Below are 46,704 nucleotides of genomic sequence, written 5' to 3' on the forward strand. Positions count from 1 at the left end.
ATCAGAATAACTCCTTTCTTGGATGTAGGTTTATAGTTTTTAGTCAACTCTATTATACCATATCCGGTGAGGAGTTATTTGTTTATAGGTAACAAAAAATGCCGTATTTATGCGGCTTGTGGCGTTTCGCAAACGCCTATATAAAAAAGGTATAGAGAGGGACAAGGAGAGATGACATTTGGAATCAGACAGGTTCTGCCGTGGGCAGCGGCAGGTGCAGCGGGGGCGGCAGCAGTTCTTGCGAGATCCCGCTATGAGAGAGATCATTTTGTGACAGAGGAAGTTGAGATTTCCTCGAAAAAGCTTGCGAGGGAGTGGACGGCAGTCTTTCTGTCTGATCTGCATGACAAACAGTTTGGAGAAAACAATGAGCAGCTTGTCGAGGCGATCCGCGAGGTCGGTCCGGATCTGATCCTGATCGGCGGGGACACGATGGTCGCAAAGGAGAAACTTGCAGACCTGACTGTGACGCGGGAGCTGATGGAGGAGCTGAGTCAGATAAAAAACTGCCGGATTTTCTACGGAAACGGCAATCATGAACAGCGTCTTTGCAGGGAGTGGGAGACTTACGGATCGATGTACCGGGAATTTCTGCACATTCTGAGGGAATGCGGGATCTGCTATCTGTCAGACCGCACGCTTCACGTCGGGGAGGATCTCGCAATCAGCGGTTTAAATATCGATCGCCCGTATTACCGCGACTTTTCACCGGCAAGGATGACGGAGCGCTACGTCAAATATCATCTCGGAGAGGCAGATCCGCGCCGCTTTGAGATCCTTCTGGCACATTCTCCGCTCTTCTTTGACGCATATGCCCAGTGGGGGGCGGATCTCACGCTCTGTGGTCATTTTCACGGCGGAACCATCCGTCTCCCGTATCTGGGCGGGGTAATGACACCCCAGTTTCAGTTTTTCCGCAAGTGCTGTGCGGGCACGTTTGAGGAGAATGGCCGCACGATGGTTGTCAGCAGAGGTCTCGGAACCCACTCGATCAATCTTCGCCTTGGAAATCGTCCCCAGCTGATTGTATTGAAATTAAAACAGCAAATAGCGGAATAAAATGCAAGAATTCGTGCAAAATACGAAAAGAGAAGAGACTTATTGCGAAAAAATGCGCAAGTATGCCGATAGACAGTAAATTTAATTCATGGTAAATTAGTCGGAAATAAATCGAAGCAAAACCCCAAGATAGGTGGATCGACTGAGGGCGGCTGTCAGAAAACAGACAGATGGACAGTGTCGAGTACATAGGGGTGAGAAGAGGAGAGATTGATTCCATGACGGATACCAGAAATACAGAATTTGAGAGCAGACATATTTACGGCGGCAGAGAACTTCATGCGGATCCGAGTCTCTGGCTGAGTGATTATACGGCGTTTGATCAGGCGACGGAGCAGTTCTACCGGAAAGAGATCGATGCGAAGACGTACAAGGGGATTTCGGGCGGATTCGGAAGTTATGCGCAGAGAGGGGCAGAGGCAAATATGCTGCGCCTGCGTCTTCCGGGCGGCAGAATTGACCGGAAAAAGCTGAAATTTCTTGCAGACTCCGTGAAAAAATATCAGGTGACGAAAGTGCATGTTACGACCTGTCAGACGGTTCAGTTTCACAACCTTTCCGGAGAAGATGTGTGTGTGCTTGCGAGAGAGGCCGTGGAGCATGGAATCATCACGAGAGGAGGCGGCGGAGATTTCCCGAGAAACACGATGGTTTCCCCGCTCTCCGGTGTTGAGAAGGGAGAGTACTTTGATGTGCTGCCCTATGCGCTTGTCACTTCCGATTTTTTGCTCGGATACATTCACGGACCGAAGATGCCGAGAAAGCTCAAAGTTGGATTTTCCAATTCTCCGGCGAATCTGACGCATGCGACTTACCGGGATCTCGGATTTGTCGCGCGGGAGGATGGCTGCTTTGACGTGTACAGTGCGGGAGGACTCGGACTGAATGCAAAGATCGGTGTGCGGGTCGCAGAGAGAGTGGAGCCGGATCAGATTCTCTACTATGTAGAGGCGATGCATGAGATGTTTCTGACCTATGGAAATTACGAGAACCGCGCAAAGGCGAGAAGCCGCTATATGCAGGATACCCTTGGCGGATCAGAAGCCTACCGGGATGCATTTTTGGAAAAACTGAGAGCTGTTTATGAATCCGGAAGAAACCTTGATCTTATTCTCACGGATGAGAAAAAGAAACTTTTTGGGGAGAAGAAGGCGGACGGAGAAATCCCGGAATCAAAGCGGGTGATTGCACAGAAGCAGGAAGGACTCTGCGCAGTTGTCTATCATCCGGTCGGCGGCTGTCCGAATCCGGAGTTTTTTGAGCGGATCTATGAGACAGTTCGGGAGATGGATCAGGTAGAACTTCGCATTGCCCCGGATGAGAGCATTTACATCATCAACTGTACCGGAAAAGAATCAAAGCGGGTGCTTGCCTGCACAGCGGACGGAGCTGAGACAGAATTTTCCTGTTCCGTGGCATGCATCGGAAGTTCGATCTGTCAGCAGGGACTCAGGGATTCCCAGAGAATGCTTCAGAAACTTGTCGAGATGGAGCGCAGGGAAGGATTTGCAGACGGTGTTCTGCCGAAGATTCATATTTCCGGCTGCCCGTCATCGTGCGGAACGCACCAGACAGGAGTTGTAGGCCTGCGCGGTGCTGCGAAGAAAGTGGACGGAGAGATGCAGATCGCGTTTCAGCTGACTTACGGTGGCTGCGATCTCCAAAATAAAGAAAAGATGGGAGAGCTTCTTGGCACTCTCTCGGAAGATCAGGTGATTGCATTCTTTGAGGAACTTGGACACAGAATCTCTGAAACGGGCCTGACCTTTGAGATCTGGCAGAGACAAAATCCTGATCTCTTTGAGGAGATTGCAATGCCGTACACCCGGTAGGAATAGATAACCCCCTTGCTCTGGAAGAAGAGCGGCATCATTTTGCGGTGCCCCTTATTTACAGGGCGGGGGTTTTTTGTTATACTTGGAAAGAAATTGTGTGACTGTAAAAGGATGAAACAGTTGCGAAACTTTTAGGAAAATGTGGGGAGAATATGGCGGCAATTTCATATAAATTGGAGAAATTTGAGGGTCCGCTTGACCTTTTGCTTCATCTGATCGAAAAAAATAAGATCGATATCTACGACATTCCGATTGTGGAGATTACGCAGCAGTATCTCGCCTATGTCAGCCAGATGGAAAAAGAGGACTTAAATCTTGTCAGCGACTTCCTTGTGATGGCGGCAACACTTTTAGATATCAAATCCCGGATGCTTCTGCCGGCTGCCCCGGAGGAGGATGAGGAGGAGAGCGGAGAGGATCCGCGTGCAGAGCTTGTCCGCCGCCTGATGGAGTACAAGATGTACAAGATGATGGCACAGGAGCTTTCTGATATGGAGGAGGAAGCAGAGGGGATTCTCTTTAAAGGCCCGACAATTCCGCGGGAGGTGGCAAGATACGAACAGCCGGTGGATCTTGATGAGCTTCTTGACGGGCTGACACTTGCGAAGCTTCAGCGGATCTTTGAGTCTGTGATGAAGAGGCAGCGGGACAAGGTGGATCCGATTCGGAGCAAATTTGGAACGATTAAGCGGGAGCCGGTGAGCCTTGAACAGAAGGTGATGGAAGTCATGACGTATGCGAGAAAACACCGGACCTTCCGCTTCCGGCAGATGTTAGAGGGACAGGACAGCCGTCTTGAGGTCGTTGTGACGTTCTTGGCAGTTCTGGAATTGATGAAGATCGGCAAGATTCATCTCACCCAGGAACATGCTTTTGATGACATGGATATTGAGATTCTTGAGGCTGAGGGAGAAGAGTCGGCGATCGATCTGAAAGATCTGGAAGATAAATAGCTGCCGGATGCAGACAGAGATTTTCTGAATGGAAAATTCTGTATGATACGGCAGCGCGAATAAGCAGTGAAAAGGAAATGATATGGGAAGTCTGTTTGACGATGATGATGAGGACGAGGAATTTGATCTGGCGGCGATAGAGGCGCGCCATGCACAGATGGAGGCGGAGGCTCTTCTCGACGAGGAGGAGAGACACCTTGAGGAAGCGTTTGCGCGCACAGAGGGTGCACAGGAAGCGGACGCAGTAGACGGAAGGCAGGGGATCGTAAGGCAGGAGACAGAGAACGATCAGACCGAGACGGTTCAAACCGGGAAATCAGAGGAGGAGAATACAATTCCGGGAATTTATCCGGCGTCCGACTGGGAGGCGATTGTGGAGGCAGTCCTGTTTACGATGGGAAATTCTGTTCCGGTGGAGCAGCTCGCGGCGGCGATTGACCAGAGCGAGGAGGTTGCAAAGCGGGTAGTCAGAAATCTTCAGAGGCGTTATCAGCAGGAAAATCGCGGAATGCAGATTATTGAGCTTGAGAATGCCTACCAGATGAGCACACGGGCAAAATATTATGAGAATCTGATCCGTGTGGCGTCGGCGCCGAAGAAGCATGTGCTCTCGGACGTTCTTTTGGAGACGCTCTCGATTGTAGCTTATCGCCAGCCGGTGACGAAGATTGAGATCGGGCGGATTCGCGGGGTATCGTCGGATCATGCGGTCAATCGCCTTGTCGAGTATGGCCTGATTTACGAAGCGGGTCGCCTCGATGCGCCGGGCCGTCCGGCACTGTTTGCGACGACCGAGGAATTTTTGAGACGGTTTGGAGTCGGAACAATCACAGATCTGCCGACAATGAATCCGGAGCAGAAAGAGGAGATCATTCAGGAAGTGGAGGAGGAACTGCAGCAGGCAGATCAGACATCCACGCAGGAAGATACCGATACAAAGAATAAAAAAGAATAAAGAATAAAAAAAGAAAAGAAAAAAGGAAGAGAACAGGGATGAAAATCAGAATCAAATATTTTAAAGAAAACATGGAAAAGCTGACGTATGTGGATGGAAAGTCGGACTGGATTGATCTTCGGGCAGCGGAGGACGCCAAGATGAAGGCAGGAGAGTTTCGCCTGATTCCTCTCGGAGTGGCAATGGAACTTCCGAAGGGCTATGAGGCTCATGTGGTGCCGCGCAGCAGTACTTTCAAGAATTTTGGCATCATCCAGACGAATCATATGGGAGTCATTGATGAGAGCTACTGCGGAGATGGGGATCAGTGGTTTTTCCCGGCATACGCTCTGCGCGATACCGAGATTCATGAGGGAGACCGTATCTGCCAGTTCCGCATCATGGAACATCAGCCGCAGATCAGCTTTGAGGAGACGGATCATCTGGACCATGAAGACCGGGGCGGACACGGAAGCACCGGAAGAAAGTAAGAGGCGAGAATTGTGGATAGATATTCAGCAGACGGGGTAAAGCGAAGAAAGGGAAGCATCATTGAACTTGACAGTGCCAGAAAGATGAGCCGTGCGGCAAATGGAGGAGAGGGATCCGGGCGAAGATATTCCGGTGGTGCGAGACGAATCAGTGAGCAGGAACGTAAGGAGCAGGCAAAACGTGCTGAGATGGCGAGACGGATGGATGAGTCGCGCCGGGGATCTACTCGCCGGAAAGGACCGTCGAGAAGACGGAGAGGTCAGGGTGGACGCATCGGAGCTCTGATTGCTTTGCTCGCAGTTGTGGTGATCTGCTGCGGGTTTGGATTTGTGCATCACCGGAACTGGAAAGAAGAGCACCGGCTTGCACAGGCAGGAGTTGAGTACCTGAATCAGGGAAATTATGAGGCAGCACTGGAGACGCTCTCAGACGCCACAAAGAAGGCTGGAAAGCGACTCGGGGATTATGAGAAACAGATCCTTGGAGCACTCGCTGAGGCGCAGTACCGCACAGAAGATTACGATACGGCACTTGAGACGTATCAGAAACTTCTGGCGACGGATGGCAAGAATGAGACCTATAAGAGAGGGGTGGCGCTCTGCCTGACGGAAAAGAAGGATTACGAGGAAGCGCTTAAACTCGGCGTTATGCAGGCGGAGATTTACAGCCGGATGGCGACGGATCAGATCAACGAGAAGGATTATGCTTCGGCACAGACGTCTGTGGAGCAGGGGCTGGCTCTTGTCGGGGACAATCAGAAGACGGCAAAGGAACTTGCCTACGACGAGGCGGTTCTCTGGGAATATGCCGGAGATTACGGAAAGGCGCTGGAACTCTTTGAAGCTTATGAGGAAAAGTATGGAGAAGAGGATGAAACCAGCCGTGAAATCACCTTCCTCAGAACCCGCCAGGGAAATAATTAGAAACGAACTCATTAGAAACAAAAAAGTAGAATTAAGGTTAAGATTAGGATCAGGATCGCAGGAGACTTAACTGCAATCTGGAAAGAGAACAGAAAATATGGCAGATTTGATTGAATTGAAAGAAGTGGAGGAGCGCGTCATTCTGATTGCGGTGAATACCAGCGAGGAAGAAGATACGGCAGCCTCCCTCGATGAGCTTGAGGAGTTAGTGAAGACGGCGGGAGCCGTGACGGTCGGCAAGATGATTCAGAACCGCGAACAGATTCACCCGGGCACCTATCTCGGAAAAGGAAAGATAGACGAAGTGCGGGAGCAGATCGCTTTGCTTGGCGCAACCGGTGTTGTCTGTGATGATGAGCTCTCACCGGCGCAGATGAGAAACCTCGAAGATGCACTTGACACGAAGGTGATGGACCGGACGATGGTTATTCTTGATATCTTTGCCTCCCGCGCGACGACGAGCGAGGGAAAGATCCAGGTAGAACTGGCACAGCTCAAATATCGCGCGGCACGTCTTGTTGGTCTTAGAAGTTCCCTCTCGCGTCTCGGAGGCGGAATCGGAACGAGAGGACCGGGTGAGAAAAAGCTAGAGATGGACAGACGACTGATCCATGAGAGAATCAGCCAGCTCAAGGCGGAACTTGAGGAAGTGAAGCGCCACCGCGAGGTGATTCGCCGTCAGCGGGAAAAGGCACACACGCCGGTTGCCGCGATTGTGGGATACACGAATGCAGGAAAATCGACGCTCTTAAACCGCCTGACGGATGCGGGAATCCTTGCGGAAGATAAGCTGTTTGCGACGCTTGACCCGACAACGCGCAGCTTAGAACTTGACGGAGGACAGCAGATTCTGCTGACGGATACGGTTGGATTTATCCGGAAGCTTCCGCATCATCTGATTGAGGCATTCAAGAGTACGCTTGAGGAGGCAAAGTACGCAGATCTCATCCTTCACGTTGTGGACTGTTCCAACCCGGCGATGGACATGCAGATGCATGTTGTCTATGAGACGCTTCGGGAACTGGAAGTCGGGGACAAGGTGATGGTCACAATTTTTAATAAGACGGACCGGATGACCGGTGAGGAGCTTCCGAGAGATCTCCGCTCAGATTACCAGATCCGAATCTCGGCAAAGACCGGAGACGGAATTGACCGCCTGAAAGATCTGCTCGGGGAGATTCTGCGCAGCCAGAAAGTGTATATGGAACGCCTTTTTGCATACAGCGAGGCCGGGAAAATCCAGACAATCCGCAAATACGGCGAGCTTCTCTCTGAGGAATATGAGGCGGAGGGAATCCGTGTGAAGGCCTATGTGCCGGCAGAACTTTTTGCGGGGCTTATGCAGGAATAAGCGGAGTTTCGGTTCAGAAAATTCCAAACTGTGTAGAAGAACCTGAATTTCCACGAGAAATGCACTTGATTAATTTAAAAAAAAAGATATAATGGATAACGGTTAGCTGTTTTATATTTATGCATATATTCATCTAAAATGTATATATGCAGAATGAGGAGGATGAAAATTATGAAAAAGAGATTTCTGGCATTAGGCATGGCAGCATGCATGGCAGCTTCTTTAACTGCATGTGGCGGAAGCAGTGCAAAAGAGACCAGCGCAGCAGCTGAGACGACCAAGGAGGAGACCACTGCAGCAGAGGGCGAGTCCAAGGAAGAGTCTTCCGCTGAGGAGAGCAAGGCAGATACCGCAGACGTTGAGACCGTTACAGACGGAACCCTGACGGTAGCAACCAGCCCGGATTTTGCTCCGTATGAGTTCTATGCAATCGGTGAGGACGGCAAGCCGCAGCTTGCAGGTTTTGATATGTCCCTGGCTCAGTACATTGCAGACTATCTTGGACTGAAACTTGAGGTTGTTACGGTTGACTTTGATGGCGTTTTGAGCGAGCTTCAGACAAAGTCCGTAGATCTGGGCATGGCAGGACTGTCTCCGGATCCGAAGCGTGAGAGTATCATGGATTTCTCCGATATCTACTACACCGGCGGCCAGTCTCTGGTAACCGTAAAGGACAATGCAGACAAGTTCAACACCTTTGAGGCAGTTAACAAGTCCGATGTATCCGTAGGTGCTCAGACCGGTTCGATTCAGCTGGATCTGGCAAATACCAACACCCCGGATGCAGACATCGTATCTCTTCCGAAGGTAACCGATATCATCTCTGAGCTTCTGGCTGGCAAGCTGGATGCTGCTTTCATCGAGACCGATGTAGCAAAGAGCTATCAGCAGAACTATCCGGAGCTTGAGATCGTTATGGATGTTCCTTACGACAGCAAGGGATCTGCAATCGGTGTCAGCAAGGGCAATGAGTCTCTGCTTGCAGCTGTAAACGAGGCAATTGCAGCAGCAACCGAGGATGGTTCCATTGAGAAGTTCATTGCAGAGGCAAATGAGCAGGCTTCCGGCAATACCTATGAGGGTCTGCTGGATTCTGAAGGAAACGTTCAGCAGTAATCAAGTTGCAGATGTTCAGATGGATTTTCTGGACGCGGAATCAAAAATTCGCCAGCTTTTCCTTTCAGAGGGAAGGTTGGCGGTTTTTGCTGTCTATTTGAGATCCCGCCGGGATAGAGCGTGCTTGAAAAATCCATTCAGGCGAAATATCCCTAATGCATTTTTCAAACATACTCTAGGGGTTGTGAACTGCTTTTTATGAAACAGCCTTAAACCGCTTAGAACCGCTTAGAGTAAGACAAAACGTGACTGTGAAGGGACTGAACAGTTGCGACAAAACATGAAAGGAGTACCTTATGTTTATTCAGGCAGAAAATTTTGCGAAAATTGTGCCTTACACCCAGCTGTTTGGCCAGGGAATTCTGGTAACGGTTTTGTTATCGGTGTTTACCGTCCTGATTGGCTTCTGTATCGCCCTTGTGTTGGCGCTGATGAGAATGTCAAACGTGTGTCCGTTCCGCTCTCTCGGATTGGATAAGGATGGTCATATGAGAGAAGGAGGATTTCTTCTGCTTCTCAGCCGTTTTAACCCGCTGTCCTTCCTCGCAACCGCATATGTAGAGATTCTTCGCTCTACTCCGGTGCTGGTGCAGATCTTTATCATTTATTATGGAGTGTTTGGAATGGTGAAACTGCCGGGATTTGAGATGTTTGGATTCATTAAATTCAGCCGTTTCTTCCCGGGTGTCATTGCGCTTGGAATGAACTCCGGAGCTTATCTCTGTGAGATCATCCGTGCCGGTATTCAGTCAATTGACGGCGGACAGACGGAGGCAGCGCGTTCTCTCGGTCTCTCCCAGGTCCAGAACCTGCGCTATATCATTCTGCCGCAGGCATTGAAGAACATTCTGCCGGCGATTGCAAATGAGTTTGTCGTTATCATCAAGGAGTCGGCAATTACCTACACGATCGGTGTGCAGGACATTATGTCCGCAGTAAACGCGGTAAAGGGAGCAACCTTTGTCATCGTGGAGCCTCTGCTGGTAGCAACGGCAATCTACTTCTGCCTGTGCTTCCCGACTTCCAAGCTGATTGCATATTTTGAAAGGAGAATGAGCCGTGGCGACAAGAGATAGTTTGATTCAGGTAAAAAATCTGAAAAAGCATTACAATCATGGAGCGATTAAGGCACTTGACGATGTGACCGTGGACATCAACAAGGGAGATGTAATGGTCGTGATCGGACCGTCCGGTTCCGGAAAATCTACATTTCTGCGCAGCTTGAATCTCCTCGAGGAACCGACCGGAGGAGCAATCATCTTTGACGGAATTGATATCACAAAGAAGAAATACGAGGATGAGAACGGAAAGACGGTCAAGCTCGACATCGATCATCTCCGTCAGAAAATGGGAATGGTGTTCCAGCACTTCAACCTTTTCCCGCACATGACGATTCTCGAGAACATGGTGCTTGCACCGATGAAGGTGCGCGGAATGAGCAGAGAGGATGCAGAGAAGAAGGCACTGGCTCTTCTCGACCGCGTCGGCCTTAAGGACCGTGCAGGTGCTTATCCGATTCAGCTTTCCGGCGGACAGAAGCAGCGAGTTGCGATTGTGCGTGCGCTTGCGATGGAACCGGAGGTTATGCTGTTCGATGAGCCGACTTCCGCTCTTGATCCGGAGATGGTCGGAGAGGTTCTCGATGTTATGAAGGAACTTGCAAAAGAAGGAATGACGATGGTTGTCGTGACGCATGAGATGGGCTTTGCCCGCGAGGTCGGAAACCGCGTGCTCTTTATGGCAGATGGAAAGCTTCTCGAGCAGGGAACTCCGGAGGAGATCTTCGAGCATCCGAAGCATGCAAGACTCCAGGAGTTCTTTGCAAAGGTATTGTAAAAGCTTGCGGAAAGAGACGGGAAGAGCGTTATGACAGAGAAAGGAAGCGTTTAAGAGATGACAGAAGAGAAGAAGGCGGCGCTTGCCGTGATTGAGGAGAAAAAGGAGGAGATCTGCGGAGTGGCAGATCGAATCTGGGAGTATGCAGAGCTGTCTCTGAAGGAGTTTCAGTCTGCGGCTCTTTACTGTGAGACTCTGGAAAAAGAGGGATTCCGCGTGGAAAAAGGGATCAGCGGGATTGAGACGGCATTTTCCGCAAGCTATGGAAGCGGACGTCCTCTGATCGGAATTCTCGCAGAGTATGACGCACTTTCCGGTCTCTCCCAGGTGGCTGGAAGCACGGAGCGCAAGGAGCGAATTGCAGGTGGAACCGGTCATGGCTGCGGCCACAACCTTCTCGGAGCCGGTGCGTTTGCTGCTGCTCTTGGTGTAAAGGCTTATTTAGAGAAGACAAAGACTCCGGGAACGGTCGTCCTCTACGGCTGTCCGGGTGAGGAAGGCGGAGCTGCAAAAGCATTTATGGCGCGCGACGGAGTCTGGAAAGATCTCGATGCAGCGCTGACCTGGCATCCGGATGATGTCAATGAGGTTGCAACCGGTTCCTCAAATTCCTGTATTCAGGTACAGTACAAATTCACCGGTGTTGCCTCCCATGCGGCCGGAGCACCGGAGTATGGACGGAGTGCGCTTGATGCAGTGGAACTGATGAATATCGGAGTGCAGTTCCTTCGTGAGCATATGAGCGACAAGGCGAGAGTGCACTATGCGATCACCGATGCGGGCGGATGTAGTCCGAACGTTGTGCAGCCGAGAGCGAGTGTCCTTTATATGGTCCGCTCGAATCACGTGTCGGAGGCGATTGATCTCCAGAAGCGTGTGGACCGGATTGCCGAGGGCGCAGCTCTGATGACGGATACGACGATTGAGCGCAAGTTTATCGATGGTCTGTCCGATACGATCAGCAATTTCGCACTTGAGCGGGTTCTGTACAAGAACTTTTCGGAGATCGGTGTTCCGTCCTACACGGAGGAGGAGAATGCATTTGCAGATGAGCTTTCTGAAACTTATGCAGGAAATGACCAGGTTCCGGGTGTTGCGGCAGAAAATGACTTTGCACTGAGAGAAGAGGTTGTGAAAAAGCAGAAAGAGGTCGGTCATGCGATGAATGCATTTCTTGCTCCTCTCTATCAGGGTGAGGCATTTAAGGCAGGATCGACAGATGTCGGAGATGTGAGCTGGCTGACGCCGACTGCCCAGATCCATGTCGCAGCATGGCCGAACGGCTGCCCGGGTCACAGCTGGCAGAATGTATCCTGTGACCGGACTGAGATCGGACACAAGGCAGCAGTCTGCGCCGGAAAGGTGCTTGCAGCGACGGCGATTGATCTGTTTACAGAACCCGAGCTTTTGAGCGAGGCGCGCCAGGAATTTGAGAAGCGGACGGCAGAGGGATTTGTCAGTCCGATTCCGGCAGATGCGGTTCCGGTTGTTCCGGATCTCGGCTGAGAATGAGACGTTTTCTTTCTTTGAACCAGCAAAGGGTGACAGATTTTTAAAGGAAAGTTTATAAATTTTTAAGCGGGGCGAGGGTTTAAAATCCCTCGCTCTTGTTGTATACTAAATGGGAAAACATTTCTGACACTTTTGTTTGAAATGTGTCAAAAAGATTTGGTGACGAGATTTATTTGGTGACAAGATTTGGTGACATGGCGGACAAAAGATAAGGAAATAAACAGAAGGAGAAAAATCTATGGGTGTAAAGAATGATGATCCAAGGCAGACTCCGTCAAAGAAGCTGCTTTATTATTATGGAATCGTTCTGTTGATTACACTTCTGCTGAATGCCCTCGTAGTTCCGATGATGGCGGAGCGGAAAGTGACAGAAGTTCCATTTAATCAATTCTTGAAAATGGTAGATGACGGAGAGGTCGCGAAGGTTGCGCGGGGGGATGGTCAGATCACATTTCAGGCAAAACCCGCAAACGGGGAGAAAGAGGGGGCCATCTACAAGACCGGCGACTGGCAGTATGATGACCTGACCCAGCAGCTTCTCGACAGCGGAGTCGATTTTGCGGAGGATATTCCGACAAAGGCATCTCCGCTCCAGAGCTTTATTTTCAACTGGGTACTCCCGATTATCATGTTTGTCGTGCTCGGACAGCTTTTAAGCCGTATGATGACGAAGCGCATGGGCGACGGCATGGGCGGTGTGATGACGTTTGGAAAGTCGAATGCGAAGATCTATGCGGAAGCGGATATTCACACGAATTTTGCGGATGTGGCAGGTCAGGAAGAGGCGAAGGACGCACTGAGGGAGATTGTGGATTTTCTGCACAATCCGAAGAAATACACGGATATCGGTGCAACCTTACCGAAGGGTGTTCTTCTTGTCGGCCCTCCTGGAACCGGTAAGACGCTTCTTGCGCGCGCCGTTGCAGGTGAGGCACACGTTCCGTTCTTCTCGATCTCGGGATCTGAGTTTGTCGAGATGTTCGTCGGAATGGGTGCGGCAAAGGTCCGTGATCTGTTCAAGCAGGCGAATGAGAAGGCTCCATGTATCGTCTTCATCGATGAGATTGATACGATCGGAAAGAAGCGTGATGGCGGCGGCTTCTCCGGAAATGATGAGAGAGAGCAGACGTTAAACCAGCTGCTTGCCGAGATGGACGGCTTTGATGGAAGAAAGGGCGTTGTGATTCTTGCAGCGACGAACCGCCCGGATTCTCTTGATAAGGCGTTGTTGCGTCCCGGCCGTTTTGACCGCAGAGTGCCGGTAGAGCTTCCTGATTTGAAGGGACGCGTGGCAATTCTGAAAGTGCATGCAAAGAAAGTCAAGATCTCCGACGATGTGGATTTCGAGGCAATCGGACGTGCGACTGTCGGAGCGAGCGGTGCAGATCTGGCAAACATCATCAATGAAGGTGCTCTGCGTGCTGTCCGTCAGGGAAGACGCATTGTGAGTCAGGCGGATCTTGAGGAGAGCGTGGAGGTTGTGATTGCCGGATACCAGCGCAAGGATGCGAGCGTCTCTGAGAAGGAGAAGAGGATTGTGGCTTACCATGAGGTCGGTCATGCGCTTGTTGCAGCCTGTCAGAGTGAGAGCGCTCCGGTTCACAAGATCACGATTGTCCCGAGAACGTCCGGTGCACTCGGCTATACGATGCAGGTGGAGGACGGAGAGCGTTTCCTTATGAGCAAGGAAGAGGCGCTCAACAAGATTGCAACTCTGACTGGCGGACGTGCTGCGGAGGAATTCATGTTCCATTCGATCACGACCGGAGCTTCCAACGATATTGAGCAGGCGACGAGAATGGCGCGTGCGATGGTTACCCGCTACGGAATGAGCAGCCAGTTTGGAATGGTTGCGCTTGAGACGCTGACGAACCAGTATCTCGGCGGAGACACGACGCTTGCATGTTCTCCGGAGACTTCCCGCCTGATCGATGAGGAGGTCATCCGAATCGTGAAGGAGCAGTACGAGAAGGCGATGGGAATTCTCAAAGAGCACGCGGCAAAACTGAATGAGATTGCCGGATATCTGTTAGAGCGTGAGAGCATCACCGGCGAGGAATTCATGGAGATGTTAAACGGAGAGAAAGCGGCAGAAGAAAAATCGCCAGAAGAACAATCAGAATCGGACGAGAAGACGGCAAAAAAATCTGAGACCACGAAAGAATCTGAAAGTGGAAATGTGGAAGTCAAAGAAACCAAGAGCACAGAAGCTGAGAATGTGGAAGCAGTAAATGCCGATGCAGAGAAAGTCGACGATGACGGGAAGGCAGATCCTGCACCGGAGACAGAGCAGTGTGCTGGGACGGTTGAAACGGCTTCCCACCGTGTGAGTCTCGAAAAGCCATCTGAACCGGAAACTGCCGGGGAGGACGAGAAAGTTTCTGGGCATTTAGAAGAGAATCAGACGAAGAACCAGACGGAGACTGAAGCGAGAGAAGATCAGGGCAATCAGCAGTGATTTTGCGAAAAGAAGATAAAGAAGATAAGATACAGAAGAAGAAAACAAAAGAAAAATACAGAAGAAAAAGAAGGTCGGACAGATGAGAAAGAATCTATATGTATTGGCGGTTTTGGCAGCGGCATCAACAGTATGCCTTTCTGCCTGCGGACAGAAGACAACAGAAAATGTAAATCTTACTTCTTCTGCTCAGACACAGAGCAGCCAGAGCCAGTCGGAAATTCAGATTGCAAAAGACGGGGAGAGCCAGACGACTGCGGAGACGATGCCGCTTACGGAGGCAGCCTCCGAGATGAGCACAGAGGAGAGCGAGAAGACACTTGAGCAGAGTCCGAAGAGCGATGTTGTCCAGACGACGGCAACTGCTCCGGCATCCGCATATCCGGATGAATATCAGAGTTACGTCGGAAGATGGGTAAATAAGGACAGTGCTCGATGCAGTATGGAGATCCGTTCCAATGGCAACGGGACATATGCGGTTGAGATTACATGGAGCAACAGTGCAGCAGAACATTACAGCTGGACGATGACCGGAAAACCTTCCCAGAAGCGCAGAGGCGGTGGACTCGATTACACGGATGGTGTGAGAACACTTGTGACGTTTTTGGATGACAACACCTCCCAGTCGAAAGTGGAAGCTACGGGAGAGAGCGGTAATTTATTTGTGAATGAGAGCCGTACCCTGCTCTGGACAGATCCGGGTGAGAATGGCGGGGAAGAAGTGGAATTTTACTACGATGGTGAAATCTCCGGTACGGAAACGGCAGGCAGTGATTACATCATCGCGGGGAGTGATACCCGCAAACTTACGGAAGCGGAGCTTTCCGGTCTTACAAAGGATCAGCTGAGACTGGCAAGAAATGAGATCTATGCCCGCCATGGACTGATCTTTCAGGTAAAGGATCTTCAGGACTACTTTAGTCAGAAAAGCTGGTATTCTCCAACGGTAGTATATGCACAGTTTGACGATAAAGTGCTGAATACTTATGAGAAGGAGAACTTGGAGCTGATTAAGAAAGTGGAGAACAGCAAATAATAAGAAGACTAAAAATTAAATAAAATCGAACAAATGTTTGCAATCTGCGAGGGGATATGATAAAATGAGAACAGAAAAACAGTACTGTTCATGCGAAATCATACTCTCATCATGTTCCATGAAAAAATTGTAGAATCATCGAATCATGAGATTATGGAATTCTGATTTAAGCGCGCCACCCCACTTTTTTAGGTATGGGATGGGCGGCGCAGCTTAAAGAGTTCTGGAATTGCGGATTGACAGATTAGCAGATGGAGACATGGTATCGAGAAAATGAGGATGGAGCGTGTTTGAGAATTCAGACACGCTCTTAAATCAACTTAAGGAAAGGTCTTTGAGCGATGGCAAAACAATATATCAAAATTCGAGGTGCGAATGAGCACAATTTGAAAAATGTTTCTCTTGATATCCCAAGGAATGAACTTGTGGTTCTCACGGGACTGAGTGGATCGGGAAAGTCTTCTCTGGCGTTTGACACGATTTATGCGGAGGGACAGCGCCGCTATATGGAGTCCTTGTCCTCCTATGCCCGTCAGTTCCTCGGTCAGATGGAAAAGCCGGATGTGGAGAGCATTGAGGGGCTTTCCCCGGCGATCTCCATCGACCAGAAGTCGACGAACCGCAACCCGAGATCCACAGTCGGAACGGTTACAGAGATCTATGACTATATGCGTCTTCTGTATGCACGGATTGGTATCCCGCACTGTCCGAAGTGTGGCAGGGAGATCAGACGCCAGACGATCGATCAGATGGTGGATCAGATCATGGCACTCCCGGAGCGGACAAAGATTCAGCTTCTCGCACCGGTCGTGCGCGGGCGCAAGGGCGAACACGTCAAGCTTCTCGATCAGGCGCGAAAAAGTGGTTATGTCAGGGCGCGCATTGACGGAAATCTCTATGAGCTGTCAGAAGAGATTCATTTAGAGAAGAACATCAAGCACACGATCGAGATTGTGGTTGACCGCCTTGTCGTGAAAGAGGGAATTGAGAAGCGTCTGACGGATTCGATTGAGACGGTTATGGGACTCTCGGAAGGTCTTATGACGGTTGACGTGATTGGAGAAGATCCGATTCAGTTCAGCACCAGTTTTGCCTGCCCGGACTGCGGAATCAGTATTGAGGAGGTGGAGCCGCGCAGTTTCTCCTTCAACAATCCGTTTGGAGCCTGCCCGGACTGTTTTGGTCTCGGATACAAGATGGAATTTGACGAGGATCTGATGATTCCGGATAAGTCTTTAAGCATTTCCCAGGGCGCGATCGTCGTGATGGGATGGCAGTCCTGCTCGGAGAAGGGCAGTTTCACGCATGCGATTCTTGAGGCGCTGGCAGAGGAGTACCACTTTGACCTCGATACGCCGTTTGAGGATTATCCAAAAGAAGTCCAGAACATTTTGATCCACGGAACAGATGGACATGAGGTGAAAGTCCATTATAAGGGACAGCGCGGCGAGGGTGTTTACCCGATTGCCTTTGAGGGACTGATCAAGAATGTGGAACGGCGCTACCGTGAGACTTTCTCGGAGACATCAAAGGCAGAGTATGAGACTTTTATGAGGATTACCCCGTGCAAACTCTGTAAAGGACAGCGCTTGAAGGCAAGTTCTCTTGCCGTGACGGTCGGAGGAATCAATATTTATGAGGCGACAGAGATGTCGATTGCGAAATATCGCGAGTTTCTCGAAAATCTGACACTGACACCGATGCAGCAGTCAATCGGGGCACAGATCCTGAAAGAAATCAAGGCACGTCTCGACTTTCTTTTGAATGTCGGTCTTGAATATCTCTCTCTGTCCCGCGCGACAGGCACGCTTTCCGGAGGAGAGGCGCAGAGAATCCGGCTTGCGACACAGATCGGTTCCGGACTTGTGGGTGTGGCGTATATTTTGGATGAGCCGAGTATCGGTCTTCACCAGAGGGACAATGACAAGCTTCTCGCCACGCTGACGCGTCTGCGTGATCTTGGAAACTCGGTGCTCGTCGTGGAGCATGATGAGGATACAATGAGAGCTGCGGACTGCATTGTGGACATTGGTCCGGGCGCCGGAGAACACGGCGGTGAGGTTGTCGCGGTAGGAACTGCTGAGGAGATCATGAAGTGTGAGCGGTCTGTGACCGGTGCTTACTTAAGCGGCCGAATCCGGATTCCGGTTCCGGCAGAGCGCAGAAAGCCGACAGGATTTCTGACGGTGCGCGGTGCAGCGGAGAACAATCTGAAGAATATCGATGTGACGTTTCCGCTCGGTGTTATGACGTGTGTGACGGGCGTCTCGGGATCGGGAAAGAGTTCCCTTGTCAATGAGATCCTCTATAAGGCACTGGCGCGCAAACTGAACCGTGCACGGACGATCCCCGGAAAATTTAGAAAAATTGAGGGGCTTGAGCAGTTGGACAAGGTGATTGACATTGACCAGTCCCCGATCGGAAGAACTCCGCGGTCGAACCCGGCGACGTACACCGGCGTGTTTGATATGATCCGTGATCTCTTCGCGTCGACTCCGGATGCGAAGGCAAAAGGTTACAATAAGGGACGTTTCAGCTTTAACGTGAAGGGCGGACGATGCGAGGCGTGCAGCGGAGATGGAATTATCAAGATTGAGATGCACTTCCTCCCGGATGTCTATGTTCCGTGTGAGGTGTGCGGAGGAAAGCGCTACAACAGGGAGACGCTCGATGTCAAATACAAGGGAAAGAGCATCTATGATGTGCTGAACATGACGGTTGAGGAGGCGATGAAGTTCTTTGAGAACGTGCCGTCCATTTACCGGAAGATCGCAACGCTCAACGATGTCGGTCTTTCTTATATCCGTCTGGGGCAGCCGTCGACCCAGCTCTCCGGAGGAGAGGCACAGCGAATCAAGCTTGCTACGGAGCTGAGCCGGAGAGGAACCGGAAAGACGATTTATATTCTGGATGAGCCGACGACGGGACTTCACTTTGCAGATGTCCATAAACTGGTCGAGATTTTGCGCAGACTCTCTGACGGAGGAAACACCGTTGTGGTGATTGAGCACAATCTCGATGTGATCAAGTGTGCCGATTATCTGATTGATATCGGACCGGAGGGCGGAGACCGTGGAGGTACGGTGATTGCGCAGGGAACCCCGGAGGAAGTCGCAGAAAATCCGCGCTCTTACACCGGACAGTACGTGAAAAAATATTTGACGTCACAGGAAATGTGATCTGGAAGTTTTGCAGGAAAGGAAGAAGAAAGTGGGAGATAAGATGCTGAAGGCAGTGATTTTTGATATGGATGGAGTCCTCATTGACAGTGAGATTGAATACCTCAAGCGAGATTTTGAGTATGCCAAGATAAAGAATCCGGATGTGAAAATGGAAGATCTCTTTGGAATGGTGGGATCCTCAAGAGAAGATGCCTAGAGCTGTATGGTGAAGGCGATCAAGAGTGACAAGACCTGGCAGGAAGTTCGGGATGAGTTCCGCAGCAACCGGGATGTCTTTTCAGAGATTGATTACCGCGCAATTTTTCGCCCGGAGGTTCCCGGAATTCTGCGTGCGCTTCAGCAGAAGGGACTTCGCCTCGCACTTGCTTCGAGCACCCAGAAAGATCTGATTTTGAGAGTACTTGAGGAGAATGGAATCCGTGAGTTTTTTGAGGTGATTGTCAGCGGAGCACAGTTTAAGAGAAGTAAGCCGGACCCTGAGATCTATCACCACACGGCACAGCTTCTCGGACTTTCGGAGGGTGAGTGCCTTGCTGTTGAGGATTCCACATTCGGTGTCACTGCGGCATACCGTGCCGGGATGCCTGTTACGGCACTGATTGATGAGCGATTTGGATTTGACCAGTCCTTGGCTGGATGGAGGATGCACAAACTGGAAGAAGTGATATCGATCGCAGAGAGTCTGCTTTGAGTTTGTGATTCCTGTACATGGGCAGGCATTTTCTGAATGGAAAATATAAAAAATACTTGCAAAATAGGAACAATTCGTGTATGATAAAGGAGATGCGTCTGTAGCTCAGTGGATAGAGCAGTGGCCTCCGGAGCCGCGTGCGTAGGTTCGATTCCTATCAGACGCATTTTCTTTTTGCTGAAGAGCCCTATTTGAAAGCCTGTGTGCTGGAAGATAGGGCTCTTTGTTGATATGGAACAGAAGATGATCTTTCTTGCTTTTTCAATGGCATTTTGCTATGATAGGATGCGGATAAAGAGACAACATCCAAAAACAGGAATTGATTTATTACAGGCGAGAAGAGACAGACTGGAGGAAAATTTGAACAATGGGACTTAACGATAAGAAAAAAAGTGGATTTCAGTTGGGAAAAGACCCCAAGAAAATGCTGCCGGTTGTGCTGATTCCGGCGGCGGTGATTGTGTTGATCGCAGTGATTGTACTCTCTGACCGCAAGCAGACGCCAACGGCTGCCGTACAGACAGAGACGACTCAGGAGAACGCACAGGGCGGCGACGGATCTGGAAGTTCTGACGGAGAAGAGACTTCTGAGAATACAGATGAAAATCAGACGGATGCAGAAGGTGAGAGCAAAGCGGAGGGAGAGAGTGCAGATTCCGAGACAGAGAATTTTGAGTCGGATACGCTGAAAAAGGACTCCGTGCCGGAGATTCTTAGCCTGATGAAAACGTATTTTCAGGCGCGTGCAAATGCGGACGCTTCTGCGCTGAATCAGGTCTACGGGGGCGGCGAGAAGGAAGAATGGCAGCTTCAGAAAGAGGCCGCAAAACTGCGCAGCAATTCCAAATATGTGCAGACTTTTGAGAATGTGACGACGTATGTGACTGAGGGACCAGAGAGCGATACCTGGCTGGTATATGCACTGGCAGATATCCGCTTTAATTCCGTGAAGACCACAGCTCCGATGATTATGTGGTGCTGTGTGCAGAAAGACTCCGAGGGAAATTACCATATTTTGAGAGATGATGATATCTCCGATGAGATGCAGAAATTTGTCGATACGGAGAATCACTCAGAGAATGTGCGCCGTCTTGCCTCAAGTGTGAACACAAAGCTCAAAGATGCGATTGAGTCTGACGAGGAATTAAAGACGGTCTATGGAGTTTTGAGAGACGGTTCTCCGGTTTATGAGGAGAATGGAAGCGAGAAGAGCGTTGTCGTGGAGGATGAGCAGACTTCTGCGTCTGAGGAGAGCAGTGCAGGTGCCGATGGAGATTCTTCAAGTGATACGACAAGTGCAGCGGAGTCCGCAGAGACGGGCAGTGAGTCTGCGACGTCCGGCGAGAGCGGTGCAGAGAGTTAAAGACAGATAATGCAAAGCAATCTACGATATATTTCAGCAAATAAATATGGAAAGTGTGACAAGAGAAAATGGAAATGAAACAGGCTATGAACGTAACGGATTACAATTTTGATTTACCGCAGGAACTGATTGCTCAGGATCCGCTTGAGGATCGTTCTTCCTCCCGCCTTCTGGTTCTGAATAAGGAGACCGGAGAGACGGAGCACCGCGTATTCCGCGATATTGTGGAATATCTCAAGCCGGGCGACTGCCTCGTCATCAATGACACGAAGGTTATTCCGGCGCGACTGCTCGGAGTAAAAGAAGACACAGGTGCACATGTTGAGGTTCTTCTCTTAAAGAGAAAGGAAAACGACATCTGGGAGACACTTGTAAAACCGGGAAAAAAGTGCCGTCCGGGTGCTGTCCTCAGTTTTGGAGATGGCCTTCTCAAGGGAACGGTTATCGATGTAGTTGACGAGGGAAACCGCCTGATCCAGTTCTCCTATGAGGGTATTTTTGAGCAGATTCTCGATCAGCTCGGTCAGATGCCGCTGCCGCCGTACATTACCCACCAGCTCAAGGACAAGAACCGCTATCAGACGGTTTATGCGGAGCATGAGGGATCGGCAGCAGCTCCGACTGCAGGGCTTCACTTTACAAAGGAACTCTTAAAGCAGATTGAGGATATGGGAGTGAAGATTGCGCATGTGACGCTTCATGTGGGTCTTGGCACGTTCCGTCCGGTGAAGGTGGACAATATTCTGGACCATCATATGCATTCCGAGTTTTATATGGTGGAGGAGTCTGAGGCAAAGAAGGTCAATGACACGAAGGCAGCGGGCGGACGAGTGATCTGTGTCGGAACGACGAGCTGCAGAACGGTAGAGTCTGCCGCAGATGAGAATGGAATTTTGAGAGCAGGCAGCGGCTGGACGGAGATCTTTATCTATCCGGGATACAAATTTAAGATTCTGGATTGCCTGATCACGAATTTCCATCTGCCGGAGTCCACTCTGGTGATGCTCGTGTCTGCACTGGCAGGAAGGGAGAACATTCTCAATGCTTATCAGGAAGCGATTAAGGAGCGTTATCGTTTCTTCAGCTTCGGAGATGCCATGTTCATCAAATAACGAACATTACGGCTCAGAGTCGATGCTTGCGTTGACTTGAATAATCTTCAATCAATATTTAATATGGAGAAATGAAAAAATGGAAGAAATCCGTTTAAATAAGTATCTGAGCGAGCAGGGAATCTGCTCGAGACGTGAGGCGGATCGCCTGATTGAGGCGGGAAAGGTCACGATCGATGGGCGCAAGGCACAGACCGGTGAGAAGGTGACGGGACATGAGCAGATTTTCTGCGATGGAAAGCCGGTTGGAAGAGCGTCGGGCGGAAAGAAGGCAAAACCGGTCCTTCTGGTGGTCAATAAGCCGAGAGGAATTGTCTGCACGACATCGGACAAAGACCGGGCGCCGAATGTGATCGATCTGGTTCACTATCCGTCCCGTGTCTATCCGGTTGGACGGCTTGACAAAGATTCAGAGGGACTTTTGCTTCTCACCAATCAGGGAGAACTTGCCAATGAGATTATGCATGCGGGCAACCTGCATGAGAAAGAATATTTAGTGACGGTGGATCAGCCGTTCAACTCTGCCTTTTTGAAGAAAATGCGGGAAGGCGTGGAGTTAAAGGAACTTGGAGTCACGACGAGACCGTGCCGCGTGGAATCTACCGGGCCGAAAACGTTTCGGATTGTGCTGACGCAGGGACTTAACCGCCAGATTCGCCGGATGTGCGAGGAGCTTGGATACCATGTGGTAAAGCTCAAGAGAGTGCGGATTATGAATATTCTGCTGGGAAAGTTAAACACCGGGGATTTCCGCCGCGCAACACCGAAGGAGATGGAAGAGCTCGAGCGTGCACTTGAGCAGGCGAGAGAACTGCGCGAGAAGCAGAACGAGGATATGGCTGATTCTGAGGATTGAGCAGAATCGTGAGAAACAGTGGAAGAATCGTGAAAAACAGAGAGAACTGAGAAAACCGGAAAGAGAGCAGTTCAAAACAGAGAAAACGGAAGCGGTATGGAGGCAGGCAGGGACAGGATATGGGACAGAATCAGGATGCAAAACTTTTGCAAATGAAAGAGCTGACGGCAAAACTGTCAGAAGCGGCAAAAGCGTACTATCAGGAGAGCCGGGAGATCATGAGCAACTTTGAATATGATAAGCTCTATGATGAACTTCTCGCTCTCGAGAAGGAAACCGGCGTTGTCATGGCGGGAAGCCCGACCCAGAAAGTAGGATACGAGATTTTGAGTGAGCTTCCGAAGGAGGCACATGAGGCACCGATGCTCTCTCTCGACAAGACAAAGGATGTCGGTGTTCTTCAGGAGTGGCTCGGAGATAAAGAGGCGCTTTTGTCCTGGAAACTGGATGGACTCACAATCGTGCTGACTTATGAGGGCGGAGAGCTTGTGAAGGCCGTGACGCGCGGAAATGGAGAGATCGGAGAGGTCATCACGAACAACGCGCGTGTCTTTGCCAATGTACCGCTGAAGATTGCGTATCAGGGGCAGCTGATTCTCCGCGGAGAGGCAGTGATTCGGTATTCGGATTTTTACCGGATTAACGAAGAGATTGAAGATGTGGATGCGAAGTATAAGAATCCGCGAAATCTGTGCAGCGGATCGGTTCGCCAGCTGAACAATCAGATCACGGCCCAGAGAAATGTAAATTTTGTGGCCTTCATGCTTGTCCTTGCGGATGGTGTGGATTTCCACAATTCCAGACGGGAACAGTTTGAGTGGCTGAGAACGCAGGGATTTGAGGTTGTGGAGTACCGGATGGTGACGAGAGAGAGTCTTCCGGATGCTGTTCATTTCTTTTCCGAGAAGATTTCCGATTATGATATTCCATCGGATGGTCTTGTGCTTCTGCTCGACGACATCGCTTACGGTGATTCCCTTGGACGGACTGCCAAGTTCCCGCGCAATTCGATCGCATTCAAATGGGAGGATGAGATTCGCGAGACGCATCTTCTTGAGATTGAGTGGAGCGCGTCGCGGACCGGACTGATCAATCCGGTGGCAATCTTTGAGCCGGTTGAGCTTGAGGGAACGACAGTCAGCCGCGCAAGTGTCCATAATCTCAGCATTATGGATTCTCTCAAGCTTGGAATCGGGGATACCATCACTGTGTATAAGGCGAACATGATTATTCCTCAGATTGCCGAAAATCTGACGCGAAGCGGAAACATAGAGATTCCCAAGATTTGCCCGGTCTGCGGGGGCAAGACGGAGATTCGCCAGATGAATGACGTGAAATCCCTTTACTGCACCAATCCGGACTGCCAGGCAAAGAAAATCAAGAGTTTTTCTCTTCTTGTCAGCAGAGATGCCCTGAATATTGACGGGCTTTCCGAGATGACGCTTGAGAAATTCATTGCAGCTGGATTGATTCATACCTATGCGGATATTTTTCATCTGGACCGTCACCGCGAGACGATCGTGGAGATGGAGGGATTTGGAGAAAAATCGTATGAGAATCTGACGTCGGCGGTTAAGCAGGCATCCCACACGACTCTGCCGCGCGTGATTTATGGCCTTGGAATTGCGGGGATCGGTCTGGCAAATGCAAAGATGCTCTGCCGGCAGTTTGACTTTGATTTTAATAAGATGCGTCATGCGTCGGAGGACGAACTGACTGCTGTGGATGGAATCGGAACGGTTCTCGCTGATGCCTGGATTACGTATTTTAAGTCCGAGAAAAATAATCGTCTTGTAGATGATCTCCTCGCAGAGCTGACGATTGAGCAGGAATCCGGAGGAACAGAGACAGCGATTTTTGCGGGAATGACGTTTGTGATTACCGGTTCTGTGAATCATTTTGCAAACCGCAAGGAACTTCAGGCGGCAATTGAGGCGAGGGGCGGAAAGGCGACAGGATCTGTCACATCGAAGACGACGTATCTGATCAACAATGATGTCACGTCCAATTCCTCCAAAAATAAGAAGGCCAAGGAGTTGGGAATCCCGATTCTATCAGAAGAAGATTTCCTGAAATTGATGGAGAGCGGGCCGGCTGAATCGAAAACAGAATAAGAAGCTATGGGAATGCCAGGAGAACTTATGTTACTGTTCACGCGCCCTGCAAACAGTAACGGATTTTGCCGATGCTTCGCATTCCAGATCGACAAAATCTGCTGTCACCACTGTATCATACGGCATTTTCAGTTCAGAAAATGCCTACCCGTGTACAGTAACAACTTATTTCTTAGATGGCATCTCGACTATTGCCTCTTCTTGTGATATACTACAAAGCGTATATCATGAGAAGAGGTATTTTTATTTTTTTCTTTTTTATTCCTGATTTGGAATATGTAAAGAAGATTTTCGGATGTTATTTCTGTTGATGTTAAGAGTTTTATTGATTCGTTTTATTAATTTGGTTTATTGATTTTTGGGATTTTGTTGATTTCGCTGAAAATTATCAATTCGTAAATGAATAATTGATTGGGGGAGAAGATTATGCCAATTAAAGTACAGAATGAACTTCCGGCGCGTGCCATTCTTGAGTCGGAGAATATCTTTGTGATGGATGAAGACCGTGCCTTGAGTCAGGATATTCGTCCGCTTCAGATTTTGATTCTGAATTTGATGCCATTGAAGGAAGATACGGAGACCCAGCTTCTTCGTGCGCTCTCCAACACGCCGCTTCAGGTGGATTGCACGTTTCTGATGATGTCCTCACATGTGTCGACACATACGTCTGCAAGCCATTTGAACAAATTCTATGTCACTTTTGATGAGGTCAAAAAGAAGAAATTCGACGGTCTGATTATCACCGGGGCGCCGGTGGAAAATATGGAATTTGAAGAAGTCAATTACTGGGAAGAATTGAAGATGATTATGGAGTGGTCAAAGACTCATGTCCATTCCACCCTGCATATCTGCTGGGGAGCTCAGGCGGGGCTCTATTATCATTACGGTATTCCGAAATATACGCGTAAATCCAAACTTTCCGGAATTTATCGCCATCGGATTCTCGACCGCAAGGTCCCGCTTGTGCGCAGCATGGATGACTATGTGATGGCACCGCATTCCCGTTATACGGAAGTGCGTCGGGAGGATATTGAGAAGCATCCGGAGCTTCAGATTGTCGCAGAGTCAGATGAGGCAGGTGTTTTTCTGGTACTCAATCAGGATGGAAGCCAGATTTTTGTCCAGGGTCATCCGGAATATGATCGCATGACCTTGAATAATGAATATCATCGTGATCTGAAAAAGGGACTGAACCCGGAGCTTCCATGCAATTATTACGAGAATAATGATCCGTTCAGTATTCCGGTTCTGACATGGAGAAATCTGTCAAATACGCTTTACGCAAACTGGCTGAATTTCTATGTATATCAGACGACCGATTATATTCTGGATGCCGAAGACTAGGAAAGAAGAGCACAGCGAAAAAGAAGAGAGAGACGAGAGAAAAGAAACGGGAGAAACGATAAGAAATGAAAAAAATAATTCTTGCGTCCGCGTCTCCGAGAAGGCGGGAACTTTTGCATCAGGTGGGAATAGAACCGGAGATTGAACCGAGTCATGTCGAGGAAGTGATCACGACGACGGTTCCTGCAGATGCAGTGATGGAACTGTCCGCTCAGAAGGCGGGAGATATTGCGAAACGCCACAACGGAGAAAATGCAGTCGTCATTGGTGCAGACACGGTTGTTGCGGCAGACGGAAAAATTCTTGGAAAACCGCACGATGAGGATGAGGCTTTTGAGATGCTCAAGATGCTGAATGGAAGAAAACATCAGGTCTACACAGGTGTAACTCTGATTTTCTGTGAGACAGGCAAAACGTGCACTTTTGCAGAAAAGACGGATGTAGAAGTTTATCCGATGACAGATGTACGGATTCGCGCGTATATTGCGACCGGAGAGCCGATGGATAAGGCAGGTGCCTATGGAATTCAGGGGCGCTTTGCAGCTTATGTAAAAGGAATCTGCGGAGATTACAACAATGTGGTGGGGCTTCCGGTGGGAAGACTCTGTCAGGAGCTTGATCCGTGAGAGTTTTGCTTAAATTTATGTGAAATCAATCAAAAATGGGAGAATCCGCCGATGGATTCTCCCGTTTTTGTATCACTCAGAGAGGATGCCCCCTCCTTTGTTCTTATGCCAGAGGTTTACCGCTGAATACAGGGAACATATTAAAATCGCCATAATCTGCGATGTGCTCCATATGCTTTAAGATTTCCATATCTGTGTCGGAAATCACGAAATCCACATCGGCATTGCTTGCCATGTGCTCCGGATTTGCGGTTTTTGGCAGAGCTACAGTGCCGAGCTGGATGACATAGCGGATGCAGAGCTGAGCAGCAGATACATGGTATTTTGCGGCCATTTCTGCGATTGCCGGATTCTTGAGTGCCTCGCCATGAGCGATCGGAGAATATGCCTCCACCAGAATTCCCTGGGATTTGCAGAAGTCAACAAGCTCCAAATCGGTGTTGCTGATATGAAGAAGAATCTGATTTACCATAGGCTTTACACGACAGCCGGAGAGCAGATTCTCGAGGTCATCTTTCAGGAAATTGGAGACACCGATAACACGGACTTTTCCTGCCGCCTGTGCATCTTCAAGAGCGCGCCAAACTTCCTTATTTTCTTCGAAATAGCGCTTTTCCACGCGGAACTCAGTCCACGGCTGTGGAGAGTGAATGATCATCTGGTCAAGGTAGTCGAGTCCCATTTTCTTGAGAGTCTCGTCGATAGACTTTGCAGCTTCTTCATAGGTTTTCAGTTCAGCAGCTACTTTGCTGGCAACAAAGAGTTCCTCGCGCGGAACGCCACAGGTGCGGATTCCCTCGCCGACACCGCGCTCGTTGCCATAAGCCTGTGCGGTATCAATGAGACGATAGCCGAGTTTGACGGCTGTTTTAACTGCCTCAGCAGCTTTGTCATCATCAATAAACCAGGTACCAAGTCCAAGTTTTGGGATGTTCAGGCCGTTTGCCAGAGTGTAAGTCTCGTTAAAAATCATGATTGTTTCCTCCTAAAAATAAAAAATGATATTTGAAATAAATTTTAAATGTCTTTGCGGGAGTCTACGGTATAGCGGAGCCAGACGGAACCGCCATCCATCACCTTAGCTTCCTTCAGCGAAAATCCAAGTGGTCTGTTGTTGGAGAGTCTCTCTTTTTCGCGGAACAATGGTGGGGTATTCAGACCGCCATCCGCAGCTGCGGCAAGAACAACACTGATTTCATCACACATGCCTGCCTGAAGGAAAGACCAGTTCAGAACACCGCCGCCCCCGAGCATCAGGGTTTCAATGTGAAACAGTTCTTTGAGTTTTGAGAGGATCAGGGTATAGTCCAATTCTTTTTTGCCGGCGATGATGTAAGAAATTCCCAGTTTTCTTAAAAATGCTTTATAAGAATTGCTGACATCTTCGGTCAGAACTTCGATGACATGTGCGGTCGTGTCGATATAGTGGAGGGTGGCATCCTCCCAGCCGAGTTTTCCGTGAGGGTCGATTGATACATAAAACATTCCAAAATCTGGCTGGGCGATGAAATCTCCTTCTGGAACAAGGGGAGCATGTTCATCAAGAGCAGGTTTTTTATAAAAGGTAAAATTGTCGTCTGTTGTCACTCTGCCGGATAACCATCCCTGATGTTTGTAAAAGGGTGTTTTTCCAAATGCAATGTCATAAAAGACATCGCCTGCTGCGGAGCCTTGAGGTGTTTCCATGAAACTGCCTGCAATTTTTCCGTCGAGGGAAGTCATCATGTGACAAAAAATATAAGGTCTATTCATTTGAAGTGTTCCTCCAAGATCTTAAAAATGGTGGTATCGTTTCTGCATGGGATGATGCAGGAAAATGCCGTGCTGTTTTTGATTTCATCGTAGTTGGTGAAAACTTGACAGAAGAGGCATTTGACGATATGCTTTCTTTAAAGTTCACTTATACCTTACAACTTAAAGTGTGCTTTAAGTCAAGGCTTTTTTAAACTTTATTTTGTTAAATGTAAAAGTAATTGTGTTTTGTGATGAGTTTCATAATTTTTGAGATACCGGAGGGATTTTTAATGGTCTACACAGTAGGAGAAACAGCGAAAATGTTGGGAGTCACCGCTTCAACTCTGCGATATTACGATAAAGAGGGCTTGCTGCCGTTTGTAGAGCGCTCAGCAGGGGGAATTCGGATGTTCAAAGAGTCTGATTTTGAGTGGCTTCAGGTGATTGGCTGCATGAAGAAAGCCGGGATGTCCATCAAAGATATTCGCCAGTATATTGAAATGGCATTGCAGGGGGATGACACGATCAATCTGCGTCTGGAAATGTTTCGTCATCAGAGGGAGGAACTCCGAGTACAGATGGAAGAACTTGAGCACACGATGGAAATGGTGGAGTATAAATGCTGGTATTATGAGACGGCAAAAAAGGCGGGGACCGTGGCAGTTCCGCGTGACATGAAAGAAAGCGAAGTACCGGAACGGTTTCGCAAGATTCTTCATGAGCTGAGAAAAGTGCCAGAGGCATAAAAGTTTTCTAAGTTTATGGAACTGATTGATAATTGAAATTGATCGAATAAATCGAATCAATAAATCAACCCCCATTCTGGATTGTATGCTCCGCGAGGATCAACTTGAAAAACACATGAGAACATGGAAAACTAAAAAACTCCGATGCAAATGATATCGCATCGGAGTTTTTTATGACCTCATCGGGAATCGAACCCGAGTTTACGCCGTGAGAGGGCGTCGTCTTAACCGCTTGACCATGAGGCCATGATCCATATTTTGTTTCTTATACTTTTATGTTCGTGACCGATTTGTCATCAGCGAACTCCTATATTCTACCGTGTCTTTCGAAAAAAAGCAAGCGAAAAATTCGATTTTTTTCACAAACGGCAAAATATCTAAAAGAAGAGACGAATATTAGACAATTGTAGAAAATATATCCAAAAATCCTCCTGAAAACGGATATAAAACTTGCATCAACTTAAATCGACTTGAACATATGCGGAACCTTGGAAAGAGGATGAAATTCTTTCGGCAGGTTCCGCACATCGTTATCACAATCTTGTAAGATTAAGTAGAGCAAGTACAGATAGTTCACGCACAAGTAATTGAGAATTATTTATTGGTGGACGCGATCTTCTTTGCAGCCGGTTGAGAGATAGTGTTCATAATAAGCCTTGAGATTGTCGCCATATGCATTTTTGAGATCAGCATTGTTTTCTTTATAGACGTTCACGTCAAAGGAGTCACATCCCTTTCTGCCCTCTGCCATGCCGTTTGTATAAAAATGTTCAAAGAGTTTCAGGCTGTCATGCCCAATGGCAGACTGAAGATCGGGATTGGCATTGTAATAGTAATCCGCGTCGAAAACGGCCTGATATGAATTCATCAGTTCGGTCGTGACGACAGTTTTTGCTGCCTGGGACTGCGCCTTTTTGGAACTGGATGAAGAAGAGGAAGACGAAGAGGAGCTGTAGGGACATACGCCGTTTGGATGAAGATGAGCGGGCATGCCATGATGGTAATGATAGCTTCCAAGGCCGCTCTTATTTTGATAGTCGTGATGTCCGCCGCTAGAATCGGTTCTTCCCTGATGTGCTTCCGCTACGATCGTAAATGGATGAAAGACAGGAGCTGCCTGTGCCGAAAGCATAAGACCGGATAAGAGGACAATTCCAAGTTTTTTAGCTGTTTTTTCTTTGTGTTTTCTCATAATGAACCCTCCCTGTTTGAAAATACACGGTATCTTCCAATATCATTTATCATTCAAATTATAAATACCTGCATATTATTTATACGATTTTCTGATTAAAATACAACAGAAAATGACAAAAATTGATGATAAAGATAGAAAAAATAAAGAAAGATTGGCAGAATAAAGAAAATTGGGAAATGAAATGCAACAAAAGAGTGCAAACAAAAAGCTGAAAGTGCAAACAAAAAAAGCCGATATTGTAAGCAAAGTCAACTTACAAATCAGCCATTTCGGATAAAGTACTTTGATATTCAAGTAATCATAGGGTATCAGAAAATATGTTCGATCAAAGTCCGAAAATCCTTGAAAATAAAAGAAAAATCGGGGCAACAAGATTTGAACTTGCGACCTCTCGGCCCCCAGCCGAGCGCGCTACCAAGCTACGCCATACCCCGACGTTTTAACACAATACTATTAAGATATTAAGTATATCACGATGAACAAGGAAACGTATTTTCGTTCGATAGCGTTCATTATATCATGAAAAGAAAAATTTGAAAAGTGTTTTTTCAAAAAAGTCCGCCACATCTTCCAATCAGAATCACTGCGCTGCTCTGTTTTACTTTGATCGGTGTTCAGTGGGTGCATAACTCAGGGGGGACATAGCCTCTGAGTTATAGTTTGTACACGGTATATCGGGGGAAGATCATAGTGAAAAGAGATAAGCACCCGCTTGCGGAATAATCGCTTATTTGTTATGATAAAAGATGTGCAAAGCGCCGGTGGCAGTTAGTCTGTGCCGACTAAAGAGATTTTGATTATGCGCAATGGATCGGATATATTTTGCGCTTATTGAGTAAAGGATGCGAAAGAGCGATGAAGGAAGTAAAAAAGGGAATTGTCAGTTTTGATATGGATATGACGCTTCTGGATCATGCAGATTACAAGATTCCAGAGAGCGCGATGCGTGCGCTGGAACTTTTGAGGGAACATTATTACATTGTTATTGCGACCGGGCGCGATTTGGACAGTGCATTCAGCGCGGGACTGAAAGAGATGGTGGAACCAGATGCAGTGATTCATCTGAACGGAACAAAGATCACGGTCGGGGATACCCAGATTTATGAGCATCTGATGGATCATGCTCTGGTTGAGCGGATGCTGCATTTCGCAGAAGGAAAAGAATTTGCGATCGGAATGAGCAGCGGAACAGAGGATTATTACATTAATCCGTCGTTTGTGGAGCGGCATGATATAAGAAGATGGGGCGTGACAGAGAGAAATTTTCAGGATCCGTGGAAATTGCTTGAACTTCCTGTGAGAACTTTGACTTATATCGGTGCAGAGCCGGGATGCCATGAAGTAGAAAAGGCATTTCCGGAAGTGAAGCTGCCAATGTTTTCCAGCCGGGAAGGTGCGGACATTGTGGAGAAGCAGTCATCAAAGGCGGAGGGACTCAAACGCCTCTGCGCTTATTATAACATTCCGATTGAGAATACTGTGGCATTTGGAGACAGCATGAATGACTATGAGATTATCCAGACGGCAGGAATCGGTGTGGCGATGGGAAACGGAATCGAGATCTTGAAAAAAGCGGCGGATTATGTGACAGATGACATTGATAAGGATGGTGTCTGGAATGCCTGCGTAAACTTGAAGCTGATTCAGCCATAAGATTGATTGAGCATAAGAACAACCGGAAGAGCTGTTACAGAAGCGGCTATACGAGCAGCTATAAAGCAGTTCGGTTTGCGAACTGTAAGATTTGGTTTTCAAAAGCTGGATTTGCAGGAAAAATTGTGCAGGAAGAAAAACTGGAAAATGAAAGAATGAAAAGAAATAGAAAGACAGGTCTAAACAATGGATCTGAATCAAGGTGAAAAAATGACAGAAGCAGTGACTGAAAAAGTAACAGAAAAAGTAACAGAGAGAATTGAGAGACTTCGGAAAAAGATGGCAGAACACCATATGGATGCCTATCTGGTTCCGACATCGGATTTTCACGAGTCCGAATATGTAGGCGAATACTTTGCATGCAGAAAATATATCACGGGATTTACCGGTTCTGCGGGACAGGCAGTGATCACGAGAGATTGGGCCGGACTTTGGACTGATGGAAGATATTTCGTACAGGCAGCAGCGGAACTGGCAGGATCCGGAGTGGAACTTATGAAAATGGGAGAACCTGGTGTTCCGACTGTTGAGACCTATCTTCAGCAGCATATGCCGACTGGAGGCGTGCTTGGATTTGATGGCCGTGTGATCAACAGCACGATGGGAGAGAGACTCAGAGATCTGCTCGGGGCAAATCAGGTGAGTGTGGAGAGTGATTATGATCTTGTAGGGGAAATCTGGGAGGATCGTCCGGAACTTTCCTCAGAGCCGATCTGGGTGCTTGATGAGAAGTATGCGGGCAAGTCTGCAAAAGAGAAGATTGCTGATCTTCGTGCACAGATGGAGCGGGCAGGCGCAGATACCCATATCCTGACAACACTGGATGACATTGCATGGCTCTTAAATATTCGCGGAAATGATATTCCCTGCAATCCGGTGGCTTTGTCTTATCTGGCAGTCACAAAGACAGAAATGATTTTGTTCATTGATGCCAAGGCGGTTTCGGATGAGGTCAGAGAGTATTTGAGTGCTCAGGGTGTTAAGACTCAGCCGTATGATGCGATTTATGAGTATGTCCGCCAGATTCATCATGCGCGTGTCCTGTTGGAGAAGGCAAAGGTAAACGATGCCATTTTGAATGGTCTCGATGACACCAACAAGGTAATAGACCAGATGAATCCGACAGTCATGGCAAAGGCGGTGAAGAATCCGACTGAAATTGAGAATATGAAAAAGGCGCATATTCTTGACGGTGTGGCAATGACAAAGTTTATTTACTGGCTCAAAAAGAATGTGGGAAAAATTCCGATGACTGAGTGCAGCGTTTCGGATAAACTGGAAGAACTGCGCAAGGAGCAGGGGGCACTGGATCTGAGCTTTACAACGATCTCAGCATATGGTGCAAATGCAGCCATGTGCCATTACCATGCGCTTCCGGAAACGTGTGTGAATTTACAGCCAGAGGGTCTGTATCTCGTTGATTCCGGCGGTCAGTATCTGGAGGGAACGACAGACATCACGAGAACGATTGCACTTGGACCGGTGACGGAGGAAGCGAAAAAGCATTATACGCTTGTGCTGATCAGTATGCTGCGCCTTGCTCACACAACGTTTATTCAGGGAGCGAGCGGAATGACACTGGATTATGTGGCGAGAGAGCCGTTCTGGAAAGAAGGACTGGATTTCAATCACGGAACAGGACATGGAGTTGGCTATCTGTTAAATGTGCATGAACGTCCGGTGGGAATTCGCTCAAGAGTTGCAGCGGGACGAAAAGCTGAGGTGGTTCCGTTTATACCGGGAATGGTGTGCTCCGATGAACCTGGACTCTATATCGAGGGAAAACATGGAATTCGAACAGAGAATCTGATGTATTGCCTGAAAAAGAACAAGACAGAGTTTGGTCAGTTCTTGGGATTTGAGTTTCTGACCTGGGTTCCGATTGATCTGGAGCCGGTGGAAGTTTCGATGATGACGGATGAGGATCTTGGATTTTTGAATGAGTATCACCAGACAGTGTATGAAAAGATTTCCCCGTATCTGAGCGGAGATGAGTTAGAGTGGCTGGGACAGGTGACAAGACCGTTGGAGAAGAATGCATAAAAATGCATAAGGGGAAATTCTTTTATATATAACTATATAACTGGGGATAGATGCCAATTTGCCCCCATCTGACCAACGAGAAAGAGATCAGGCGGGGGAGATATGGGAAAGCGGTTGTCGTTGTTTTTACTCTTCCCACGGGAGTTCCACAATGATAGGTTCATGGTGGACAGCAGGAAGAAAATGATCCAAAATATCGCGGGTGCTGATTTTCAGGCTTGAGGTGTTGATGCACGGATGACAGCCGATAAATGCATGGTGGTCGATGACATCGCGGTCAATTAAGAGCTGAACGCGATTTTCCGGGTCATTCATCAGTCCAAGCACACTCACAGATCCGGGTGTCAGATCGAGAAGACGTTCCATGTCGTCCGGTTTGCCGAAAGAAAGCCGTGCACTGCCGATCTGCTTGGAGAGTTTTGACGTTTTAAATTTCTTTTCGCCGGGCATCATCAACAGGTAAAAGGCAGTTTTCTGTGCATTACACAGAAAGAGATTTTTACAAATGTCAATATCGAGAAGTTTGTCCACATCGTGACAGGCTTCGATCGTCGGCATGGCACTGTGATCCACTCGGATATAGGGAATATGGAGCTCGTCGAGAAGGTCGTAAGTGCGGATCTCCTTTGGAAGACGTGAACTTTCATCCTCAGGGCGACCATGATAGCAGGTCGGATCAATGAAATAGGATGGCTCAGGGGAAGAAGCGGAGTTTGAGATAGTAGGTGTATGGGAAATATTGGAATTCTGATTCATAAAAAGCTCCTTTCGTAAAGAAATATAATTTTTTGTAACAAAGTTCATGTTGTGTTTTTACTCACAGAATAATTATACGAGTAATTATACGAGAGAAGCGTCAAAATTCAAGTGTTTTCCACAACGTTATAATTTGTGCAACGCATAAACGGCAACGTAAGAAATAGAAAGAAGATAGAATTATTCATGAGAGAGACAGAGAAAAATAAGAAAAAGCGCATGGATGTAGGTGCAAAAGCCTCAAAATCGGTGCGTGATGGAAAAACGTTTAGTGATAAAAAGGCGTTGAAGGAATCAAAATCATCAAAGGTGCCAAAACCATTAAAATCATCAAAAGAATTAAAAGAATCAGAACGTTATCAGGGGTATCAATCTGCTAAGTCTTCAAAAATCTCAAAAGAGATTGGTAGAGATAAAGCGAAGGATAAAGAACAGGATAGAGAAAACAATAAAGAGAAGAATACTAAAAAATTAAAGAAAAAGAGTCTCTGTCCGGTTTCTGCGCGCTGTGGAGGTTGTCAGTATCTGGATATGCCGTATGAAGAACAACTCAAATTAAAGCAGACACAGATGCAGAAACTCTTAGGAAAGTTTTGCGGCGTTCATCCGATTCATGGAATGGAGAATCCATTCCACTACCGTAATAAGGTTCATGCAGTATTTGGTCACCGCAAAGGGGAGCCGGTGTCTGGAGTCTACGAAGAGGGTACGCATAATCTGGTTCCGGTGGAGAGCTGCCTGATTGAAGATCAGAAGGCAGATGAAATTATCGGAACAATTCGCGGAATGCTCAAGTCGTTTAAGATTCGTACTTATGATGAGGATACAGGCTACGGACTTCTGCGCCATGTGCTGATTCGCCGCGGATTTACAACGGGGGAGATTCTTGTTGTTCTTGTCACAGCATCCCCGGTATTTCCGTCAAAGAATAATTTTGTCAAGGCATTGAGACAGAAGCATCCGGAGATCACGACAATCGTCCAGAACATCAATGATCGCGGAACCAGTATGGTGCTCGGCGACCGTGAGCACGTGTTATACGGAAAAGGATACATTGAAGATGAGCTTTGCGGGTTCCGTTTTCGTATCTCACCGAAGTCCTTCTATCAGGTAAATCCGGTGCAGACGGAATATCTTTACAATAAGGCGATTGAACTGGCAGGACTTACTGGAAAAGAAATGGTTCTTGATGCTTATTGCGGAATCGGAACGATCGGAATTACCGCATCCGCTCATGCCGGACAGGTAATCGGTGTGGAGTTGAATCCGGATGCAGTGCGCGATGCTATCCAGAACGCAAAATGCAACAACATCAAAAATATTCGCTTCTACTGCAACGATGCCACAAAGTTTATGACGCAGATGGCAGAGGCAGGAGATGGCGTGGATGTGGTACTCATGGACCCGCCGAGATCCGGAAGTACAGAAGAGTTTATTCGTGCTGTGGCAGCGGTGAAGGCAAAACGAGTTGTCTATGTCTCCTGTGGTCCGGACACCCTTGCACGTGATCTGGAAGTATTCAAAAAATATGGATATCAGGCAAAGAGCGCATGGCCGGTTGATCTCTTCCCCCAGACGTATCATTGTGAGATGGTGGTAGAAATTTTAAAAAAGTAGGGAGACAATAAAAAGTAAGTAATAGAGATCGACTTAAACTTGGAAGAGTTAGCTATAACCAATGCAGATTTGAGTTAATGTTGTTTGGTGAGATAAAAAAGAAAAATAGAATTAAAAAAGAAGAAGCGACCGTTTCCTAAAGAGTGTAAATCGGGCTGTCGCTTTTTGTGTTCTAAATCAAATAAATTTCAAAAGCTGATGTAAAGTGTAAGATTCATTGTTCTGGGAAGTAGTAATACGAGTATCAAATGGTTTAAAATGATTCTGTGTGTAAAAACTCAGAAGAAATTCGTTATCCTCGCATTCAAGAAATTCCATAACACCGCCTATGGAATATTTGAGATTAGATATAGTCTCCAGTGCAAATCCTAATAGAATGTTTCCAGAAATCCGTTTTTCTCTTGGAAGAGAATAATTTTTTCCTAATTGTGCAATCAGGTAAGCTGCGGTGGTGTAAGAGTGTGTTTCTTCATCTGGAATACTAACACGGGATAGTTTCTTTACCATTGTTTTACTTATATTTGAAGCCCGGACAGAAATTGGTTTTACTGTAAGGGAAAAATAGCCAATTAATGAAGCATCTTTAGCATCAAACACTAGATAGGTGATGGATTGATCTTTCTTGGTAAATTCGATTGAATTATGTAATAAAAAGTGTTCAACATCAGGGTTTTTAGGACAAGAAAAATCGGAGAGCAAGTCGTAAAGATCTTCCTCTCCGATATATGTCGGTTCATCTTTATCTAAATATGCCCGGATATTAACAGTAAAATATTTTTATCAGACATGTTATTTCTTCCTTTTTGACATTAAAGCTAAGATTTCCTGTGGGTTTGTTAACTGATGTCCGGGAAGTGTTTGCTTTGGTGTACGGTCATGATCGGCTTCATTATCGAAAACAGAAATATTTTCTAGATAATTTTTAAATTGATGATTTATAAATTGCTAGCAGTGAGCGAGCAATAATTTTGATAATAGATACTCTTGATATTTATGACTTATTTGAAAATAATAGAAAGTATGAGGTTTTAAGTGTTGCATTACAGGCGATAAATGGATATAATAATGGTTATGTATTTGAATAGAATGAATAGTAACACAGGGTGTTTTTGAATATAAGAAATGATAAAAATGTTATATTTATATGAATAGTAACATGAGATGTTTTAGAAATGTGATTAAAAGTAAAGAATGTAGTGTTTGGAAAATATTTATGTTATAATATCTTATCCAAAATGTAATTTTCAATAAGCAATGAAAATATTGACATCATCTCATGAACATGATATATATAAAATATAACGTAAAAACAAGAATAAATAAGGAGGAAAAAGTGGATATACAGGTATATGAAATAAAAGTAAAATTGCATATGTTAAAAACAGTTCCATTGAATCAGATTCAATCGGAAGTAACTTCCTGGCTTGACAAGGGATTTGCAACGGATAAGAAATTACTGGAACTGCATGAGTCTAAATGTACAAAAGGATATTGTTTTGACCTACCGTATAGATGCGAAGCAGATCGCATATATAAAAAAGATAAGATTTATACACTTACAATTCGAACAATTCATTTGAAATGGGTTCATTATTTTACAGAAGTTGCATTGAAGCAGAGCACACAAAACTTAAAACCTGTAACGATAAGTTTGCAGCTTCTTCCGCGAAAGTGGATTACGTCATTGTATACTTTAACACCGGTTATTATAAAAAATCCAGGTAAAGGGTATTGGAAAACGTTTATGCCGGAAGAAGAGTACGAAAAACGTATTTGTGTAAATTTGATAAAGAAATGGAATTATTTTACGGGACAAAAAATGAATGAAGACTTTTCTTTGTATACATTATTTCAATTTTTAAACAAGGGTCCGATTAAGGTGCCGTATAAAAATGTTACGTTGCTTGGAGATAAAATAGAATTAGCGATAACTGAGGAGGAGAATGCTCAAAATTTGGCATATTTAGCACTGGGGACAGGTCTTGGGGAAGGTGGAAGCCGAGGATTTGGATTTGTAAATTATAAATGGTTTTAAAATGATTGCTTTATACAGGGTGTAAAAGGAATTGCCTATATTTTTAGTTTAAGCGTATTTAAATATATTGAAATATAGGCAATTCCAAGAAAGAAGGTGAAATAATAAATGCTTCAAGAATGTGTTGCGGTTTTTCAAAAAATTCTGGAGGAGCAGGGCGGTGGAGAACAAAAAATTTTAGATGAATATGTGCCAGCTTCGGGTACATATTTGCTTGTTACAAGAGATGGAACAATTCGGTTTCAGGAAGAGATTGAACTGAAGAAAAAAAAAGAGGGGCTTATTTTAGAAAGAGGACTTCATTTTGCTCTATTTTGTTTTATGGATTACCACAGCCGTTTGATTTCTATGAATAAGCCGATGGATTCGAAGAAAGTTATTCATTCAGACAATTATTTATCATTTTGGATTAAAAAGGATAGTCTTGTGTCTGGAAAGTTGAGTCCAGAAATTATTGATAGGTATTATGATACTCTGTTAGATCCAATTGGTAAGAAGTATGGAAAATCCCAGGAAGCTGTACGGATTTATCAGGAATTCGAGGAAAAGAATGGAGCGGTTGATCAGGAGGAATTGGAACGTTGTAGACGATGGATTAAAGAGCACATATTCTCTTTAGATTGTGTAGATTTCAGCAAAAAAGGTTATTTAAAGATCTTTTTTGAAGCGGATGAGGAAACTTATATTCGCGAGGATCAACGTTATCTTCTTCCGAATATTTACAACAACAATGATTACAATGTGGAAATAAATGGAGAGATTTTGGGAATACCAGATAATAATCTTGGAATGAATGCTAAAAAACCATTTCTTTCCATCAAAACGCGAAAATATCCGGCACCATATTTGTTAAACGAAAAACAGGTTATTCAGCAGAAACAATTTTTTGATTATCTCACAAACCAGGCAGCGATAGGACGATTGAACATTTATATTGACACGGATAAAAATAAGATTTATTCGTATACCAGCAAAGAGACTTGTAAGGAAAAAATTGATTCCGGATATTTTCTTCGATTGAATAAGGGAAAAGAGACGGAGATTTCGTATCAGGATAATTTATCTGGATATAGACAGGAAATGAAATATCCATTTTATTTTAGAAATTTTATGGATGCAAAGTATACGAGGCATCCTGAGTATGCTGAATGGTTTAAAAGAATAGATTCACGAATGGAATTTAAAGATTGTATCAATGATGTAGTGTTTTTGAATTATCTGAATGGAAATTTATGGAGGAAGGAAGAAGAGGTCAGTGCATTAAATGAGGAGATGCGATGTGATATTTTATTTGCAAGAGCTACAATAAGAAATTGGAGCATGATACGCTCTGGGGAAGATTTAGACCGGCGTTTGAAAACCGTGCTGGAAAAAGTAACATTACGAGCATTAAAACGTTCTGTTTTAGCAAATCAACCAGAACGAACAAGTTGGCAATTAAATTTTCTCTGGTCATGCAAAGAATATTTTCGGAAGAAGGAGGAAAATGGCATGGAAGAGTCGGGATATGAGCTTGTAGAAAAATTTAAGAAAAAAGTATTGACGGAGGAATCTCCTCATATTGAAAAGGGAAATGATGAGGAGTATTATTTTACGGTTGGACAGTTTGTGGGCTATTTGATTTCTTTAAATAAGGCTAAAAACAGACCACAGTCACTGGTTAATCCATTTTTAAATGCAACAAATGACAAGGTTTTAAAATGTAGAATCGGACAGATTTATAAGAAATATAATTATACGATTTCTCATGATTCTAAGCGAGCAAAGAAACTTTTGGGAATGGTGATGTCCTACACACCAACAGGAGCTTTTAATATGGAAAAATTTTTATGGGGATATGCAGAGAGTAATGTGATGTATACAAAAAAGGAGGAAACAGAGTGAACAAGCGTGTGTATGGAGTGATTGGGATTTCTTCGATTATGGCAAACTGGAATGCTGATTTTTCGGGGCAACCAAAGAGTCTTAGCGATGGAACGATATTTGGCAGTGATAAGGCATTGAAGTATCCGATGAAAAAGTTATGGGATAATGAGGGGAGGAAAGTTCTTTATATTAAGTCCATGTGTTTATCAAGTGTCGGGAAAAAGGGAGAAGTAACTCTGCTTCCGAGGACGTTAAAGGAGCGTTATGAGCAAATCTTTCATGTAAAGGATCTGAAGGATTGTAAAGATGCTAAAGAAATTTTAACAAATTTGATGTCTGCGGTGGATGTCAAAAACTTTGGCGCAACATTTGCGGAATCTGGAAGTAATATTGCGATTACCGGTGCAGTTCAGATTGGACAGGGACTTAACAAGTATGAAGGAGCAGTTGTAGAAGAACAGGATATTTTATCGCCATTTCGTGTTTCAAAAGAAAAAACATCCGATTTGAATAAAAGTAAAGAGATGACAGATTCCGGGGAAGATGAAGATATAAAGAAGAACTCCACACTTGGAACAAAGATTGTGAGCAATGAGGCGCACTACTTTTATCCATTTGTGATTAATCCGCTGGCATATAAAGAATTCGTTGAGATGGGAGTTACCGAAGGATACACAGAGGAGGATTATGAAAATTTTCATAGGACCGTTCTGGTGTCGACAACTTCGTTTGCAACGAATTCAAAAGTGGGATGTGAGAATGAATTTGTTCTGTTTGTTGAGACAGATATAGATTTATATCTTCCAAATCTGTCTGAGTATGTGACGTTTGAGAAGACAGAAGATAAGAATCGAATTCAGATTCAGTGTGGAGATCTTTTTGATAAGTTGAGAAATCATATTCATAAGATTGAGGTGTACTATAATCCATATACAACAGAACTGGGTGGATTGAGTGATGATGTGGAAGTGTATGATATTCGGACTCAGGAAAGGGTATAAAGAATGGAAATACTGAGATTTTCACTGAGTGGTTCCACGGCCTGTTTTCATAAACCAGAAGTGAATACTTATTTTTATTTTACTTATGGAAATATTCATAAGATAGCACTTTTGGGAATGTTTGGTGCGATTTTGGGGTACGATGGACATAATCAGATGAAAGGTTATGGAAAGGAACGTCGGCAAGGAAAATTGAGCGAAGGATTTCCAGACTTTTATGAGAAACTCAAGGATTTGCATATTTCGGTTCTTCCAGTATATCCACACGGATTAATTCCAAAGAAGATACAGAACTTTAATAATTCTGTTGGATACGCCTCAAAGGAACAAGGAGGAAACTGGATTATCAAGGAACAGTGGTTGGAAAATCCAAGCTGGGAGATTGCAGTATTAATTGATTCTCCAGAGGCAGAAAAGTTAAAGAGTGCGATTTGTGAAAATCGTTGTGTGTATTATCCATATCTTGGAAAAAATGATCACATGGCAGACATCAAAAATGTGAGATTAGAAGAAGCGAATGATGTTGAGTTTTCACAGGGACAGTTGAACTGTTTTGTGCCAATAGAGTCTGTAAAAGTGTTAGATCTTGATTTAGATGACATAGAGGAATTGTTAGAAGAACAATGGGAAAATCTTGAGAAGAACAATCCGGAGCTTTTGGAAGATCTTGATGAGAAAGTGTGGATCAAAAAAAAGAAAGAAGATATTGGAAGTTTTAAATACAGGGAAGCACTTCCGTATTCATTGGATTCATGGACAAATCTATATCAATTGAAAACGTTTCTTTATACGAATTATTATCTTGAGATGACAGACAAACAGCCTGTTTACCAGCTCAGTGACGGAAAAAATATTGTGTTTTATTAGAAAGAGAGAAGCCTGGCGAAACAGCCGGGCTTCTTTGGCGTATGATTAGTTAGAGTATAAAGTATAATGGCAAGCGGAGAAAAATCGGTTTTTATTGTTGACAAGGGAGGAATTGTATTGGCAATAACGGAGACGCAGATTTCTGGTATATTGGAGCAAATTACAAAGTTGATTGATAAGCCTGAAAATTTTGACGCACATATTCGCGAGAACAAAGAGACAGGAAAAATTGAGCGAGAATCTTTGCTAGAACATATTGAACGTACAGTAAAATATTTTGCAAGAATTTGGAATGAGAAAGAACTTGATCATTTTTTTGATCGAATGATTGAAGTGTGGTATGAGGATGGTTGTTGTTCAGAGGTGGAAAAAAAGTTTTGGAAAGAGTTGATTCTTGCAATTCCGGCATTCCATGATATTGGGAAAATCAATCCGGCGTTTCAGGTGGAGAAAATGAAGAATCATAGGGGAGAAAATAAAAAATCAGAATATTGTTTTGAGGATGTTGCATCAAATCATTCGGTTGTCTCTTCTATGATATATATGGATTATTTTCAGAAAGAATTAAAAGGTAAAATTAGAAATAAAGAGATAGAAAATAAAGCTTTTTTCCGGTTGTTGATTGTGTTACATGCATATATTATTGATCGGCATCACAGCAATTTGACAGATTTTGAATCGTTTTTGCATTCTGCTCAGTTTGAACGTGGAAGCAGTGTACTAGATATTATTGAAAATAAAGAATGTAAAACATATTTAGGTCCCTGTGAAATCAGCAAGAATGATATCGACAAAGGATTTAGAAAGCCATGTAGTAAAATGTGGGAAGAAAAATGGAACTCTTCCAAAGAAAAGAGTATCGCAGAATATGTGTATGTGCGAATGTTGTATTCTCTTTTGATTGCATCTGATTATTATGCGACGGCGGAGTTTGAACAGGGTGTTGAGATGCAACAGCTTGGAAATGTAGAGGAGATCAGCGGATGGATTGATGCCTATGAAAGTACGGAACGTATAAAAGGAATTCGAAAGTACCAGAGCGAAGAATATCCGAAAACAAGACAAGACTTTGAACGTGTGACGAATATGAATGAGCTTCGCACGGAAATGTTTCTTGATGCGGAGACCGAATTAAAAAAACATCTTGATGAAAAGATTTTTTATTTGGAAGCACCGACGGGAAGTGGAAAGAGCAATACGGCAATCAATTTGAGTTTTCAGTTGATGAAAACAGATTCTCATTTGAAGAAACTGTATTATATTTATCCGTTTAACACGCTAGTGGAACAGAATAAAGAGACATTGCAGGAGATTTTTAAGGGGAACAAAGAGATCTTAGAAAGCATTGCAGTGGTAAATGCGTTGACTCCGATTAAAGTGGATCTTTCCAAGGGAGACAAGGGAGAGGAAGAATCTGGAGGAGAAGAAAATTTTGGAAGCTATTATCAGAGAGCACTTTTGGACAGGCAGTTTTTGAATTATCCAATGATTTTGTCTACGCATGTCAGTTTATTTGATACGATATTTGGAGCAAGAAAAGAATCGGCGATGGCATTTCATCAGTTAGTAAACAGTGTGATCGTCTTAGATGAAATACAGAGCTATCGATATAAAATCTGGGGAGAGATTATTTACTTTTTAAAAGGGATTGCCAATTTATTGAATGTGCGAATTTTGATTATGTCTGCGACTCTGCCGAATTTGGATTTGATAACAGAGCAAATGAGAGATGCAGTTATTTTAAATCGAAATCGGGAAAAGTATTATCAACATCCGTGTTTTAAAAATCGAGCTGTTATTTCTTATGAGCTGCTTGAGAAGAGAAAAGTGGGAAGGGAGGAACGAGAGGAACAACGGGAAGCATTTATAGAAAGATTGTTGAATCATGTGGAAGCGTCTGCGCAGAGTAGAAAAAAGGTATTGGTGGAATTTATTAAAAAGAAGACTGCGTTTGAGTTTTATAGATCGTTGAGGGAGCGTTTGGATGTAAGTTGTGAATGTGAAGTGGAGTATATGTCCGGCGATGATAGCGTATCAGAGCGAGCGCGAATTTTGACGTGCGTAAAAGAAAATATGTCCGGGATTGTGCTTGTTGCGACGCAGGTGATAGAAGCAGGAGTTGATCTTGATATGGACATTGGTTATAAAGATATTTCAAAAATGGATAGTGAAGAGCAGTTTATTGGAAGAATTAATCGGTCTTTTGCCAAACATGGAAAAGTTTACTTTTTTGATTTGGATGATGAGAAAGTGATTTATGGAAATGAAGATGTGAGGACAGCAGCGGAATTGACGATACAAAATTCAGAAATCAGAGAATATTTTGAACAAAAACAATTCGATTGCTACTATAAGAAAGTGTTGGAGTGTTTGAAACGCAATGTTTCTCAAAATGTCGGGCAGGATGGATTGGATGCGTTTTTTAAAGAGTCTGTGATGAAACTTTATTGGCGGAAAATAGAGGAGAGAATGAGACTGATTTCTGAGGATGCGTGGAGTGTATCGGTTTATCTGGCGCGAGATTTAGAGAGAGTGGATGGAACGGTGATAAGCGGTTCCAAACTGTGGGGTAAATATGCGGAATTGCTCCAGGACTGTTCGATGGACTATGCAGAGAAGAAAACAAGGTTGTCAGAGCTAATGAGTCAGATGAATGAGTTTATTTATAAGACGAATCAGAATACAAGCATTGAAAAGTACAACGATAAAATTGGTGAACTTTTTTATATTGAAGATAGTGACGTATATTTTGAAGACGGAAAACTAAATCGGGAGCGGCTGCAGGGAAAAGATCAGGAATTTGTTGATTTTATATAAGAAAGAAGTTAAGAAGGAAGGTGAGTTGTGGGGAATTTTAAGTGAGAAAATATAAAGAAAAGAAAATTTTTGATATGGCAGATTAAAAAAATTTAGCGAAAACAATTAAATAATGTTATGAGGGAGGGATTGAAAACGAAAGTAACAGGAACTTTGATGAATTATTATTTTCATTGTAAGCGTCAGTGTTATTTATTTGGAAATCGTATGAATTTAGAGGACAACAGTGAAGAAGTTCAAATTGGAAAAGCATTGCACGAGGAGCGTGATAGTTTCGATAACACGGAAATTGCGATTGAGAATGTTCGATTGGACAAATTGACAAAAGAATATTTGACTGAGGTAAAAAAATCAGATGCAGATGTGGAAGCATCGAGATGGCAGTTGCTATTATATTTGAAAATTTTGAAGGAAAAGGGAGTGATTCGGAAAGGAAAACTGGAATTTATTGAGAAGAATAAATCAGCTCACAAAGTAGAAATTGTAGAACTGACGCCAGAGTTGGAAGAACAATTGAAGGACTATGAGGAAAAAATAGAACAGTTGTTGGCTGGAAATGAAGTACCAGAAGTACTGAATACTGCTAAGTGCAAAAAATGTGCGTATTATGAGTACTGTTATATTTAGATTTATAAATTTATAGATTTGTAGGAGAAAATGCTTATGGGAAGTACAAAGTACATTACATCTATGGGGGAATTAAGTAGAAAGGATAACTCTCTTTGTTTTCGCAAAGATGGAAAGAACGTTTATATTCCGATTGAAAATACAAAGGAAATTTATTGTCTGAATGAGGTGTCTATCAACAGCAAGCTTTTAGACTTTCTGGGTCAGAATCATGTAGTGGTTCATTTTTTTAATTATTATGGTGGGTACAGTGGGACATTCTATCCGAAAGATCAGTATATGAGTGGACGACTTCTTGTAAAACAGGTGGAAAAGTTTCAGAATCAGAGGATGCAAATAGCGAAAGCGGTTGTAAGGGGAATTGGAATTAATATTTATGAAATTTTGTATCATTACTATAAACATAATAAAAAAGAGGTAAAAGAAACGGTTGACTGGATAAAAAAAGAATTTTATGCTTCCGTGGATCAGGCAGAGAATGTGAAAATATTAATGTCAGTGGAGGGGGAATTGTGGATGCGTTTTTATAGTTGTTTTCCATATTTTCTTCCGGAAGATTTTGTGATGAATAAGAGAGTAAAGCGTCCGCCGGATAATCCTATGAATGCGATGGTTTCTTTTGGTAATACTCTGCTGTATGCGAAGACAATTTCTGCCATTTTCCGGACGCATTTGGATCAGAGAATCAGTTACTTGCATGAGCCTTCAGAAGGCCGTTTTTCGTTGAGTCTGGACTTGAGTGAAGTATTTAAACCGGTTATTGTATATAGAACTATTTTTGATCTGGTAAATAATAGAAAGATCCAAGTAGAAAAGCATTTTGATAAAAAAGTAAATTATTGCCTTTTGAAATGAGGCTACCGCAATCCCACTGACTTTAGACGGTGGGTTAAGGTAGCCAAAAGTTAGATATTATTGTATGCTTATATCATGGGAACATGGAAATCTAAAAAC

The 46,704-nt window shown here is 45.4% G+C and carries 38 protein-coding genes and 3 tRNA genes; 34 read left to right on the forward strand and 7 right to left on the reverse strand.

What is annotated here, in order from left to right:
* Positions 1–171: 171 nt before the first annotated feature.
* From ACR0QE_RS07655 to ACR0QE_RS07765, 23 genes are all read left to right on the forward strand, one after another.
* A complete protein-coding gene (locus tag ACR0QE_RS07655) occupies positions 172–1,059 on the forward strand; it encodes a metallophosphoesterase (RefSeq protein ID WP_432627780.1) in 888 nt (295 codons plus the stop codon).
* 218 nt (positions 1,060–1,277) lie between these two features.
* Positions 1,278–2,891 (forward strand): nitrite/sulfite reductase, encoded by a 1,614-nt coding sequence (locus ACR0QE_RS07660; RefSeq protein WP_432627781.1) that lies wholly within the window; start codon positions 1,278–1,280, stop codon positions 2,889–2,891.
* A 155-nt stretch (positions 2,892–3,046) separates the two neighbouring features.
* Entirely contained in the window at positions 3,047–3,847 is an 801-nt protein-coding gene (locus ACR0QE_RS07665; RefSeq protein WP_432627782.1) for a segregation and condensation protein A, read from the forward strand.
* Positions 3,848–3,929: 82 nt separating this feature from the next.
* Positions 3,930–4,802, forward strand: coding sequence for an SMC-Scp complex subunit ScpB (gene scpB, locus ACR0QE_RS07670; protein ID WP_432627783.1), 873 nt, complete (start codon positions 3,930–3,932; stop codon positions 4,800–4,802).
* Positions 4,803–4,840: 38 nt separating this feature from the next.
* Positions 4,841–5,272 (forward strand): dUTP diphosphatase, encoded by a 432-nt coding sequence (locus ACR0QE_RS07675; RefSeq protein ID WP_432627784.1) that lies wholly within the window; start codon positions 4,841–4,843, stop codon positions 5,270–5,272.
* A gap of 12 nt (positions 5,273–5,284) precedes the next feature.
* Positions 5,285–6,196: a tetratricopeptide repeat protein gene (locus ACR0QE_RS07680; protein WP_432627785.1), complete on the forward strand. Its 912-nt coding sequence runs from the start codon at positions 5,285–5,287 to the stop codon at positions 6,194–6,196.
* Between the two features lie 97 nt (positions 6,197–6,293).
* A complete protein-coding gene (gene hflX / locus ACR0QE_RS07685; protein ID WP_432627786.1) occupies positions 6,294–7,547 on the forward strand; it encodes a GTPase HflX in 1,254 nt (417 codons plus the stop codon).
* Positions 7,548–7,718: 171 nt separating this feature from the next.
* Positions 7,719–8,663: a transporter substrate-binding domain-containing protein gene (locus ACR0QE_RS07690; RefSeq protein WP_432627787.1), complete on the forward strand. Its 945-nt coding sequence runs from the start codon at positions 7,719–7,721 to the stop codon at positions 8,661–8,663.
* A gap of 296 nt (positions 8,664–8,959) precedes the next feature.
* A complete protein-coding gene (locus ACR0QE_RS07695; protein WP_432627788.1) occupies positions 8,960–9,739 on the forward strand; it encodes an amino acid ABC transporter permease in 780 nt (259 codons plus the stop codon).
* Complete coding sequence (locus tag ACR0QE_RS07700) at positions 9,723–10,499, forward strand: amino acid ABC transporter ATP-binding protein (RefSeq protein WP_432627789.1); 777 nt, start codon at positions 9,723–9,725, stop codon at positions 10,497–10,499. The genes ACR0QE_RS07695 and ACR0QE_RS07700 overlap by 17 nt, the downstream gene beginning before the upstream one ends.
* A gap of 57 nt (positions 10,500–10,556) precedes the next feature.
* Positions 10,557–12,005 carry a M20 family metallopeptidase gene (locus tag ACR0QE_RS07705; protein ID WP_432627790.1) on the forward strand — a complete coding sequence of 483 codons (1,449 nt, stop codon included), beginning with the start codon at positions 10,557–10,559 and terminating at the stop codon, positions 12,003–12,005.
* A gap of 244 nt (positions 12,006–12,249) precedes the next feature.
* Positions 12,250–14,469, forward strand: a complete 2,220-nt coding sequence (gene ftsH / locus ACR0QE_RS07710; protein WP_432627791.1) for an ATP-dependent zinc metalloprotease FtsH — start codon at positions 12,250–12,252, stop codon at positions 14,467–14,469.
* A gap of 82 nt (positions 14,470–14,551) precedes the next feature.
* Positions 14,552–15,505, forward strand: a complete 954-nt coding sequence (locus tag ACR0QE_RS07715) for a YARHG domain-containing protein (RefSeq protein ID WP_432627792.1) — start codon at positions 14,552–14,554, stop codon at positions 15,503–15,505.
* A 341-nt stretch (positions 15,506–15,846) separates the two neighbouring features.
* Entirely contained in the window at positions 15,847–18,684 is a 2,838-nt protein-coding gene (gene uvrA / locus ACR0QE_RS07720) for an excinuclease ABC subunit UvrA (protein ID WP_432627793.1), read from the forward strand.
* A gap of 31 nt (positions 18,685–18,715) precedes the next feature.
* Positions 18,716–18,883 carry a hypothetical protein gene (locus tag ACR0QE_RS07725; protein ID WP_432627794.1) on the forward strand — a complete coding sequence of 56 codons (168 nt, stop codon included), beginning with the start codon at positions 18,716–18,718 and terminating at the stop codon, positions 18,881–18,883.
* Between the two features lie 6 nt (positions 18,884–18,889).
* Positions 18,890–19,378, forward strand: a complete 489-nt coding sequence (locus ACR0QE_RS07730; protein WP_432627795.1) for an HAD family hydrolase — start codon at positions 18,890–18,892, stop codon at positions 19,376–19,378.
* A 94-nt stretch (positions 19,379–19,472) separates the two neighbouring features.
* Positions 19,473–19,544, forward strand: a tRNA-Arg gene (locus ACR0QE_RS07735).
* Between the two features lie 201 nt (positions 19,545–19,745).
* Positions 19,746–20,741, forward strand: coding sequence for a hypothetical protein (locus ACR0QE_RS07740; RefSeq protein WP_432627796.1), 996 nt, complete (start codon positions 19,746–19,748; stop codon positions 20,739–20,741).
* An 86-nt stretch (positions 20,742–20,827) separates the two neighbouring features.
* Positions 20,828–21,853 (forward strand): tRNA preQ1(34) S-adenosylmethionine ribosyltransferase-isomerase QueA, encoded by a 1,026-nt coding sequence (queA, locus tag ACR0QE_RS07745; RefSeq protein ID WP_432627816.1) that lies wholly within the window; start codon positions 20,828–20,830, stop codon positions 21,851–21,853.
* Positions 21,854–21,932: 79 nt separating this feature from the next.
* Positions 21,933–22,709 carry a pseudouridine synthase gene (locus tag ACR0QE_RS07750; protein ID WP_432627797.1) on the forward strand — a complete coding sequence of 259 codons (777 nt, stop codon included), beginning with the start codon at positions 21,933–21,935 and terminating at the stop codon, positions 22,707–22,709.
* Positions 22,710–22,828: 119 nt separating this feature from the next.
* Entirely contained in the window at positions 22,829–24,823 is a 1,995-nt protein-coding gene (gene ligA / locus ACR0QE_RS07755) for an NAD-dependent DNA ligase LigA (protein ID WP_432627798.1), read from the forward strand.
* 426 nt (positions 24,824–25,249) lie between these two features.
* Positions 25,250–26,167 carry a homoserine O-acetyltransferase MetA gene (metA, locus tag ACR0QE_RS07760; RefSeq protein ID WP_432627799.1) on the forward strand — a complete coding sequence of 306 codons (918 nt, stop codon included), beginning with the start codon at positions 25,250–25,252 and terminating at the stop codon, positions 26,165–26,167.
* A 65-nt stretch (positions 26,168–26,232) separates the two neighbouring features.
* Positions 26,233–26,793 (forward strand): Maf family protein, encoded by a 561-nt coding sequence (locus tag ACR0QE_RS07765; RefSeq protein WP_432627800.1) that lies wholly within the window; start codon positions 26,233–26,235, stop codon positions 26,791–26,793.
* Positions 26,794–26,896: 103 nt separating this feature from the next.
* Here the strand turns inward: ACR0QE_RS07765 and ACR0QE_RS07770 are convergent, their stop codons facing one another.
* Both ACR0QE_RS07770 and ACR0QE_RS07775 read right to left on the reverse strand, forming a co-directional pair.
* A complete protein-coding gene (locus tag ACR0QE_RS07770; RefSeq protein WP_432627801.1) occupies positions 26,897–27,766 on the reverse strand; it encodes an aldo/keto reductase in 870 nt (289 codons plus the stop codon).
* A 44-nt stretch (positions 27,767–27,810) separates the two neighbouring features.
* Positions 27,811–28,545: a dihydrofolate reductase family protein gene (locus tag ACR0QE_RS07775; RefSeq protein WP_432627802.1), complete on the reverse strand. Its 735-nt coding sequence runs from the start codon at positions 28,543–28,545 to the stop codon at positions 27,811–27,813.
* 272 nt (positions 28,546–28,817) lie between these two features.
* Between ACR0QE_RS07775 and ACR0QE_RS07780 the strand changes: the two genes are divergently transcribed.
* Positions 28,818–29,273 (forward strand): MerR family transcriptional regulator, encoded by a 456-nt coding sequence (locus tag ACR0QE_RS07780; protein ID WP_432627803.1) that lies wholly within the window; start codon positions 28,818–28,820, stop codon positions 29,271–29,273.
* A 174-nt stretch (positions 29,274–29,447) separates the two neighbouring features.
* Here the strand turns inward: ACR0QE_RS07780 and ACR0QE_RS07785 are convergent.
* The 3 genes from ACR0QE_RS07785 to ACR0QE_RS07795 form a co-directional block, all read right to left on the reverse strand.
* Positions 29,448–29,519 (reverse strand) — tRNA-Glu (locus ACR0QE_RS07785).
* Positions 29,520–29,871: 352 nt separating this feature from the next.
* Positions 29,872–30,465 (reverse strand): YHYH domain-containing protein, encoded by a 594-nt coding sequence (locus ACR0QE_RS07790; protein ID WP_432627804.1) that lies wholly within the window; start codon positions 30,463–30,465, stop codon positions 29,872–29,874.
* 363 nt (positions 30,466–30,828) lie between these two features.
* Positions 30,829–30,902, reverse strand: a tRNA-Pro gene (locus ACR0QE_RS07795).
* Between the two features lie 421 nt (positions 30,903–31,323).
* On the opposite strand from ACR0QE_RS07795, the gene ACR0QE_RS07800 reads away from it, so the two are divergent.
* Both ACR0QE_RS07800 and ACR0QE_RS07805 read left to right on the forward strand, forming a co-directional pair.
* The gene (locus ACR0QE_RS07800) at positions 31,324–32,121 is read left to right on the forward strand and encodes an HAD-IIB family hydrolase (RefSeq protein ID WP_432627805.1); all 798 of its coding nucleotides are present in this window, start codon (positions 31,324–31,326) and stop codon (positions 32,119–32,121) included.
* Between the two features lie 210 nt (positions 32,122–32,331).
* Complete coding sequence (locus tag ACR0QE_RS07805) at positions 32,332–34,164, forward strand: aminopeptidase P family protein (protein ID WP_432627806.1); 1,833 nt, start codon at positions 32,332–32,334, stop codon at positions 34,162–34,164.
* A 126-nt stretch (positions 34,165–34,290) separates the two neighbouring features.
* On the opposite strand, the gene ACR0QE_RS07810 is transcribed toward ACR0QE_RS07805, so the two are convergent.
* A complete protein-coding gene (locus tag ACR0QE_RS07810; protein WP_432627807.1) occupies positions 34,291–34,920 on the reverse strand; it encodes a prolyl-tRNA synthetase associated domain-containing protein in 630 nt (209 codons plus the stop codon).
* Positions 34,921–35,106: 186 nt separating this feature from the next.
* Here ACR0QE_RS07810 and rlmD point away from each other — a divergent pair, with 186 nt between their 5' ends.
* Positions 35,107–36,537 (forward strand): 23S rRNA (uracil(1939)-C(5))-methyltransferase RlmD, encoded by a 1,431-nt coding sequence (gene rlmD / locus ACR0QE_RS07815; RefSeq protein ID WP_432627808.1) that lies wholly within the window; start codon positions 35,107–35,109, stop codon positions 36,535–36,537.
* Between the two features lie 177 nt (positions 36,538–36,714).
* Here rlmD and ACR0QE_RS07820 read toward each other — a convergent pair whose 3' ends face one another.
* Positions 36,715–37,296, reverse strand: coding sequence for a GNAT family acetyltransferase (locus ACR0QE_RS07820; RefSeq protein ID WP_432627817.1), 582 nt, complete (start codon positions 37,294–37,296; stop codon positions 36,715–36,717).
* 574 nt (positions 37,297–37,870) lie between these two features.
* Between ACR0QE_RS07820 and ACR0QE_RS07825 the strand changes: the two genes are divergently transcribed.
* The 7 genes from ACR0QE_RS07825 (at position 37,871) to cas1b (ending at position 46,605) form a co-directional block, all read left to right on the forward strand.
* Positions 37,871–38,572 carry a CRISPR-associated endoribonuclease Cas6 gene (locus ACR0QE_RS07825; protein ID WP_432627809.1) on the forward strand — a complete coding sequence of 234 codons (702 nt, stop codon included), beginning with the start codon at positions 37,871–37,873 and terminating at the stop codon, positions 38,570–38,572.
* Between the two features lie 108 nt (positions 38,573–38,680).
* Entirely contained in the window at positions 38,681–40,456 is a 1,776-nt protein-coding gene (locus ACR0QE_RS07830) for a CRISPR-associated protein (protein ID WP_432627810.1), read from the forward strand.
* The gene (locus ACR0QE_RS07835; protein ID WP_432627811.1) at positions 40,453–41,439 is read left to right on the forward strand and encodes a type I CRISPR-associated protein Cas7; all 987 of its coding nucleotides are present in this window, start codon (positions 40,453–40,455) and stop codon (positions 41,437–41,439) included. The genes ACR0QE_RS07830 and ACR0QE_RS07835 overlap by 4 nt, the downstream gene beginning before the upstream one ends.
* Positions 41,440–41,442: 3 nt before the next feature.
* Positions 41,443–42,306 carry a type I-B CRISPR-associated protein Cas5b gene (gene cas5b / locus ACR0QE_RS07840; protein WP_432627812.1) on the forward strand — a complete coding sequence of 288 codons (864 nt, stop codon included), beginning with the start codon at positions 41,443–41,445 and terminating at the stop codon, positions 42,304–42,306.
* Between the two features lie 66 nt (positions 42,307–42,372).
* A complete protein-coding gene (gene cas3, locus ACR0QE_RS07845) occupies positions 42,373–45,123 on the forward strand; it encodes a CRISPR-associated helicase Cas3' (protein ID WP_432627813.1) in 2,751 nt (916 codons plus the stop codon).
* Positions 45,124–45,252: 129 nt separating this feature from the next.
* Positions 45,253–45,750: a CRISPR-associated protein Cas4 gene (locus ACR0QE_RS07850; protein WP_432627814.1), complete on the forward strand. Its 498-nt coding sequence runs from the start codon at positions 45,253–45,255 to the stop codon at positions 45,748–45,750.
* Between the two features lie 36 nt (positions 45,751–45,786).
* On the forward strand, positions 45,787–46,605 hold the full coding sequence (gene cas1b, locus ACR0QE_RS07855) for a type I-B CRISPR-associated endonuclease Cas1b (RefSeq protein WP_432627815.1): 819 nt from the start codon (positions 45,787–45,789) through the stop codon (positions 46,603–46,605).
* The last annotated feature ends 99 nt before the right edge of the window (positions 46,606–46,704 follow it).

It is taken from the genome of Brotaphodocola sp., assembly GCF_050873065.1.
Lineage (GTDB): Bacteria > Bacillota > Clostridia > Lachnospirales > Lachnospiraceae > Brotaphodocola.

Bases quoted from the DNA above. Each gene is read 5' to 3' on its own strand.
- ACR0QE_RS07655 (WP_432627780.1), top strand. From the start codon at position 172: ATGACATTTGGAATCAGACAGGTTCTGCCGTGGGCAGCGGCAGGTGCA.
- ACR0QE_RS07660 (WP_432627781.1), top strand. From the start codon at position 1,278: ATGACGGATACCAGAAATACAGAATTTGAGAGCAGACATATTTACGGC.
- ACR0QE_RS07665 (WP_432627782.1), top strand. From the start codon at position 3,047: ATGGCGGCAATTTCATATAAATTGGAGAAATTTGAGGGTCCGCTTGAC.
- scpB (WP_432627783.1), top strand. From the start codon at position 3,930: ATGGGAAGTCTGTTTGACGATGATGATGAGGACGAGGAATTTGATCTG.
- ACR0QE_RS07675 (WP_432627784.1), top strand. From the start codon at position 4,841: ATGAAAATCAGAATCAAATATTTTAAAGAAAACATGGAAAAGCTGACG.
- hflX (WP_432627786.1), top strand. From the start codon at position 6,294: ATGGCAGATTTGATTGAATTGAAAGAAGTGGAGGAGCGCGTCATTCTG.
- ACR0QE_RS07690 (WP_432627787.1), top strand. From the start codon at position 7,719: ATGAAAAAGAGATTTCTGGCATTAGGCATGGCAGCATGCATGGCAGCT.
- ACR0QE_RS07695 (WP_432627788.1), top strand. From the start codon at position 8,960: ATGTTTATTCAGGCAGAAAATTTTGCGAAAATTGTGCCTTACACCCAG.
- ACR0QE_RS07705 (WP_432627790.1), top strand. From the start codon at position 10,557: ATGACAGAAGAGAAGAAGGCGGCGCTTGCCGTGATTGAGGAGAAAAAG.
- ftsH (WP_432627791.1), top strand. From the start codon at position 12,250: ATGGGTGTAAAGAATGATGATCCAAGGCAGACTCCGTCAAAGAAGCTG.
- ACR0QE_RS07715 (WP_432627792.1), top strand. From the start codon at position 14,552: ATGAGAAAGAATCTATATGTATTGGCGGTTTTGGCAGCGGCATCAACA.
- uvrA (WP_432627793.1), top strand. From the start codon at position 15,847: ATGGCAAAACAATATATCAAAATTCGAGGTGCGAATGAGCACAATTTG.
- ACR0QE_RS07730 (WP_432627795.1), top strand. From the start codon at position 18,890: ATGGTGAAGGCGATCAAGAGTGACAAGACCTGGCAGGAAGTTCGGGAT.
- ACR0QE_RS07740 (WP_432627796.1), top strand. From the start codon at position 19,746: ATGGGACTTAACGATAAGAAAAAAAGTGGATTTCAGTTGGGAAAAGAC.
- queA (WP_432627816.1), top strand. From the start codon at position 20,828: ATGAACGTAACGGATTACAATTTTGATTTACCGCAGGAACTGATTGCT.
- ACR0QE_RS07750 (WP_432627797.1), top strand. From the start codon at position 21,933: ATGGAAGAAATCCGTTTAAATAAGTATCTGAGCGAGCAGGGAATCTGC.
- ligA (WP_432627798.1), top strand. From the start codon at position 22,829: ATGGGACAGAATCAGGATGCAAAACTTTTGCAAATGAAAGAGCTGACG.
- metA (WP_432627799.1), top strand. From the start codon at position 25,250: ATGCCAATTAAAGTACAGAATGAACTTCCGGCGCGTGCCATTCTTGAG.
- ACR0QE_RS07765 (WP_432627800.1), top strand. From the start codon at position 26,233: ATGAAAAAAATAATTCTTGCGTCCGCGTCTCCGAGAAGGCGGGAACTT.
- ACR0QE_RS07770 (WP_432627801.1), bottom strand. From the start codon at position 27,766: ATGATTTTTAACGAGACTTACACTCTGGCAAACGGCCTGAACATCCCA.
- ACR0QE_RS07775 (WP_432627802.1), bottom strand. From the start codon at position 28,545: ATGAATAGACCTTATATTTTTTGTCACATGATGACTTCCCTCGACGGA.
- ACR0QE_RS07780 (WP_432627803.1), top strand. From the start codon at position 28,818: ATGGTCTACACAGTAGGAGAAACAGCGAAAATGTTGGGAGTCACCGCT.
- ACR0QE_RS07790 (WP_432627804.1), bottom strand. From the start codon at position 30,465: ATGAGAAAACACAAAGAAAAAACAGCTAAAAAACTTGGAATTGTCCTC.
- ACR0QE_RS07800 (WP_432627805.1), top strand. From the start codon at position 31,324: ATGAAGGAAGTAAAAAAGGGAATTGTCAGTTTTGATATGGATATGACG.
- ACR0QE_RS07805 (WP_432627806.1), top strand. From the start codon at position 32,332: ATGACAGAAGCAGTGACTGAAAAAGTAACAGAAAAAGTAACAGAGAGA.
- ACR0QE_RS07810 (WP_432627807.1), bottom strand. From the start codon at position 34,920: ATGAATCAGAATTCCAATATTTCCCATACACCTACTATCTCAAACTCC.
- rlmD (WP_432627808.1), top strand. From the start codon at position 35,107: ATGAGAGAGACAGAGAAAAATAAGAAAAAGCGCATGGATGTAGGTGCA.
- ACR0QE_RS07830 (WP_432627810.1), top strand. From the start codon at position 38,681: ATGCTTCAAGAATGTGTTGCGGTTTTTCAAAAAATTCTGGAGGAGCAG.
- cas5b (WP_432627812.1), top strand. From the start codon at position 41,443: ATGGAAATACTGAGATTTTCACTGAGTGGTTCCACGGCCTGTTTTCAT.
- cas3 (WP_432627813.1), top strand. From the start codon at position 42,373: ATGGCAAGCGGAGAAAAATCGGTTTTTATTGTTGACAAGGGAGGAATT.
- cas1b (WP_432627815.1), top strand. From the start codon at position 45,787: ATGGGAAGTACAAAGTACATTACATCTATGGGGGAATTAAGTAGAAAG.